Origin of the sequence: Curtobacterium oceanosedimentum, assembly GCF_020297365.1 — a bacterium.
GTDB lineage: Bacteria > Actinomycetota > Actinomycetes > Actinomycetales > Microbacteriaceae > Curtobacterium.
This window is the reverse complement of sequence record NZ_JAIXIG010000022.1, coordinates 1-57,671: the sequence shown is the minus strand read 5'-3', so window position 1 is coordinate 57,671 and position 57,671 is coordinate 1. Positions and strand designations below refer to the sequence as shown.

Below are 57,671 nucleotides of genomic sequence, written 5' to 3'. Positions count from 1 at the left end.
CGGCGGGGCTGCAGTTCAAGCGCTACCAGGCCACCCCGACCTCGTGGGCGTACCAGGCGGGCCGCACCAACGCGATCCTGCTCAACCCGAACGCCGCCTGCGGTCGGAAGAACGTCTACATCAAGAACCAGGCCACCGCCGGGCTGTACATCTACACCCCGTACACGCCGAACAGCGCCGCGATGTCGAACCTGTACGGCTCGGGTGACAGCTGCTCGGCCTACGGCAACCGCAACTTCTGGCGCATGTACACCGACTGGTTCGGCTCGGCGACCGGCAACGGCAGCCCGACCGGCGACGTCGACTCGGTCACCGCGACCGCGACCGCGACCCTCACCGTGAAGGGCTGGGCCGCCGACCCCGACACCACCGCGCCCCTGCGCGTCGCCTTCTACGTCGACGGCGCCGGCGAGAAGACGGTCACGGCGGACAAGACGCGCAGCGACCTGGCCGGCACCCTCGGCGCGAACAACACCAAGCACGGGTTCGAGGCCGAGCTGACCGGGCTGAGCCTCGGCAAGCACTCCGTCTGCACCTACGCCATCAACCAGGGGCGTGGCGCGAACACGCTGCTCGGCTGCTACACCCGCACCGTCACGAGCGCGCCGCCGAAGGGCGTCCTCGACTCGGTGACCGGCGGTGCCGGCACCATCTCGGCGAGCGGCTGGGTCCTCGACCCCGACTCGTCCAAGCCCGGCGCGTGGAAGATCCTGGTCGACGGCGTGAGCAAGGCCACCGGCACGGCGGACCGCACCCGCACCGACGTCGCGAAGGTCTACCCGGGCGTCGGCACCACGCTCGGCTTCGCGAAGACGATGGGCGGCATCACCGCCGGCAAGCGCGCCGTGACGCTGTACGTGCAGGACAAGCCGGGCACGAAGTACGTCAAGGTCGCGTCGAAGTCCGTCACGGTCACGCCGCCGACCACCGGGAAGACGGGCAAGACCGGCTCGGTGCGCGGCTCGTACGACTCCGTCACCGGCGGCGTCGGCACGGCCACGGTGCGCGGCTGGGCGATCGACCCGGACGTCTGGGACCCCGTCAAGTACAAGATCCACGTCGACGGCGTCAGCACGGACAGCGGTGTCGCGGACGCCACCCGCACCGACGTGCAGGCGAACCACCCGAACTGGGGTTCCGACGTCGGACTCACGCTCCGGCTCACCGGCCTGAGCGCCGGCAAGCACACCGTCCGCGTCTACTTCCAGGACCTGCCGAGCGGCAAGTACGTCAGCTTCGGCACGAAGACCGTGACGGTGGCGAGCGCGACGACCGCCCCGCCGACGTCGGGGGACACCGGCAAGACCGGCAAGACCGGCTCGGTGACGGGCGCCTACGAGTCGGTGACCGGCGGCGTGCACAGCGCCACGGTGCGCGGCTGGGCGATCGACCCCGACGTCTGGGACCCGGTGGCGTACAAGATCCACGTCGACGGCGTCGCGATCGCCCCGGGCGTCGCGAAGGCCAAGCGGACCGACGTCGAGGCCGCGCACCCCGCGTGGGGCTCGGACGTGGGTCTGTCCCTGACCATCCCGGACCTCACGGCCGGGACCCACACCGTCCGGGTGTACTTCCAGGACCTGCCGAGCGGCACGTACAAGAGCTTCGGCACGAAGAGCGTCACGGTCACCGACCCGCCGACCACCGGCAAGACGGGGAAGACCGGCTCCGTCACGGGCAAGTACGAGACGGCCACCGGTGGCAAGGGGACCATCTCGGTCGCCGGCTGGGCGATCGACCCGGACGTCTGGGACCCGGTCAAGTACAAGATCCACCTGGACGGCAAGGCGGTCTCGCCCGGCACCGCGAACGCGATCCGCACCGACGTGCAGGCCGCGCACCCGGACTGGGGCTCGGACGTCGGCCTGGCGCGGACGTTCACCGGCCTGTCGAAGGGCACGCACACCGTGCGCGTGTACTTCCAGGACCTGCCGAGCGGCACCTACAAGAGCTTCGGCACCAAGACCGTCACCGTGCAGTAGACGGTCACCACACGACGGACGGGAGGCCCGGTACCAGCTGGTACCGTCCCTCCAGTCTCGGCCGTCACCCCGCTGGCGCGGTGCGCCGGTACCGGCTGGCGGGGCCCACCTCCCGTCCGTCCTGGGCTGCGTGACCGGCAAGCGGATCGTGAGCAGGAACGGTCGGGTCCAGCGGGCGGACTCGACCGTTCCTGCTCACGAAGCGAGCCGCGACGACCGCCGTCAGCGGCGCGCGCGCCGCGCCATCAGGCCCACGCCGTGCAGCAGCCGGTACTCGGGCGACCGGGTCAGGCCGTGGAAGCGGGCCGCGATCTGGTCGCGCTCCGCCTCGGCCGCGCGTCGCGCGGTGTCGTAGGCACCGACCTGCTGCTCGGACGCGACCAGGCGCGCGTTGATGTCGTGCACGCCGGCCAGGTGGACGTCACGGTCGTGCTCGGCCTGCCGGAGCGTCTCGCGCTGCGCGGTCGCCCAGCGCAGGAACGCCCCGCGCTCGCCGGTCCGGCCGGAGGCCGCGGTGACGGCGGCGTCGAGCGAAGGCCCCACCTGCTCGGCGCGAGCGGTGAAGGAGTGCCGCTCGACCACCACGGCGCGCAGGCGGTCGACCAGGGCGGTGCGCTCCTCGCGCGGCATCGCGAGCGCCCGCTCGAGCGAGGCCGCGTCGTCGAAGACGGGCACCTCGGACAGGCCGAGCTCGTCGAGTCCGAGCGCGCAGTCGGTGACGGGCAGCGCCCCCGCGGCGAGCGACTCGTACAGGCGGGAGTTCAGGGTGCCGTACTCGGCGGCCGGCGCGATGACGTCGTCGACGACGAACCCGGCGGCGCGGTAGACCTCGGGCAGGGCGAAGTACGACACGGCGGGGCGGAGCTCGACGCCGGCGGAGGCCTCGACGTGGTCGACGTTCGCGGCGAACCACACGATCGGCTCGGCGGGGGCGACCTCGGCCAGGACGTCCTGCACGCGTCGGCGGACGCCCCAGAAGTTGACGGTCGTGACGGCGCGGTCGGTGCGCTCGCGCGGAGCCGGAGCGTCGGTGGTGAAGAGCTCGGTGTCGACGCCGATCGGCACGACCTCGACGGGGCCGGAGTAGGTCGCGGCGACCGCGTCACGGGCGATCCCGGACGAGGTCCACACGGCGTCGAACTCGTCCAGGTACGGCAGGGCCGCCCACTTCGCGGTCCAGTTCCGCACCCACGCCACCAGGGCCGTCGCCGCGGGCACGTACCCGGGCACGAACGACTCGATCATGCTGACCACGACGGCGGTGTCCGCCGGGACCTCCTCGCCCCAGCGCTCGAGCGGCCACATCGCGACGCCCCAGCCCTCGGCGCGGAGCGCGCGGGCCAGGCCGAGCGCGACGAACAGGTCGCCCTTGCCCTCGTCCGGGTCGGCGGTCGACACCGCGAAGCGGATCGTGCCGCGGGGCCCCTCCGCGTGCTCGCCGGCCGCGATGGCCGCGTACTCCTCGCGGAGGGGGGAGGACATGGGGGTGCTCGGGATCACGGCGGTCACGCACGCCATTCTGCACGAATCGTCGCCCGCCACAGGGGAGTGGCGGGGCGCGCCTTGTAGGGTGTCATCGGTCCGCGGCACCCCGCGGCCGAGCCATCGACCCGCGCTCCGCGCGGCAGCTGCTGGAGGAACCCGCGTGACAGAGCGCAAGCCGGGAGTCGTGTCCGTCATCCTCGTGAACTACAAGGGCACGGACGACACCCTGACGAGCATCGCGGAACTCCGCAAGCAGGACTGGCCGCAGGACAAGCTCGAGGTCATCGTCGTCGAGAACGGGTCCGGCCCGGAGCACCTCGGCCGACTGCAGGCCTCCGAGCTCGACTTCACCCTCATCGACGCCGGCGCGAACCTCGGGTTCACCGGCGGCTGCAACCTCGGCGTCGCGAAGTCCTCCGGCGAGGTCGTCGCGTTCCTCAACAACGACGCCCGTCCGGACACCGGCTGGGTGCGCGAGGCGATGGCGACGTTCGCGTCCGGTGCCGACATCGGCGCCGTCGCGTCGAAGGTGCTCGACTGGGAGGGCGTCAACGTCGACTTCACCGAGGCGGCGATGACCTGGTACGGCATGGGCTACAAGCCCTTCGCCGGGTCCCCGGACACCGGCCGCTGGGAGAGCGAGACCGACGTGCTGTTCGGCACCGGTGCGGCGATGTTCATCCGCGCCGAGCTCTTCGAGCAGCTCGACGGCTTCGACGACCGCTACTTCATGTTCTACGAGGACGTCGACCTGGGCTGGCGCCTCAACCTGCTCGGCTGGCGCTTCCGGTACCAGCCGAAGTCGGTCGCGTTCCACAAGCACCACGCGTCGATGAACAAGTTCGGCGACTTCCGCGAGACCTACCTGCTCGAGCGGAACGCGCTGTTCACGCTCTACAAGAACCTCGGCGACGAGCAGCTCGCAGCCGCCCTGCCCGGGTCGCTGGCCCTCGCCGTCCGCCGTGCCGTGGGCCGCGGGGAGCTCGACTCCACCGAGCTCGACCTGCGCAACCCGGGTGACGACAGCGTGCCCACCATCCCGGTGCCGAAGACGAGCATGGCCGGCATCTACGGCGTCGACCAGTTCGTCGAGCAGCTGCCGTCGATGACCGAGTCGCGACGCGCGATCCAGGCCACCCGTGTGCGCTCGGACCGCGAGCTCCTGCGCCTGTTCGGCAACCGCGACGAGCCCGCCTACCCGATCGAGAACTACCTGGCCGGCTACGACAAGATCGTGCACTCCCTGGGCGTGCTCGAGGTCGGCACCCGCCGCCGCGTGCTCATCATCACGGGGGACTCGATCGGCGCGAAGATGGCCGGCCCGGCGATCCGCGCGACCCAGATGGCGAAGCAGCTCGCGTCCGAGCACGACGTCCGCGTCGTCAGCCTGACCCGCTCGTCGCAGATCGACCCGTCCTACGAGGTCGTCACGGTCCCGCACCGCCACCCGCGCCAGATGGTCGAGCACGAGGGCTGGGCCGACGTCATCATCGTGCAGGGCCACGCGCTCCGACTGTTCCCGGTGCTCGAGTCGACGAGCAAGATCCTGGTCGTCGACGTGTACGACCCGCTGCACCTCGAGCAGCTCGAGCAGGGCCGCAGCGACGACGTCGACAAGTGGAACCGCCAGATCCTCGACGCATCGGACACGCTGAACCACCAGCTCGAGCTCGGCGACTACTTCATCTGCGCGTCGGAGCGGCAGCGGATGTTCTGGCTCGGCCAGCTCGCCGGCTCCGGCCGCGTGAACGCCCGGACGTACTCGCGCGACGCCGACCTGCGCTCGCTCATCGGCGTCGTGCCGTTCGGCCTGTCCTCGACCCCGCCGGTGCACGACCAGCAGCGGGTCAAGGGCGTCGTGCCCGGCATCGGCAAGAACGACAAGCTCGTCGTCTGGGGCGGTGGCATCTACGACTGGTTCGACCCGATCACCCTCGTCCGGTCGATCGCGCAGCTCGCCGAGCGCCGTCCGTCGGTCAAGCTCTTCTTCATGGGCGTGCAGCACCCCAACCCCGACGTGCCCGAGATGGACATCGTCGCGAAGGTCCGCGCCGAGGCCGACGCCCTGGGTCTCACCGGCAAGCACGTCTTCTTCAACGACCAGTGGATCCCGTACGAGGAGCGCGGCGCCTACCTGCTCGAAGCCGACGCCGGCGTCTCGACGCACTACGAGCACCTCGAGACGACGTTCTCGTTCCGCACCCGCATCCTCGACTACCTGTGGGCGCGCCTGCCGATCGTCACGACGGCGGGCGACTCCTTCGGCGACCTGGTCGCCGAGGAGAAGCTCGGCATCGCGGTGCACGAGCAGGACGTCGACGGCCTCGCCGCGGCGCTCGAGACGGCGCTGTTCGACAAGAAGGCCCGCACGCAGTTCATCGCGAACGTCGACCGCGTGCGCGAGCAGTTCACGTGGGAGAACGTCCTCGCCCCGCTCGTCGAGTTCTGCCGCAACCCGATCCGCGCGGCGGACAAGTCGGTGCGCGACACCACGACGACGCTCGCGCCGCACACGATGCGCGTGCGGGTCCCGGAGCGCAAGAAGCTCTCCGGCGTCCGGTACGACCTCGGCCGCGCCGTGCACTACCTGCGCACCGAGGGCCCGCGCAGCGTCGTCGGCAAGGTCAAGCGGCGTCTCAACCGGTGACCCCGGGCGAGACCACGGCCCTCGTCATCGTCCCGACGTACGACGAGGCCGAGAACATCCGGACCATCGCGTCCGCCGTCCTGACGGCGTCTCCCGGCGTCCACCTGCTCGTGGTGGACGACGGGAGCCCCGACGGGACGGGCGACATCGTGCGTGCGATGGCCGTCGAGGACGACCGGGTGCACCTGCTGCAGCGCGCCGGCAAGCTCGGCCTCGGCACGGCCTACGTGGCCGGGTTCCGCTGGGGTCTGGAGCGCGGGTACCCGCTGCTCGTCGAGATGGACGCCGACGGCTCGCACCCGGCCGACCGGCTGCCGGCCCTCATCGACGCCGTGGCGTCCTCCGACGACGTCCAGCTCGCCATCGGCTCCCGCTGGGTGCCGGGGGGATCGGTCGTCGACTGGCCGCTGCGTCGCCAGGCGCTCAGCCGCGGTGCGAACACCTACGCGCGGTGGGTGCTCGGCCTCGACGTGCGGGACATCACCGCCGGCTACCGCGTCTACCGTTCCACCGCGATCGCGCGCATGGACCTCGGTTCGGTCGACTCGAAGGGCTACTGCTTCCAGGTCGACATGACCCTGCGGGTGGACGCCCTGGGCGGCCGCATCGTCGAGGTGCCGATCCGCTTCCGCGACCGCGTGCACGGGGTGTCGAAGATGAGCCGCTCGATCGTCGTCGAGGCGATGCTCCGCGTCACCCAGTGGGGGCTGCAGCGCCGTCTCGGGCGCCGCACCCGCTCGTAGCGCTCGCGCTCGCGGGCGCGGAACGTCCGGCGTGACGGCCTGGAGGCGCGGTGCGGGGCCGTGACGGGCCTCCCGGCCGTCGGTGGGTCGCGCGCAGCGCGCGCTACGAGCGCGGCAGGTGCCGCCGCCACGACCGGCGTCGAGCGGCCACCACGAGCACGGTCACGAAGAACATCAGGCCGGCCCCGTGCAGCAGGTAGCTCTCCGCCGTACTCGTCACGGCCAGCAGCACGAGCACCGCGGCCGGCCACACGTACGCCACCCCGGGGAACGTCGTCGCGGTCACCCAGGCCCGGGCGAACGCGAGCAGCGCCGTGACGCCCAGGATGATCGTGCCGGCGAACCCGATCTGCAGCCAGGCGTCGACGAACGCGTTGAGCCCCGAGGTGAAGCGTGCCCCGGCGGGGTCGATCAGGGTGACGTAGGGCACCACGGGCTCCGTGGGCCAGGTGCCCACCCAGCCCCAGCCCTGGATCGGGTAGCGCTCGACGAGCACCCGGATCTGTGACCACAGGTCGGTGCGGGTCGCCGTGCCGCCCGCGGCGCCGATCTCGGCGAGCAGCCGACCACGGGCGAGCACCGCGACGACCAGCGTCAGCAGCACCGCCGCGCCGAGCACGGCGTTGACCACCGGCCGTGTCGCCGGTCGCGCATGTCGGAGCGACCAGAGCGCCAGGGCGGTCACGGCGAGGGCGATCATCGCGAGCCCGGTGATGGGGGACTGCACGAGCATCAGGGCGATGACGGCCAGCGAGGTCGACGCCACGGCGCGCCACACCGTGACCGACCGCGTCAGGAACTCGACGACGAAGGTCACGAGCGCCATCGCCGCGATGAACCCCATGAAGTTGCGCGTGCCGCCGATGCCCTGGATCGGCCCGCCGTAGGCGATGTCGCCGCGGATGCCGAACGCCGGGAACGGCACGTCGAGGACCAGGCCGGACAGGACCTCGAGCCCGAGGGCCGTGACGAGCAGGATGCGGAACGCGTCGCCGGAGGCCCGGATCACCTGCACCAGGTCGCGGCCGAGCGCCAGGTACAACCCGAGCCCGATGAAGCAGATGGTCTGCACGAGGCCCCGGAGCGCGAACCAGGAGTACTCGCTCCACAGCACGCTCAGGGCGCAGTACCCCACGAACGCGAGCAGCGACAGGGGCAGGACCCCGTGCCACTCGATGCGGTAGCGCTGCCCCAGCAGGCTCAGCCCGGCCAGGACGAACAGCGTCAGGAGCACGGCCCACGTGCCGGCCCGCCCGACCAGGGCCTGCACGGTCGGCTGTCCGAACGCGAACAGCACGATGACCGTCGCGAGCGCCTGGCTGAACCGTCCACCGGCCGAGAAGCCGATCCAGGCGGACAGGTACCGGCGCCCGAGCACGTGTCTGCTCACCCGGCCGTCCGTCACCCGTCCATCTTGGCGCACGACCCCGGGACGAGCCGACCACATCGCGGAGTGGCTGTATCGACGATGCGCGATCTCAGAACTATCCTCACCGGATGGACCTCGTGCGCAGGGTCGCCGGCGTCCCCCTCGTCGCGCTCGTCCTCGGTCTGCTCGCGGCCGCCCTGGCCTGGTACCGACTCGGCCCCGTGCCCCGGAACACCGTCTGGGCCGAGGACGGCGGCGTCTTCCTGCGGGAGCGCATCGCGATGGGGCCGATCGACACCCTGCTGCACCCGTACGCCGGCTACGTGCACCTGGTGCCGCGGCTGGTCGTCGACCTCGGCTACGCGCTGCCGGCGGCCCGCTACGCCCAGGTCGTCGCACTGACGTCGTGCCTGCTGGTCGGCGGGGTCTGCGCGCTGGTGTTCGTGCTGTCCCGCGACACCGTCCGTCCCGCGTCGCTCCGGGTCGTGCTCGCCGCGGTGCCCGTCGTCCTGCCGCTCGCACCCCGCGAGATCAGCGGCAACGCCGCCAACCTGCACTGGTACCTGCTCGTCCTCGTGCCCTGGGTGTTCGCGTACCGGGCACGTTCGTGGTGGGGAGCCGCCGCGCTCGCCGTGGTCGCGGGGGCAGCCGTCCTCACCGAACCGTTGACCGTCCTGTTCCTGCCGCTGCTGCTCCTGGCCTGGGCGGGGCCGGACACCGACCAGACCGGCCGGCACCGCCGCCTGCTCGCCCTGCCCGTCACCGCGACGGCGATCGTGGGGCTCGCCGTGCAGGGGATCACGACCCGGACCAGCCCCCGTGCGCTCACCCCCGTGGTGCCCGCCCTGCGCGACGTGCTGGCGGGCTACCTGCTCCGACCCGTGTCCGGCGCGTGGGACCCGCACCTCGGCGCCGTCCTGAGCGCCGTCGTCGCACGCGGCTGGGCGGTGGTCCTCGTCCCCGCCGTCGTGCTCCTGGTCGTCCTGGTGGCAGCCGTCGTGGTCGCCCCGACACGCACCCGGTGGATGGTCGTCGCGCTCACCCTGGCGTCCGTCGCCGTCTGGGCCGCCGCCCTGGTCGCCAACGGCGGCTCCGGCACCCGCTGGTCCGCCCCGGTCGCCGCGATGGCCGGCCTGCCGCCGCAGCGCTACGCCGCGGCCGCCGGCCTGCTCCTGGTGAGTGCCGTGGTGGTCGCCGCCGCCGCGCTCGTCGACTCCGGACGCTGGTCGCGTGCGGCGCGACGGACGGGAGGTGCGGGTCGCCTGGTCGGGGCGCTCGCCGGCTGGTGCGTGGTCACCGCCGTCGTGGCCGCTGCCGTCCTGCACGTCGCCCCCGCGGACACACGGCGGAGCGACGGGCCGGTGTGGGCCGAGCAGCTGCCCGCGGCCGCGGAGGCCTGCCGAGCGGACCCGACCCTGCAGGTCGCGCGGGTGCGGTCGAACCCGTGGTCGTCGCCGGTGGCCTGCGCGTGGTTGATGCGCTGACCGGTTAGCCGTGGGTCGAGGGCGCGCTCAGCCCTCCGTGCCAGCAGCCCGGGTCGCCTTCCTCGCCCGGTGCGCCGCCGTGTTCGTGCGGTTGCTGCAGCGCACACTGCAGAACCGTCTCGATCCGTTCTTCGAGAGGTCGACGAGTCGCCCGTCACAGTCGGTGGCAGCGCACTCCCGGAGCCGTCCGGTCCGTCCGGAGCGGACGACGTCCACCAGGGCCATCGCCGCTTCCACCGCGATGCGGTCCGCCAGCGCCGCGTCCTCGGGCGTCGCGTGGAGGTGCCAGTCCGTTCCGTCGTGCCGCGTCAGCCGCGGCCGCGCATCCCGTGTCGCGAGGACGTCGTTGACGAACGCCACCATCTCGTCCGGGGGGAGGGTCCAGGCCGACCGCAGGAGCGTGCGCACCGATCGGACGGCATCGAGTTCGGCGGCGTCCCCGTCGACCCGTCCGGAGAACCGGAACCGGTCGACGAACCCGGCGAGCTGGCCCGGGTCGGCGATCTCGTCACGACCTGAGGGCGACGCACCGGCGACGGTGTTCATCAGCGCGACGTCGAACGTGAGCGCCTCGTCCGTGTCAGGGGCAAAGAACATTCTGACTCCTTACGAATGCCGAGCGTACCGTCAGGAGCAACAGCTCGATCAACCCTGACGTGAGGTGCTCATCGTGACACGGACACCGCGGTCGACGGGGCTGCTCAGCGCCGTGGCGGCCGCTGTCGCCTTCGGGTTGTCCGGCCCGTTCGTCGAACCGCTCCTCGACTCCGGGTGGACGCCGGGCGCAGCGGTCGCCGTCCGGGCGGCCATCGGTGGGATCGTGCTCCTCCCGTTCGCGGTGTCCACGCAGCGGGGCCGGTACCGGGCGCTCTGGGCAGCGCGGTGGCGGGTCCTGGCGATGGCCGCCCTCGGGGTCGTCGGCACGCAGCTGTGCTACTTCTCGGCGATCGAGCACATCCCGGTGAGCACCGCGATCCTGATCGAGTACACGGCCCCGGTCCTCCTCGTGCTCACCGGTTGGGTGCTCCGGCGTCGCCGCCCGGCGGCGGTCGTGCTGATCGGCGCCGGCACGTCGATCGCCGGGCTCCTGCTCGTGGTGTCACCGAGCGGGCAGGCGCTCGATCCCCTCGGCGTGCTCCTGGCTGCCGGGGCGACGGTCTGCCTCGCCGTCTACTTCGTCGTCTCGGCCGGCACGCCGGGCGACGTCTCGAGCGTGGCGTTCGCGGCCGCGAGCCTGCTCGTCGGCGCCGCACTCCTCGGCGTCCTCGGCGTGCTCGGGATCGTCGAGCTCTCCGCTGCCGTGACGCCGGTCGAGGTCCTCGGCCGGCAGGTGCCCTGGTGGCTGCCGACGCTCGTCATCGGACTCGTCGCGACCGCGTTCGCGTACGCCACGAGCATCGTCGCGTCCCGGCTCCTCGGGAGTCGTCTCGCCTCGTTCGCCGGTCTGCTCGAGGTCGTCGCAGCAGCGGTGTCGGCCTGGATCCTCCTCGGCCAGACGCTGGCGGCGCTGCAGCTGACCGGGGGACTGCTCGTCCTCGTCGGCATCGCCTTCGTCCGTGCCGAGCGGGTCAGCGGGAGCGGCGCCTCAGCGTGAGCCGGCCCAGCGGAACGCACGCGCCGCGGGCGGCGTCCGGGGGCCGTCACCGGCAGAGACGGGCTCCTCGCCGGTCAGCACGATGCGGGTCTTGATCGCGAACAGGGCGAACAGCACCCAGTTGCCCTGGTAGAGCAACCGCGACTCGGCCACGGACTGCACCAGCAGGGCGACGACGACGAGCAGCGGCAGGAGCGACACCGGGTCGAACGTGCGCGGGCGGAGCGCCGCGTCGTACCCGATGCGGGTGGCGCAGGCCCACGACCGCGAGAGCGTGGTGACGACGTAGACGGCGAAGAGCACCAGGCCGACGATGCCGGTCTGCATCCAGACGTCCAGGTAGGCGTCGTGCGCCTGCAGGTAGACGACGCCCTTGCGGTGGGCGAGGTCGGCGAGGGTCGGGATGCCGGGCCACCAGTAGCCGATCCAGCCCCACCCGACCACGGGGTGCTGGTCGATCAGTCCGAGCACCTTCGCCCAGATCTCGCCCCGACCGGTGGCGTCGGAGCCCTTGCCGAGCAGCTCGGACACCGGGCCGCGCAGCAGCACGCCGGCGACGGCCACCACGGCGGCACCGGCGGCGACCAGCAGGTAGCGCGGCGTGCGGCGCTCGGTGGGCACCCGGCGGATCGCGACGGCGGCCAGGGCGACGAGGACGACCACCAGAGCGGCGGCGAGGACCGTGGATGAACGGGTCAGGACGAGCCCGAGCCCGGCGACGACGAGCCAGCCGATCGCCTGGTTCCGACGCAACCGGCCCTCGGCGAACTGCACCGCCACGACGATCGCGACCAGCAGGGCCACCATCGCGAGCAGGTTCGCGTTGCCCGGCAGCCCCTGGATCCGGCCGCCGGTGAAGAGCTCGGCGCGTGAGAAGTAGAACGCGTCGGGGATGTCGGCATCGCCGTAGTCGGTCCAGATCGGCGCGATCGGGTGCCGCACGACCACCGCGACGACGGCCTCGAACAGGAGCGAGAGCAGCAGGACCCAGCGCAGCGCCAGGCTCAGTGCGTCCGCGATCCGGCGCCACGTCAGGGTCGAGGCGATGGCGAAGGCCACCGCGGCACAGACCACCTGCACGAACAGGCTCGGAAGCGTCGCGAACCGCCAGTGCGACCAGATCAGCGTGACGAGGCACCAGCCCAGGAACGCCCACAGCGCCCACGGGGTGCGCACGAGCGGCGGCTTCGCCCGGACCAGCACGGTGACGCCCCACACGGCGACCGCCGCCCACAGGACCCCGGCGCCGACCCAGGTCAGGGTGTTCGGCACGGCGTCGCCCGCGAACAGCACGAACAGGGTGGTCGCCCCGAAGGCGAACGCCTCGCGCTCCGGTACGGTCCCGCGTGCCAGCGGCCAGGTGTTCGTCACGACGCCAGGCTACCGGCCGGTCGCGGTCAGCAGGAGTCCCGTCGGCAGCGCCGGTAGGCTCTCGCCCATGTTCCTCGGCATCACGAACACCCCCCGCGACTACGCATGGGGCTCGGTCACGGCGATCCCGGAGCTCCTCGGTCGCACCGTCACCGGCGCCCCGCAGGCCGAGCTCTGGCTCGGCGCGCACGCCGGCAGCCCCAGCGTGGTCGTCAACCCGGCCATGGTCGGCGGCGCGGACACGCTGCGCGACTGGATCGCCGACGAGCCGGAGACCGCGCTCGGCGTCGACCGCACCGGGCTGCCCTTCCTGCTCAAGGTGCTCGCGGCGGCGGCCCCGCTCTCGCTGCAGGCGCACCCGACGCCGGAGCAGGCGGAGGAGGGGTACGAGCGCGAGGAGCGTGCTGGCGTCGCGATCGACGACCCCGCCCGGAACTACAAGGACCCGTTCCCCAAGCCAGAGCTCGTCGTCGCGCTGAGCGACCGGTTCGAGGCACTGAGCGGCTTCCGTCCGGTCGAGGAGACCCTGGCCGAGGTCCGTGCCCTCGACGCCGGCACCGGTCGGCTCGGGCCGCTCGAGGTGCACCTGCTGCACGGACTCGAGGACACCGTCCGGTGGCTCGAGACGGCCGACGAGTCGGCGCTCGCCGTGGTGCAGGCGGCCGGCGACCTCGCTGCCGCGACGGACGAGGACCACCTCACCCCGAACACCCGCACCGTGCGTGACCTGGCCGCCAGCTGGCCGGGGGACCCCGGGATCGTCGTCTCCCTGCTCATGCACCGCGTCACGCTGTCCGCCGGTCAGGCCATGTACCTGCCCGCCGGGAACATCCACGCCTACCTCGACGGCCTGGGCATCGAGCTGATGGCCCCGTCGGACAACGTGCTCCGCGGCGGGTTGACGCCGAAGCACGTCGACGTGCCGGAGCTGCTGCGGGTGCTCGACTTCACCGCGTACCCGGCGCCGGTGCTCGAGCCGGAGCACGTCGGCCCCGGCGTCGACCGGTTCGCGCCGCAGGGCGTCGGCTTCGCGCTGCTGCGGGTCAGCGGCGACGGTCGTCCGGCGGGGCTGAGCACGGGCGGGGTCGCTCCGCTGTCGGGGCCGTCCATCGCGATCTGCACCGAGGGCGTCGTCACGCTCGTCGGGGCGCGGTCGGCGACGCTGCTGCGCAGGGGTGAGTCCTGCTTCATCACCCCCGACGAGGGCGACGTCACCGTCGAGGCGGACTCGTCCGACGGCGTCACCTCCACCGTCTTCATCGCCACCGGGGCCTAGCCGACCCGGACCGGTCCGGGCCCCGCCACCGGGGCGTCGTCGTCGTCCGCTAGCGTGGCGACCATGAGTTGGCTGGTCACCGGCGGTGCCGGGTACATCGGGTCCCACGTCGTCCGCGCGCTGCGTGCGGCGGGCATCGACACGGTCGCGTTCGACGACCTCTCGAGCGGCTTCCGGGCCTTCGTGCCCGACGACGTGCCGTTCGTCGAGGGCACGATCCTCGACGGCGAGCTCCTCGCGCGCACCTTCAGCGAGCACGACGTCACGGGCGTGGTGCACGTGGCCGGGTACAAGTACGCCGGCGTCTCGGTGGACCGTCCGTTGCACACCTACGAGCAGAACGTCACCGGCACGGCGACCCTGCTCCGTGCGATGGCGGACGCCGGCGTGACGAAGGTCGTGTTCTCGTCCAGTGCCGCCGTGTACGGCACCCCGGACGTCGAGACGGTGGTCGAGTCGACGCCGAAGAACCCCGAGTCGCCCTACGGCGAGTCGAAGCTCATCGGCGAGTGGCTGCTGCGCGACATGGAGGTCGCTGCGGGCTTCACGACGACGTCGCTGCGGTACTTCAACGTCGTCGGCTCGGGGGAGCCGGACCTGTACGACGCCAGCCCGCACAACCTGTTCCCCCTGGTGTTCGACGCGTTGCTCGCCGGCCGCACCCCGCGGATCAACGGCGACGACTACGCGACCCCCGACGGCACCTGCGTGCGCGACTACGTGCACGTGGCCGACCTCGCCCACTCGCACGCCGTGGCGGCCCGCAAGCTCGAGGCGGGGGAGCCGCTCGACCGCGCCTACAACCTGGGCAGCGGCGACGGCGTGAGCGTCCGGCAGATCATGGACGCCATGGCGGCCGGCACCGGCATCGCCTTCGAGCCGGAGGTCGCACCCCGCCGACCCGGCGACCCGGCGCGCATCGTCGCCACCGGCGAGGCGGCCGGACGCGACCTCGAGTGGGCCATGCGGCACACCCTGGACGAGATGGTCTCGAGCGCCTGGGAGGCGCGGCGCCGCGCCTCCTGAGCCGGCAGGACGGGGCTTGCTGTCCCCCGGAAGGTCGACCGACGCAGTGCGACACGCCCAAACGGGGGACATGACACGCCGAAGCGGTCAGTGCCTTCTATGATCCGCGACTTGACTCCAGCGAATGACACCGCTGTAATTACAGGCAACGACGGCAATCCGTCGTGGTTCGTCATCGAGACGTCAGGGGTGATCAGGGTGAACGGTTCCGACTTCCGCGCCGGAGTTCCGGAGGACTGGCACGTCGACCCCGTGGCGCTCGGCGTCCCGGGTGTCCGGCGACCGGAGTCCGACGACGAGGAGAACCCGCTCGCGTGGCAGGTCGACTCGCTCTGCGCGCAGACCGACCCGGAGGCGTTCTTCCCCGAGAAGGGCGGCTCGACGCGCGAGGCGAAGAAGATCTGCACGTCCTGCGAGGTCCGTGCGCAGTGCCTCGAGTACGCGCTCGAGAACGACGAGCGCTTCGGCATCTGGGGCGGGCTGTCGGAGCGCGAGCGCCGGAAGCTGCGGAAGCGGGCGTAGCTGCGCCCACGGCGCGCCAGCGCCGTGCAGCTGCGCCCCTGAGGAGCCTGCGACGAAGGCGCCGGAACCCGGCCACCTCGTTCTGAGGAGCCTGCGACGAGGACGCCGGGGCCAGCCGTCCAGCGCTCTTCCTGCACCTCGCGGTGAGCGCACCCCGAGGTTCACGGCGCGCCGCCCTGCGCAGCCGACCCCGGGCCTCCAGACCGTAGAGTGACGCCCGTCATGCAGCCCAGCGTCTCCCAGCCCCGCGTCACCACGATCCTCGTCGCCGCGAACGGGGCCGACCACCTCGACCGGACCCTGGACGCGCTCGCCGCGCAGACGCGCCACCCCGAGAACCTCGTGGTCGTCGACGTCGGCTCGACCGACGGGTCGACCGCCGAGCTGTCGTTCGGCGGGTCCGCCCGGCTCGTCCGGCTGCCGGCCGGTGTCGCGTTCGGTGACGCCGTGCGCCAGGGGGAGCGCGCCGCCCCGCCGGCCGCCACCGACGAGCCCGTCGACGAGTGGCTCTGGGTGCTCGGACACGACAATGCGCCGGCACCGACCGCGCTCGCCGACCTGCTGTCCGCCGTCGAGATCGCACCGTCGGTCGTCGTCGCGGGGCCGAAGCTCGTCGCCGACGACGACCCCTCGCGCATCCGTGCCTTCGGTGAGAGCACGACCCGCTTCGGCCGGTCCGTCGTGCTCGTGCAGGACGAGCTCGACCAGGGACAGCACGACCGCAACACCGACGTGCTCGCCGTCAGCGCCGGCGGCATGCTCGTGCGCCGCTCGGTCTGGAACGAGCTCCGCGGGTTCGACCCGGCACTGCCGGACGTCGACGCCGCACTCGACTTCTGCACCCGGGTCCGGCTCGCCGGGCACCGGGTCGCCCTCGTGCCGGAGGCACGGGTCACCAGCGCCGGACCCATCGAGGAGTTCGGGCGCAAGCGCGTGTCCGAGGCCCGGCGCGTCCGCATCCACCGGCAGGCGCAGCTGCACCGGCGGATGGTCTACGCACCCGTCGGCCTGCTGTGGTTGCACTGGTTGACCCTCGTGCCGTTCGCGGTCGGTCGTGCCCTCGGGCACCTGGTCGCGAAGCACCCCGCTGCGGTCGTGCCCGAGCTGGCGGCCGCGTTCGCCGTCGCCTTCGGCGGGGGCACGGGCCGGGCGCGGAAGAACCTGGCGCGGACCCAGAAACTTGGGTGGGCGGCCATCGAACCCCTGCGGGTGAGCTGGCGACGCCTGCACGAGCACCGCACCACCACGCGCGACGCCGAACTCGCCCGGGTCGAGGACGCCCCGATCGCGCGGGCGTCGTTCCTGGGCGACGGCGGGATCTGGGTGGTCCTGGCCGCCGCGGTCCTGAGCGTCGTGACCCTCTACCCGCTGCTCGGCTCGCCGGCGTTGACGGGCGGCGGTCTCCTGCCGCTCAGCGCCACACCCGGCCAGCTCTGGCAGAACGTCGGCTACGGCTGGCACTCGCTCGGCACCGGCTTCACCGGTCCGTCCGACCCGTTCGCGGCCGTCCTCGCGGTGCTCGGCTCGATCGTCTTCTGGTCGCCGTCGACCGCGGTCGTGCTCGTGATGCTCGTGGCGTTCCCGCTGTCCGCCCTCGGTGCCTGGTTCGCGGTCCGCAAGGTCACGACGCGCACCTGGGTGCCGGTCATCGGTGCGGCGCTCTACGCCATCGCCCCCTCGCTCGTCGGGGCGGTCACGACGGGCCACCTCGGTGCCGTGATCGCGCACGTGGTCCTGCCGTGGCTGTTCCTCGCCGTCCTCGAGGCGCACCGCTCGTGGGCCTGGGCGTCCGGCGCCTCGTTGCTCTTCGCCGTCGTCGCGGCCTCGGCGCCGTCGCTGCTGCCGGTCCTGCTGGTCTGCTGGCTCGTGGCGCTGCTGGTCGGCTGGCGGCGCGCGCACCGTCGGGTCTTCATCCCGGTGCCCACCGTCGTGCTCTTCCTGCCGCTGGTGCTCGCGCAGGCGGCCAGGGGCAACCTGCTCGCCGTCTTCGCCGACCCCGGTGTGCCGTCGGCGACCCGTGCGCCGTCCGCGCTGCAGCTGGCGATCGGTCAGCCCCTGCCCGACTGGAGCGGTTGGCTGCCCGTCACCAGTGGCCTGGCGATCGCCGCGGTGGTGCTGCCGGTCGTCATGGCCGTGCTCGCGCTGCCGGTGGCGGCCGCCGCCATCGGCGCGATGCTCGGCCACCGCTGGGCCGTCGCGGGTGCCGCGCTCGTGGTGGCACTCCTCGGGTTCGCGACCGCGTTCGCGGCGACGCACGTGACGGTGACGGGCGTCGGCTCGACGACCACGATCGTGTGGCCGGGCAGCGGGCTCTCGGTGTACTGGCTCGCCCTGGTCGTGGCCGCCTGCATCGGGATCGACGTGCTGCCGAAGGCCGCGCCGGTGGCGGGTCTCGCCGCGACGGTGCTCACGGGGGTCGCCGTCGCGCCGGCCTTCGCCGCGTTCTACCTCGGCAACGCCACGATCGAGCCGACCACCGGCCGCGTGCTGAGCGCCTACGTGAACGCCGAGGCGCAGGCGAACCCCGACGTGGGCACGCTCGTCGTGGTGCCGCAGGACGACGGCTCGCTCGCGGTCACGCTCGAGCGCGGGCAGGGCTCGACGCTCGACGACCAGTCGACCCTCGACGCGACGGCTCTGCGTCTGAGCGAGTCCGGGGCGCGACTGACCACGCTTGCCGGCAACCTCGCGAGCCGCAGCGGGTACGACCCGCGTCCGGCGCTCGCGGAGCTCGGCGTGAGCTTCGTGCTCATCGACGACGCCGGCGACGACCCCGAGGCCCGCGCGGTGCACGACCGTGCCGCCGGGGCGATCGGGCAGGACGCGCGGTTCACGGCCATCGGCGAGACCGCGACCGGCCAGCTGTTCCACTACGACGGCGAGGTCGACCGCGTGCGCACCGGCTCGGCCGCCACCCAGGCCACGCACGTGCTGTACCTGGTCGTGCTCGGCGTGGTGTTCGGGGCCGCGGCCCTGCTCGCCGTGCCGACCGCGCCCCGCCGACGCCGCGCCACCTCGAACGTCATCGAGGCCGAGGAGCCCGCCACCACCTTCGACGAGGAGCGAGACGAATGAGCCCCACCCCCGCCTCCGTCCGTCGGTGGGTCGTCCGCGGGACCGCCACCGCGGTCGCCGTGGTCGTCGCCGCGGGCGCCGTCACCGCCGCACACGCCTTCGGCACGGAGTCCGACCCCGGCCGGCCGGCCGGACGCACCGTGACGCCGGTGCCCGCCGCCGCCGAGCGCGTCTGTGCCGGCAGCGCCCTGCGGCTGTCCGACGACGCCGGCAACGACGCCACGACCGCGAGCACGGTCGGTTCGGCCACGATCGCGACGGCGACGACGGGCTCGACGGTCGACCGCTCGGCGCTCGATCCGTCGACCACCGGCGGGAGCGACCCTCGTCTGCTCACGGCCCCGGCGGGCGAGACCACCCCGCAGGTCGCCGGCAGCAGCTACCAGAGCGTCTCCAGCGGCGACCTGGTCGGCGCCGGAGCAGCGTCGTGCGACGACCCGAGCCGGTCCACCTGGCTCGTCGGCGGCTCCACGGAGACCGGACGCACCAGCCTCGTGACGCTGTCGAACCCGACCGAGGTGAACGCCACCGTCGACCTGACGATCCACGACGGCAGCGGGACCGTCAGCGCACCGGGCACGACCGGCATCGTCGTCGCGCCGAACACGCAGAAGGTCGTGCCGCTGTCCGGCTTCGTCTCGGACGCTGCATCGACCGTCGTGCACGTGACGTCGTCCGGCGGGCAGATCGTCGCGCACATGCAGGAGACCGTCGTCCGCACGCTCACGCCGGGCGGGTACGACATCGTCTCCGGCGGTGCCGCGCCCTCGCGAGTGCAGGTGATCCCGGGGGTCGTGCTCGCCGACACCCAGGCGGCGCAGCGCGGCGACGACACCGCCGACGCCGCGCCCATCGTCCGGCTGTTCGTACCGGGCGACAAGTCGGCTCGGGTGACGCTCGGCATCAGCACGGCCGACGGCGGTGGCTCGACCGTCAACGCGACCGCGGAGCCCGGGGTCGTGACGGACGTCGCGCTCGACGACTTCCCGGACGGCCGGTACTCTTTCACCGTGACCTCGACCGAGCCCGTCGTCGCTGGCGCCCGCACCACGACGCCGACCGACGGCAACGGCGACGGCACCGACCTGGGCTGGTTCGCGTCCGCCGAGCCGCTCGGTGACCGCGCGATCACCGCGATCGCACCCGGCGACGGCGTCCGACTGAACTTCGTGAACCCCACGCGCGAGGACCGCTCGGTGACGGTGCGCTCCGGCGATGAGCGACGCACGCTCGCGATCGCGTCCGGCGCAACGGTCACGCTGCCGGTGCAGACGGCGAAGCAGCTGACGCTCACGGGGACCGACGGGATCGTCGCCGGTGTCACGTACCGCGGACCCGATGGCATCGCCGGCTTCCCGGTCCGCCCCGAGACCGATGTCTCCACCCCGGTCCGCATCTACCCCTGAGCGGCCTGGCCCCCGACCGCGGCGGTCTCGTGACGAGACCGGCCGCGCGTCACCAGTGGCGGTAGCGGTCCGGTGCGAGGTCCCACGGGTCCTTGCCGATCAGCTCGCCGACGGCGCGGAACACCGCGGTCTCGACGACGATCCGACGGTCCGTGTCGTCCTTCTCCGGGCTGCGGGTCACCCGTTCGACCGGGATGCGGAAGACGGTGACCCGGCGGGCGTCGCGGTCGATGCGCCAGCGCGGCAGTTCGTCCGGCAGGGTGGCGTCACTCGGCATGTCCGCCACCTGGAACACCACGCCGGCGAGTTCGTCCGGCCAGAGCCCGAGCAGGTAGTGGGCGCTGTCACCGACGAGCCGGTCGAAGGCCTCGGCGCGGGTGACGACCGGCGCGAGCTCCGGGCCGGTGACGCTCGAGCGTCCGCCGCGTCCGTGTCGCGAGCGCCCGCGTCCGCGGTCGACCGGGGTGACGAGGCGGGGCTTGCGACGCATCCCCACATCGTACGCGCGGACGGGCGTCGGTCGGACGCTCCGCTAGGCTCCCTGTCGACATGGACGTGCGGATCTGCAGCAAGGTGGCGTGTGCCAACAGCGCTTCGTCGACCCTGACGTACGACTACGCCGACTCCATGGTCGTGGTCGGGCCGCTGTCCACCCGCGTCGAGCCGCACGGGTACGACCTGTGCGCCCGGCACGCGGCGGCCCTGCGCGTGCCGCGCGGTTGGCAGGTGGTGCGGCGCGAGCCGCTGCCGCGCGACGTCGACTGACGCCTCGCCTCCGCGACGTGGTCGCGGTGGTCGGACGGGAGGCCCGGGGAGCGTCACCGACGTCGGCTGGTGACCCGCGCCTCCCGGCATGGAACACTGGTGCGCATGTCGACCGAAGCCCAGACCGCCGCCCCGTACCGCGTCGCCGACCTCACCCTGGCCGAGGCGGGCCGCCACCAGATCCGTCTCGCCGAGAACGAGATGCCGGGCCTGATGGCCCTGCGCGACGAGTTCGCCGCGGCGCAGCCGTTGGCGGGCGCGCGCATCGCCGGCTCCCTGCACATGACGGTGCAGACCGCGGTGCTCATCGAGACGCTCGTCGCGCTCGGTGCGCAGGTGCGCTGGGCGAGCTGCAACATCTTCTCGACGCAGGACGAGGCCGCCGCCGCCGTCGCGGTCGGCCCGACCGGCAACCCGGACGCCCCCGCCGGTGTCCCGGTGTTCGCGTGGAAGGGTGAGACGCTCGAGGAGTACTGGTGGTGCACCAACCGGATCTTCGACTGGAGCGACGAGGCCGCCGCGGCCGGTGCCGACTGGACCGGACCGAACCTGATCCTCGACGACGGCGGGGACGCCACGATGCTCGTGCACACCGGTGCCGACGCCGAGGCCGCCGGGGCAGCGCCCGTCGCCGCAGCCGACGCCAGCGCCGAGTGGCGGATCGTGCTCGACACCGTCGCGCGGTCGCTCGAGACCTCGTCGGACCGCTGGACCCGCATCGCGGCCGACATCCAAGGTGTCACCGAGGAGACCACCACGGGCGTGCACCGCCTGTACGAGCTGTTCCGGAACGGCGAGCTGAAGTTCCCGGCGATCAACGTCAACGACTCGGTGACGAAGTCGAAGTTCGACAACAAGTACGGCATCCGGCACTCGCTGCCCGACGGCCTGAACCGTGCCACCGACGTGCTCATCGGCGGCAAGGTCGCGTTCGTCGTGGGCTACGGCGACGTCGGCAAGGGGGCGGCCGAGGCGCTCCGCGGGCAGGGCGCCCGCGTGATCGTCAGCGAGGTCGACCCGATCTGCGCGCTGCAGGCCGCGATGGACGGCTACCAGGTCGCACGCCTGGCCGACGTCGTCGGCGAGGTCGACATGGTCATCACCTGCACGGGCAACCTCGGCGTCGTCGGCGTCGACGAGATGCTCGGCCTGAAGCACCTGGCGATCGTCGCGAACGTCGGCCACTTCGACAACGAGATCGACATGGCCGGACTCGAGGCGCTGCCCGGTGTCGAGAAGGTCGAGATCAAGCCGCAGGTGCACGAGTGGCGCCTGCCGACCGGGCGCTCGATAATGGTGCTGTCCGAGGGTCGGCTCATGAACCTCGGCAACGCGACCGGGCACCCGTCGTTCGTGATGAGCAACTCGTTCACGAACCAGGTGCTCGCGCAGATCGAGCTGCACACCCGGCGCGACGAGTACCCGACCGGGGTCTACGTGCTGCCGAAGCACCTGGACGAGAAGGTCGCACGGCTGCACCTCGACGCGCTCGGCGTGCAGTTGACGGCGCTGCGCCCGGAGCAGGCGGCGTACATCGGCGTGCCGGTCGAGGGCCCCTTCAAGCCGGACCACTACCGGTACTGAGCGGGCGGGGCGGCGGCGGGCGGCGGCGTTGTCGTTCGCACAACCGAAGTGACCCGGAACCGCGCGATCGCGTGGCACCGGGTCACTTCGGTTGTGCGGACCCTTTCCGAACCGGCCCGCCGCCGGCAGGCGGCTGGCGGACGCCTGCGGCTGGCCGGCGCGTGAGCCGCGCCCCGGTGCGGTCATCGCGCCCCGGAGAGTCGGGGCGCGACGACCGTCAGGGGGCGCGAACCGCGCACGCCCGCGCCGCTCTCCGCGCGCGCCGCCGCGCGCCGCGCCGCGCTCGCGCCGTGCGCCACGCGCGCCCGCTCAGCGCGGGAAGCCCGGCGGCCGTGCCCCGGCCGTCGCCCCGGCCCGGGACAGCAGCGCCGCCCGGGCTCCCAGCGCCCGCTCGTCCCGTCGGCGCCGCAGCACGACGACCCCGGCCAGGAACACCTCCGGCGGCACGGGCGGCACCGGGTGGGCGAACGCCGACACCTCGGCCGCCAGCGACTGCGCCGCAGCCTCGCGCAGTTCGGGCCGCATCAGCGCGGCCCCGCGGAAGAACGCACCGAGCCGGTTCTCCAGTCGCTGCGGCAGCGACGAGACGTCCGCGACGCCCGCCCACGCCTCCAGCTCCGGCGGCAGCCGTACCTCGGGGTCGCGCTGCTTCGGCAGGCGCTCGTGCTGCACGACGGTGCCCGCGAGCAGGTCGCCGAGACGCCGCGGTCGGCTGCCGAACAGCGCGACGAGCAGGGCGACCGAGCCGAAGGTCATCCAGAGCTCGAACAGCCCCACGAGCGCCCGGGTGAACGCGTGCCGGAACCCGATCGCGCCGCCGTCGAGCCGGACGACCCGGGTGCCGGTGGCGAAGCGTCCGACGCTCCGCCCCCTGGTCACCGTCTCGACCGCCGCGGGGACCAGCACGAGCGAGACGACGAGCAGGACGATGTTCAGCGCCGCTCCCCAGGCCGGCTCGATGCCCTCGGGCCAGAGGCGCGAGACACCGAAGAACGCCAGGACGAACAGGACGAGGACGCAGAGCCCGTCCAGGAGGGCCGCGGCGAGCCGCAGCACGAGCCCGGCGGGCTGGACGTCGAGCGCCACGCCCTCGCCCACGACCAGCTCGTCGGCGGTCTCCTCCAGGTCACGTGAGAACCGGGCGTCGGCGAGGTCACGCGGCGTGCGGGGCTTCGGCATGGGATCATTCTGTCGGACATCGCGCGACCTGAGGGGGAACACGTGGACCTGGATGCCTACGCCGAGGTGCACGGCGACCGGTGGCGGGAGCTCGACCGCCTGGCACGTGCCCGTCACGCGTCCGGTGCCGACGTCGACCGGCTCGTCGCCGGCTACCAGGAGGCCGCGACGGACCTCGCGCGCATCCGGGGCGCCGCACCGCGCACCGCGACCGGGGACCGGCTCTCGCTCACGCTCTTCCGGGCCCGCCTGCGCTTCACCGGCACCCCCGTCGACCCGCTGACCGCGGTCGCCCTGTTCTTCACCCGACAGCTGCCCGCGGCGCTCTACCGGATCCGGTGGGTGACCATCTGGGTCGCCCTCGCCACGGTGGCGATCGGCGCGATCGTCGCCGTGTGGATCACGACGACCCCCGGCGCGACGGCGACGTTCGGGACGCAGGAGGCCCTGCGGCAGTACGCCACGCAGGACTTCGTCGACTACTACTCGGACCGCGGTCTCGGGGCGTTCACGGCGCAGGTCTGGACGAACAACGCCTACATCGCCGCGACGATGGTCGCCTTCGGCATCACCGGTGTCTTCGTGCCGTTCTCGATCATGCAGAACGCCGTCAGCCTCGGGGTGTCCGCCGCGATCATGCACTCGCAGGGGCGCCTGGCCGACTTCTTCCTCTACATCTCGCCGCACGGGCAGCTCGAGCTGTACTCGGTGTTCCTCGCCGGTGGCGCAGGCCTCATGATCTTCTGGTCGTGGGTGGCACCCGGCCCCGGCCGCACCCGTGCGCAGGCCCTCGCCGAGGACGGTCGCGCCCTCATCAGCATCGCGATCGGGCTCACCCTGACGCTGCTGCTGTCCGGCATCGTCGAGGGCGTCGTGACCCGCCAGGACTGGCCGTGGCCGATCAAGATCGGCATCGGCACGGTCGCCCTGGTCGCGGTGCTCGCCTACCAGTGGGTGCTCGGCGGTCGTGCCTACCGGGCGGGGGAGCGCGGCGACCTCGAGGAGTTCGAACGCGGCTCCACCGCCCTGGTCGCCGGCTAGCGACCGGTCGGCGTCAGAGTCGGCCGCTGGCCTTCGCCCGGATGTAGGCGTCGGCGACGAGCGGGGGGACGTCGGCAGGGGTCCCGCGGACGACCTCGGCGCCGGAGCGCCGTGCGACGTCGGCCGCGCCGTCCGCGTCGAGCAGCGTGCGTTCGGCGGCCGCCCGCCGGTACACGTCACGCTCTGCGCCGGTGGGGAGGCCCGGCACCCGTCCGCCCCGCGACGTGCGGATCGCCGTGGTCGCGTCCACCCCGCCGCGCGCCATCCGCTGCACGGCCGGGTCCTCGACGCTCGTCACGACGACGGCGTGCCGCCGCGCCAGCCGGGGGAGCACGGCGAGCAGGTCGCCCGACGCACCGACCGAGTCGAGGCTCGACGCGAGCACGACCAGGGCGCGCGACGTCGTGATCGAATCGACGAGCGCCGGGACCGTCGCCCAGTCGGTCGCCGCGAGCCCCGGTTCGGCCATCGCCAGCGCCTCGCCGAAGCGCTGCACGACGTCGGCGCGGGTGGCTCCGTGCACGCGGTCGTGCGCGGTGTCGTCGAGAACCACCAGGTCGACCCGGTCGCCCGCGGCCGCCGCGAGGGCGCCGAGGAGCAGCGCCGACTCGATGAACGTGTCCAGGCGCGGCTCGTCACCGACCCGGCCCGCACCGGCGCGCCCGGCGTCCACCACGACGACGACCCGTCGGTCGCGTTCCGGTCGCCACGTGCGGACGACCAGGTCCTGTCGCCGGGCTGTCGCCCGCCAGTCGATCGAGCGCACGTCGTCGCCGCGCACGTAGTCACGCAGCGAGTCGAACTCCGTGCCGTGGCCGCGCAGCTGCAGGGTCGTCTCGCCGTCGAGTTCGCGCAGCCGTGCGAGCCGTGAGGGCAGGTGCCGACGGGAGCGGAACGGCGGCGTCACGACGAGTTCGCCGGGTGCCGCGACCACGCGCTGGCGTGCGGCGAGGCCGAGGGGACCGAACGACCGGACGGCGACCCCGGTGGTGCGGCGGCGACCGCGGCGGAACGGGGTGAAGCGCATCCGGGCCGTGCGGCGCTCACCTCCGGGGACCTGCATGCGGAGGCGACGGGGGCGGTGGCCCGCCGAGGGCTCCCACATGTCGCGCACCACACCGCGCACCGTGCGGGACCCGTCGTTCGCGAGCACGAGGGTGCCGTCCGCGGTGCTGTCGCGTCGTGCGAGCCGCGGCATCCGACGCTCCACCCGGACCTGTCGCAGGTCGGCGGCGAGCAGGACGTCGAGCGTCGCCGCGAGCAGCACCACGCCGACCCACGCGAGCCCGGCCCACGCGCTGGCGAGCAGCACGGTGGGCACGATCGCGACGGCGAGGAGCGCGACGAACCGGCCGGAGACCGCCACTAGATCGGCACCCGCACCTGCTCGAGCACCTGCTGGAGCAGGCCGTCGGCACCGACGCCCTCGAGCTCGGCGTCCGCGGCGACCCGCAGACGGTGCCGCCAGACCGGCAGCGCCATCGCCTGCACGTGGTCCGGGGTGATCGCGTCGTAGCCGGTGAGCCAGGCCCAGGCCTTGGCCGCCGCGAGCAGGGCCGTCGCGCCACGGGGACTGACCCCGACGCGCACGGACGGCGCTTCGCGGGTGGCACGGGCCAGGTCGACGATGTAGGCGAGCACGTCGTCGCGCGCCCCGACGGCACGGACGGCCCGCTGCGCGCGGACGACCTCGTCGACGCCGACCACCGGCGTGATGCCGGCCGATCGCACGTCACGCGGCACGAACCCGTCGGCGTGACGTCGGAGCACCTGCCACTCGACGTCGCGCGGCGGGACGTCGAGCGTCAGCTTCATGAGGAACCGGTCGAGCTGCGCCTCGGGCAGCGTGTACGTGCCCTCGAACTCGATCGGGTTCATGGTCGCGGCGACGAAGAAGGGGTCGGGCAGCGGACGGGCGTCACCGTCGACGCTGACCTGCCGTTCCTCCATAGCCTCGAGGAGCGCCGACTGGGTCTTCGGGGGCGTGCGGTTCACCTCGTCGGCCAGCAGCACGTTCGTGAAGACGGGGCCCTCGCGGAACGGGAACGTGCCGGTGGACGCGTCGTAGACGAGCGAGCCGGTCACGTCGCCGGGCATCAGGTCGGGGGTGAACTGGATGCGCTTCGTGTCGAGCGACATCGACGCCGCGAGGCTTCGGACGAGCAGGGTCTTCGCGACGCCGGGCACCCCCTCGAGCAGCACGTGGCCCTGCGCGAGGAGCCCGACGATCATGCCGGAGACCGCGCCCTCCTGGCCGACGACGGCCTTGGCGACCTCGGAGCGGACCCGGCCGAACGCGTCGCGCAGGTCGCTGCGGTCGGGGCCCGCGGGGTCGTGCTCCGTCGCGGCGTGCTCGGGGGAGGCAGGGGGCATGTCGGTCACGGTCGTGCTCCTGGTCGGTCGGTGTACGGGGTGGTCCGGTGGCCGGAGGTGGCGCGCCGGACAGCGCGTTCGAGGTCGTCGAGTGCTGCGGCGCCGTCGACGAGCGCGCGGTCGTCGTCGGTGGTCCCGCCGACGAGCACGGCGCCGACGCGGGTGTGCGGGATGCCGGTGGCCTGCGCAGCCGACCGCACGACCTCGTCGACGTGTGCCGATCGTGGCAGGCCGAGCAGCCGGCCGATGCGCCGGACGGCGGCGACGCGCAACGTGTCCAGCGCGTGGGTGCGGTCGCGGGTGCGGGCGTACATCCGGGCGCGACCCTCGGTGGTCTCGGCGGCGCGGACGACGACGGGCAACTGTTCGACGACGAGCGGGCCGAGGCGCCGGCCCCGCCACACGCCGGCCGCCACGGCGACGAGCGCGAGCAGGGCGAGCGCACCCGGGACCCAGGGCGGCGCGAGCTCGCCGAGGGTCGGGGCGGCATCGGGGGTGCCGACGGCGGGGGTGTACCAGGTCAGTCGGTCGTCGTCGCCGAGCAGGCCGAGGGCGAGTGCCGCGTTGCCCGCGGTCCGGATCGTGTCGTTGCGCAGTGCCGAGGTGGTGCCGAGCAGGGTGACGTCGCCGCCCGGGGTCGTGGTGCGCACGAGCCCCCACACCGTGGCCCCGCCGCTCCCGGTCGGCGCACACCGCTCGGCCTCGGGGTCCTGCACGGTGTAGCCCCACCCGCCGGTCGACACCCGCTCCGCGGAGGCCGCCGCCGGGATCCCGCACGAGGCGGTCGACACGGTGTCGTCGCCGTCGACGGGCACGGCCGGGTCGACGTCGAGTCCGAGCGCCTCGAGGCCGGCGCCGCCCGACGACACGACGACCACGTGCCGGGCCGTGCGGCCGATGCGTTCCGCGACGGTGGCGTCGAGCACGCCGTCGGAGTCGTCGACGAACACCGTGCCACCGTCGATCCCGTCGGCGGTGTCCGTCACGGAGACCGCGGTGCCGCGCTGCTCGAGCACCCGTACCAGGGCGGCCGAACCGCTCGCCGTCGTCGAGGTCGGGTCGAGCGGGCGCGGGGCCGCCGGGTCGGTGCCCTGGACGACCGCGGTCAGCGCGGCGAGGACGATGCCGACCAGCACGATGGCGACCCAGAACCCGACGCGCAGCCGGCGGCCCTCCCGAGCGGTGGACGCCGGGGCAGCGACCGCCCGGCTCGCGGTGTCGGCCGTCACGCCGGGACCGCCGGGCGGTCAGCACGGGCGGGGCGGGCCTGTCGGACGGCGCGCTCGGTGTCGAGCACGCGGCGGGCCGCGGCCTCGTCGGCGTCGGCACCGAGGTACCGCACGCCGTCGAAGGTCGTGGCGGCGTCGCCGAGGGCCTCCGCCGAAGCGGGGAACGGCACCGCGCCGCGGATCGCGATCGTGCGGGCGGTGGCACCGGGCACGTCGGGCACGAGGTCGCGTTCGCCGAGACCCCGGGCGACGGCACGGAAGCCGTCGAGCACCGCCGCCGACCAGTCGGCACGCCGGACCGCGGCCTGCGCGGACTCGAGCAGCTCACTGGCCGACCGCAGGTCGTCGGCGTCGAAGACCCCGCCGGTGTCGCCGTCCCCGGTCCGCGCCCGGCGGCGGGGGAGTCCGCGGGCGACGACGACGAGCACGACGACCGCGACGAGCACGACGATCGCGATCACCAGGGCCGTGCGGGCCGCAGCGGGGGAGTCGAGACCGTCGGCGCGGAGCGACCCGAGCCAGTCGAGGAAGCCCCGCGAGGCACGGTCCCACCACGTCGGCTCCGCACCGTCGTACGCGGAGCGGTCGAGCTCGCGTTCGAGCAGGCGGCGCGCCTCGTCCGGGTCGACCGCGGTCACGCGGTGCCGTCCGGCGGTGCCTGCCCGGAACCCTGCTGCCACGGCTGCTGCTGACCGGGCTGGCCGCTCTGGCCGTTCCAGGGCTGCTGCGGCTGGCCGGGTCGACCGTTCCACGGCTGCTGCTGGCCGGGCTGCCCGTACCACGGCTGCTGCTGCGGCTGGCCCGGCTGCCCGTTCCACGACTGCTGGCCGCCCTGACCGTTCCACTGCTGCTGCGGCCACTGCTGCTGCGCCTGCCACTGCTGCCCGCCCCACGGCTGCTGCGGCCACGGCGGGCGCGCGACCGGCTCGGACGGTGCGAACGGGTCGGTCGGCCGCCCCGAGTCCAGGTGCGACGCGATCCGCTGGTCGAGGGCCTCGGTCCGGATCCGCCGGTCGATCGTCAGGAACGTCACGACGGACGCGCTCAGGACGTCCGTGATGCACTGCACCGCGATCGCGAGCAGACTGCCGACCACGACCGCGACGACCGCTCCGGCCCCCGCTCCGGACGCGGAGTCCGTCTGCCCGAGCGGGTCGAACGTGCCGGCGACGAACACCGATCCGACGGTCAGCGGGATCGACGCGATGGACGCCGCGAACCCGAACATCACCTGCACGAGCAGCAGGATGCCGAAGGTCCGCCAGAAGGCCCCGCGGGTCAGGCGCCACGACTGGGCGGCAGCGGCGAAGACCGGTCGGCCCTCGAGCGCGATCGTCGGGACGGTGAACACGAAGCGCGTACTGAGCCACACGACCACGACGACCAGGCCGAGCACGAACAGCACGAGCGCCAGCACGAACCAGCCGGTCCCGGAGTCGGCCGCACCCATCGCGGCGAACACCCCGAAGAACACGAGTCCCGCGACGATGGCGATGACGACGCCGGCGCCGACCTGCACGAGCATCCACGCCACGACGGACCACCGGCGACCGGCGAGCAGCGCCCACAGCCCGCGGAACGTCGCCCGCCGGCCGAGCACCCGCTGCCCGGTGTCCGCGGCGACCGGCGCCACGAGGAACCCGCGACCGAGGTAGGCGAGGAACGGCAGTACGACCGAGATCAGCGCCGTGAGCGTCAGCGTGCCCGCGAGCACCGAGTCGGCACCGCTGCCGCCGTCGAGGGCGGAGAACATCCGCGACTGCAGCGCCCGCTGCCCGAACGTGCTGGCCAGCGTCGAGAGCAGGCCGAGCACGCCGCTGAGCAGCACGCTCCAGAGCAGCAGGACGCGGGCGTTGCGGCGGAAGACCGTGAACGCGCCGGCCAGCACGTCGCCGAGCCCGAGCGGGCGCAGGGGGATCACCGGACGCTGGCCGCGGGGCGGACGGCCCGGTCCCGACGGACCCGGCCCCGGGGCGGGCGGTGGCGGCACGGAGGAGCCGGACGGGCCTCCAGGCCGGGGTCCCGGTCCCTGCGTCGACCCGGAGCCGTACCCCGTGCGGGACCCGGACGCGGGTGGGGTCGACCCACCCTGCTGCCCGGCACCCGGTGTGTGCCAATCGGACATGACTCCAGCCCCCTCGTCGTGTCGGACCGTGCCAGCGGCGCGCGGTCCACCCCCATCCTGGCGGAAAACCTGGCCTGACGGTGCCTCGGCTATCGTGTGGGGACACGTGCCGCCCGGCACCCCGCACCGCCACCCGGAGTCCACACCACATGACACCGCGCATCCTCGTCGTCGACGACGACCAGGCCCTCGCCGAGATGATCGGCATCGTGCTCCGCTCCGAGGGGTACGAACCCGAGTTCAGCGCCGACGGCAACGACGCCGTCGACGCGTTCCACGCCACGAAGCCGGACCTCGTCCTGCTCGACGTCATGCTCCCGGGCATCGACGGCATCGAGGTGTGCAAGCGCATCCGCGCCGAGAGCGGCACGCCGATCATCATGCTCACCGCGAAGAGCGACACCGCCGACGTGGTGGCCGGGCTGGAGAACGGCGCCGACGACTACGTCGTGAAGCCGTTCAACCCGAAGGAGCTCGTCGCCCGCATCCGCACCCGGCTGCGTCCGAGCGCCACCGACTCCGGCGTGCTGCAGGTCGGCGACGTCACGGTCGACGTCGCCGGGCACGAGGTGCGGCGGGGCGACACCGTCATCGCGCTCACCCCGCTCGAGTTCGACCTGCTCCGCGCGCTCGCCGAGAAGCCGAACCAGGTGTTCACGCGCGAGATGCTGCTCGAACAGGTGTGGGGCTACCACTACAAGGCGGACACCCGTCTGGTGAACGTGCACGTGCAGCGGCTCCGCGCGAAGATCGAGCACGACCCCGACAACCCGAAGACCGTCACCACGGTCCGCGGCGTCGGGTACCGCGCCGGAGGAGCCTGAGCACCGTGCCGCCCTCGACGCGCCCGTCGCGTGCGGCCAGCACCGCCACCGTCTCGATCGGCGTCGTCGGTCGCGGCCGGCGGCGCATGCGTCGGTGGCTCCGGCGCGGCTGGCGACCGATCGCGTTCCTGTGGCGGCGGTCGCTCATGTTCCGCTCGGTCGCCATCACGGTGATGACGACGGGCCTCGCGGTGGCGATCATCGGCACCGCCGTCATGGTGAGCATCTCGACCAACGTCTACTCGCAGCGGCGCGACCAGATCGAGTCGGAGTCGGCGCGGGCGACCATCGTCGCGCAGGGCATCTTCGACGCCGCCACGGCGGCCGAGGACAACAACCAGTCCGAGCTCGAGACCCTGCAGAACGAGGCGCAGCAGGCGATCCTGTCGAACACCACCAGCCCCGGCGGCACGAGCATCGCGATCGAACGCAGCCCGGGCCAGTCGACCCCGCAGACGCTGCAGACCATCGCGAGCCAGGACTTCCCCGACGCCGTGATCACCGACGCGCTGCGCAAGGAGGTCGGAAAGAACACCGGCCGGCTGAGCCTGCAGCCCGTGGAGCTCGACGACGACGGGCGCCGTGTCCCGGGCCTGGCGGTCGGTTCGACGCTGCAGATCCCGAGCGCCGGGCAGTACGAGCTCTACCTGGTCTACGACCTGTCCGACGCCCAGCAGACCCTGGACTTCGTGTCGCAGACCCTGTCGATCGGCGGCGTCGCGCTCATGGTGCTCATCGCCCTGGTGACGTCGCTCGTGGTCCGGTTGGTGGTCGTCCCGATCCGCGGGGCGGCCGAGACGAGCCGGAAGATCGCCGCCGGACGACTGGACGAACGCATCCCGGTGCGCGGGCAGGACGACCTGGCGACGCTCGCCCGCAGCTTCAACGGGATGGCCGAGGCGGTCAGCCGGCAGATCACCCAGCTCGCCGAGCTGTCCCGCGTGCAGCAGCGCTTCGTGTCCGACGTCTCCCACGAGCTCCGCACCCCGCTCACGACCATCCGGCTCGCCGGCGACGTGCTCTACGACTCCCGTCACGCGTTCGAACCCGCGGTCGGCCGGTCCGCCGAACTGCTGCACGCCCAGGTGGAGCGCTTCGAGCTCCTGCTGGCCGACCTGCTCGAGATCTCCCGCTACGACGCCCAGGCCGTGCAGCTCGACACCGAACCCGTGGTGCCGGCGGCGCTCGCCGCGGACATCGTCGACGAGTTCCGGCCCCTCGCCGAGCGCGCCGGCGTCGAGCTCCAGCTCGTCACGCCCGGTGGCCACACCACGATGCGGCTCGACGCGAAGCGGGTGCGCCGCATCCTGCGGAACCTGGTCGGCAACGCCGTCGAGCACGGCGACGCCCGGCCCGTGCAGGTGGTGGTGGACAGCGACGCCAGGACCGTGGCCATCGCGGTGCGCGACCACGGCGTCGGCATGCCCCCGGAGGACGCCGCCCGGGTGTTCGACCGGTTCTGGCGTGCCGACCCGAGCCGCAAGCGCACGATCGGCGGCACCGGGCTCGGGCTCGCCATCAGCCTCGGCGACGCGAAGCTGCACGGCGGCCGCATCGACGTGTGGTCGCGGCCGGGCGAGGGGTCGACCTTCGTCCTCACCCTGCCCCGCAACGAACACGGCACCACCGCCACCTCGGCGATCCCGCTGCCCGAGCTCGACGAGTCGTACGACGGCCCGCGCGCCGTGCGAGAGGAGTCCTGATGCGAAGCCGTCCCCGGATCCGCCGCGTCCTCGCCACGGCCCTGGCCGCGCTCGGCGTGCTCGCCCTCACCGCCTGCGCCGCGATCCCGGTCGACGGCGGCGTGCGCACCGGTCAGACCATCAAGGACGAGTCGCTGTCCGGCGTCGACTTCCGGCCGGACAAGCCGATCACCGGTGCCGACCAGACCGCGATCCTGCGCGGGTTCATCGCGGCGGCCACCGGGGCCCAGGACAACTACGCCATCGCCCGGCAGTTCCTGGCGTCCGGCTTCGCCGAGCAGTGGAACCCGCGGCAGGGCGTCACGATCCGCGACGGCAGCGGCACGGTCGAGCGCGCCGACGACCGCGAGCTCACGTACACCCTCACCGCGAGCGCCACGGTCGACGCCGAGGGGGAGTACACCCAGGCGGTCCGGCCGACCTCGTCGACGCTGACGTTCCAGTTCGTCCGCGAGGACGGCGAGTGGCGCATCGCGTACGCCCCCGACGGGATCATCCTGTCGCCGGTGAGCTTCGCGTCGGTCTTCCAGCCGCACGCGCTCTACTTCTACGACCCCACCTACCGGTTCCTCGTGCCGGACCAGCGCTGGTTCCTCGCGCGGTCCTCGACGAGCACGCGCATCGCCAGCGCCCTGCTCGCGGGCCCCGCGGACTGGCTGAAGGGCGCCGTCGTCTCGTCGTTCCCGGAGGGCACGCAGCTCTCGCTCAACGCCGTGACCATCGACAGCGGCACCGCGCTCGTCGACCTGTCCAGCGACGCCCTGCGCGCGAGCACCGTCGACAAGGTGCGGATGCGGGAACAACTGAGCAAGTCGCTCGCCTCGGTCGCCACGATCTCGTCGGTGACGATGACGTTCGAGGGCACGACCGTGGCGCTGCCCGACACCGGCGGCGCGGACGCGCAGGTGAACCCCGACGTCGACCCGCGCCCCCTGGTCGAGGACGACGGCACGGTCGGCTACGCCGCGACGGGGACGGGTGACGTGGCCGAGCTCGGCAGCGGCGTCGGCGACGCGATCGCCCGGCTCGACCCGACCTCCATCGCCCTGTCGGCGTCCGGCACCACCGCCGCCGTCGGCAACCGGGACGGTGCCGTCGTGGTGCGCGGCGACGACCGCCTGCGCGTGGACGCCCGCGAGGACCTCGTCGCACCCACCCTGGACGACCTCGGCTTCGTCTGGGTGGGCCAGCGGTCCGACACGCGCCGGGTGACGGCGTACGGGCTGGGCGGCGACCCGCACCAGGTCGCGACCTCGCTGCCCCGCGGCGACCTCGTGTCGTTCCAGCTGTCGCGCGACTCCACCAGGGCACTGGCGCTCATCGAGACCGGCGACGGTCCGGGCTTGTACGTGATGGCCGTCATCCGCGGGTCCGACCGCGCCCCGACCGCGCTCGGCCCGGCGGTGCGCGTGCAGGCGGCGACCGGCAACGCGGTCGGAGCGACCTGGGTCGACGACACCGACGTGGCGTCGGTGGGGCAGACCGCCGCCGGTCCGAACGTGGTGCGCACGACGATCGGGGGCAAGTCGAGCACCCTGCCCCGACCGGACGGGCGCGCGACCGCGATCAGCGGCGGCGGGGGTGGCGCACTGCTCCTCCGCACGTCGGACGGGTCGGTGCTGCAGTCGACCGGCGGCGCGTGGGACACGACGCTCGTCACCGCCGACGTGCTCGGCGTCCAGCGCTGACGGCAGCCCTCCACAGCCGGGACGGCCGGGAGGCCCGTCCACCGTCCGACATGCTGGCCCACCGCCGCCGTCCGTGCGGTACCACGCTGGTGGCCGTGCCACCGGACCTGCCTGCGACCCCACCGCCCATCACCTCACCGCCCACGGACCCGTCGCCCGAGCCGCCGACGCCGTGGCGCGACGCCGCGCTCGCGGTGCTCGGGCTGTTCCTGCCGGTCGCGTGCCTGTGGTGCGGGCAGCCCGACCGGGCGCTCTGCCCGGGGTGCCGGCGTGCCCTCGCCGCCCGGCCCGGACGGGTGCGACTCGTCGCCGGGGTCCGGCTCGACGCGGCCTTCGCGTACGAGGGGCTCGTCCGCACGCTGCTGCTCGAGCTGAAGCTGCGCGGTCGGGTCGACGTCGCCCGGCCGCTCGGCACCCGGTTCGGTGCACTCGTCCGGGCAGCGCTCCAGGCCGCCCCTGACGACGCGGTCGTGCTCCGCGTGCCGCCGTCGCGGTTGGGGTCGCGGCGGCGGGGGTTCGACCCGGTGGTGCTCCTGCTCGCCAGGGGCGGTGTGCGCCGGACGCGGGCGCTCCATCGCGGGCGACACAGCGCGACCGACCCTGCGCCCGCGGCCGGGGCCGGGGCCGGGGGTGCCGGCCCCCGCCTGGGGCACGTGCTCCGGGCGGGCGCCGGGCAGAAGGAGCGCACGGCGGTGGAACGCGTCGCCGCCACGGTCGGGACGCTCCGGGCCGTGGGGGTGGCCGGCCGCGACGTCGTCCTGGTCGACGACGTCGTGACGACCGGCGTCACCATGGCCGAGGGCGTCCGTGCCGTGCGGGCCGCCGGGGGCCGGGTGGTCCGCTGCGTCGCCGTGGCGAGCGTCGACGACTGACCGCCTCGGTGAACGCCCGGTGTCCACTGTGCGTCCGGTGGGTGTCCGGCTGACTCGCCGTGGGGCCGTGACGCCGAGCAGTCGACGGGTCTAGCCTCGCGGCAAGGCGTTCGGGTCGCCGGACGGAGGCGACGCGCCGACACTGGATGGGAGCCGCCACATGGACGTGACGATCACGGGCCGGAACGTCGGGGTCACCGACCGTTTCCGCACCTACGTCGAACAGAAGTCCGAGAAGATCGACGTGCTCGCCGACCGCGCCCTCGCCTTCGAGGTGCGCATCAGCCGCCACAACGAGAAGTCGGGCGGCAGCCAGGGCGAGGACCGCGTGGAGCTCACGCTGATCGGTCCGGGGCCGCTGGTCCGGGCGGAGTCCGCGGCGTCGGACAAGTACGCCGCGTTCGACCTCGCCTTCGCGCGGATCACGGAGCGCCTGCGTCGCGCACGCGACCGCCGCAAGGTGCACCACGGCCGACACCGCCCCACCTCCGTCGCCGAGGCCGCCGGCAACGCCTTCGACGGCATGGGCGTCGTGCCCGCCGACGGCAAGCTCATCGAGGACGTCGCGACCGGCGCCGTGCCGGTGGTCGACGACCAGCGCGAGGACGACGAGAGCGAGGTCTACAGCCCCGTCGTCATCCGGCAGAAGGTGTTCGAGGCCGCCCCGATGACCGTCGACGACGCGCTGTACCACATGGAGCTCGTCGGGCACGACTTCTACCTGTTCCTCGACGCCGAGACCCGTCGTCCGAGCGTCGTGTACCGCCGCAAGGGCTGGGACTACGGCGTGATCGGCCTCGACGAGGTGTCCGCCGACCGGGCCCCCGCGGACGAGGCACCCGTCAGCGCGATCGCCTGACCCCTCGCCGCGGATCCGTTCCGCGACCGTGTGCGCGGCCCGTCCTCGGGCCGCGCACACCCGTTCCGCCCCCGATCGGGCAGTGGCGCTCCTCACAGCGCGGCGGTGGTCGCGGGTTGCTAGCATGACTGGTCGATCGGGCGCGCAGGTCGCGCGCGACGACCTCGTAAGGAGCTCACGTGGCAAACGTGCTGGAGAAGGTCCTCCGCATCGGCGAAGGACGAACCCTCCGTCGGCTGAAGGCGTACGCCTCGGCGATCAACGACCTCGAGGACGACTTCTCGAGCCTCACCGACGAGGAACTCCACGACGAGACCAAGGAGCTCCGCGAGCGGTACGCCAACGGCGAGACCCTCGACGACCTCCTGCCCGAGGCGTTCGCGGCCGTGCGCGAGGCGGCGAAGCGCACGCTCGGCATGCGGCACTTCGACGTGCAGCTCATGGGCGGCGCGGCGCTGCACCTCGGCAACATCGCCGAGATGAAGACCGGTGAGGGCAAGACCCTCGTCGCGACGACCGCCGCCTACCTCAACGCGATCCCGTCGCGCGGCGTGCACGTCATCACGGTGAACGACTACCTGGCGTCGTACCAGTCCGAGATCATGGGCCGCGTCTTCCGCGCCCTCGGCATGACGACCGGCTGCATCATCGCGAACCAGACCCCGGCCGAGCGCCGCGAGCAGTACGCCGCCGACATCACGTACGGCACGAACAACGAGTTCGGGTTCGACTACCTGCGCGACAACATGGCGTGGCAGGCGTCGGACATGGTGCAGCGTGGCCACTTCTTCGCCGTCGTGGACGAGGTCGACTCGATCCTCATCGACGAGGCCCGCACGCCGCTCATCATCTCCGGCCCGTCCTCGGGCGAGGCCAACCGCTGGTTCACCGAGTTCGCCTCGATCGCCAAGCGCCTCACCCCCGGCGAGGACTACGAGGTGGACGAGAAGAAGCGCACCGTCGGCGTGCTCGAGCCCGGCATCGAGAAGGTCGAGGACTACCTCGGCATCGACAACCTGTACGAGTCGGCGAACACCCCGCTCATCTCGTTCCTGAACAACTCGATCAAGGCCGTCGCCCTGTTCAAGCGCGACAAGGACTACGTCGTGATGAACGGCGAGGTGCTCATCGTCGACGAGCACACCGGCCGCATCCTGATGGGACGCCGCTACAACGAGGGCATCCACCAGGCCATCGAGGCCAAGGAGGGCGTCGAGGTCAAGGCCGAGAACCAGACCCTGGCGACCGTCACGCTGCAGAACTACTTCCGCCTGTACCAGAAGCTCTCCGGCATGACCGGTACCGCCGAGACCGAGGCGGCCGAGTTCATGTCGACGTACAAGCTCGGCGTGGTCCCGATCCCGACGAACAAGCCGATGCAGCGCATCGACCAGACCGACCTCGTCTACAAGAACGAGAAGGCGAAGTTCGAGCAGGTCGCCGAGGACATCGCGGAGCGCCACGAGAAGGGCCAGCCCGTCCTGGTCGGCACCACGAGCGTCGAGAAGTCCGAGTACCTGTCGAAGCTCCTCGCCAAGAAGGGCGTCAAGCACGAGGTCCTCAACGCGAAGAACCACGCGCGTGAGGCCGCGATCGTCGCGCAGGCCGGTCGCCTCGGCGCCGTGACCGTCGCGACGAACATGGCCGGCCGCGGCACCGACATCATGCTCGGCGGCAACTCGGAGTTCCTCGCCGTGCAGGAGATGCACGCCAAGGGCCTTTCCCCGACGGAGACGCCGGACGAGTACGAGGCCGCCTGGGACGACGTCTTCGCCGAGGTCAAGAAGACCGTCGAGGAAGAGGGCGACAAGGTCCGCGAGGCCGGCGGCCTCTACGTCCTCGGCACCGAGCGCCACGAGTCCCGCCGCATCGACAACCAGCTGCGTGGACGGTCCGGCCGTCAGGGCGACCCGGGCGAGAGCCGGTTCTACCTGTCGCTGACCGACGACCTCATGCGCCTGTTCAACTCCGGTGCCGCCGAGAGCCTGATGGGCCGCTCGAACGTGCCGGACGACCTGGCGATCGAGAACAAGCTCGTCGGCCGCGCGATCCGGTCCGCCCAGGCGCAGGTCGAGGGCCGCAACGCCGAGATCCGCAAGAACGTCCTGAAGTACGACGACGTCCTGAACCGGCAGCGCGAGGCGATCTACAGCGACCGACGCCACATCCTCGAGGGCGACGACCTGCACGACCGCGCGCAGTCGTTCCTCAAGGCCGTCATCGACGACGTCATCGACTCCCACACCGGCGAGGGCTCGCCCGACGACTGGGACCTCGACGCCATGTGGACCGAGCTCGGCACGCTCTACCCGATCTCGATCTCGATCGACGAGGTCATCACCGAAGCCGGCTCGAAGGGCAAGGCGTCGCGCGACTTCCTCGCCCGCGAGATCCTCTCCGACGCCAAGCTGGCGTACCAGCAGCGCGAGGAGCTCCTCGGTGACGAGGCGATGCGCGAGCTCGAGCGTCGTGTCGTGCTCTCGGTGATCGACCGCCGCTGGCGCGACCACCTGTACGAGATGGACTACCTCAAGGACGGCATCGGCCTCCGGGCGATGGCGCAGCGCGACCCGCTGGTCGAGTACCAGCGCGAGGGCTACGCCCTGTTCCAGACGATGATGGGGCAGATCCGCGAGGAGTCCGTGGGCTACCTGTTCAACCTCGAGGTGCAGGTACAGTCCGACGGCGAGAACGCGGTCATCGAGGCCAAGGGCCTCGGCGAGGACGAGGTCTCCGGCCTCGAGTACTCGGCGCCGTCGATCGACGGCGAGGTCGAGGTCCGCGACGAGCGCGGCCGCCTCGAGCAGGCAGCAACGGCCCGCGCGCAGCGCGCCCAGGCCGAGGCCGAGGCCGCAGCGGCGCCCGAGCAGGGCTCCGCCTTCGGCAACGCCGCCACCGCGTCCGGTCAGGCCGCCGCGGCGGGCAACCGGGCCGAGCGTCGGCAGGCCGCCAAGAAGAACTAGCGTCGGCACCGCCGGACGGGAGGCACGGGACCAGCTGGTCCCGTGCCTCCCCTCCTCCGTCCGGGGTCGCCGCTAGAGCACGCCGACGGCGGTGGCCCGCCACCTGCCGTGCCGTTCCTCGAGCCGGATGGCGACCGCGCGGGCGTGGCTGCGGGTGTGCACGACGACCGTCGCCTCGGCCACGCCCCGGGCGGGTCGGCAGACGACCACGCTGCCGACGCGGAGCACGGGTCGGCCGCGGGACCGACGGGCCGTGCTGCGGGCCCGGGCCGCGAGCGCCGCACGCTGCTGCAGGTGTCGGTGCACGTCGTCGGTGATCCAGCGGGCGATGCTGTCGACCTCGCGGGCGCCGGTGAGCACCTCGGCGATGCAGAGGCCGAGCGCGCGGGCCGTGGCCGCGGGGTCGCCCGGGTCGGCGGAGGCCGGGGGAGGCGACGGGTCCGTGACGGCTCCGACGGCTGCGATCGACCCGTCGCGTCGGTCCGGTCCGTCCGACTCGTGCTCGTGCGGTCGTTCCGGGTCGACCGCGACGAGCCGCGGTGGACGTGTCGTCGCCGTGTCCTCGATCCGGCGTGCCTGCTCTGCCACCCCTGCCCCTTCCGTCGGTGGACTGAGCGTATGATGTGTACGACATGCAGAATACGGACGGGTGTCAGCCTGTGGAGAGGGCGGCATTGTCCACAAGGCGCCGGACCTAGACTGGCGTGGTGTCGACCCTCAGTGACCTCGTCCTCGCGCAAGGCCGTTCCTCCGAAGCAGACGTCGAGTGGCTCCACCTGCTCGTGGGGGACTGGCAGCTCCTCGCCGACCTGTCCTTCGCCGACATGGTGCTCTGGGTCCCGACCGCCGAGGACGGCTCGTTCGTCGCGGTCGCCCACGCCCGACCGAGCTCCGCGGCGACGCTCTTCTACCGCGACATCGTCGGGCAGGAGCTCCGCGAGGAGTGGCGCGGCCAGGTCACCGAGAGCTTCGCGGGAGCGCGCGTCGTCGACTCCGCCGAGCCGGACTGGTACGAGGACACTCCGACCCGCGTCCGGGCGATCCCGGTGCTGCGCCGACTGAGCGCGAAGAGCACCGAGACGACCGAGCGGCCCATCGCGGTCGTCACGCGGCACTCCAACCAGGACGAGATGCGGACCCCGAGTCGCCAGGAGCTCAACTTCACGGCGAGTGCGAACGACCTGTTCGGCATGATCGCCACCGGTGACTTCCCCGACCTCGGCGCCCCGGCCGGCCCGCGGCGTGGGGCCCCGCGCGCCAGCGACGGCCTGCTGCGGCTCGACACCGCCGGCACCGTGACGTTCGCGAGCCCCAACGGCCTGAGCGCCTTCAACCGGATGGGCTTCGAGGGCGAGCTCGAGCGCAAGTCCCTCGCCGAGGTCACGACCGAGCTCATCGGCGCGCAGCTCGACGTCGACGAGTCCCTGCCCCTCGTGGTCACCGGGCGGGCACCGTGGCGCGCCGACGTCGAGGCGAAGGGCGTCACGGTGTCCCTGCGCTCGATCCCGCTGCGTGACCACGGGGAGCGCATCGGCGCGATCGTGCTCTGCCGCGACGTCACCGAGCTGCGGCACCAGGAGCGCGAGCTCATCACCAAGGACGCCACCATCCGCGAGATCCACCACCGGGTGAAGAACAACCTGCAGACGGTGGCGTCACTGTTGCGCATCCAGGCCCGCCGCACGCACTCCGACGAAGCCCGGACGGCGCTGCAGAACGCGATGCGCCGGGTCGCCGCGATCGCCGTGGTGCACGACACCCTGTCCAGCGGACTCAGCCAGACGGTCGACTTCGACGAGGTCTTCGACTCGGTGCTCAAGCTCGTCACCGAGGTCGCCGCGTCGCACAACACCACGGTGCAGCCGAAGAAGACCGGCGAGTTCGGGGTCCTGCCCTCCGAGGCCGCGACGCCGCTCGCCCTCGGTCTGACCGAGCTCGTGACGAACGCGGTCGAGCACGGGCTGGACGGCCGCGACGGTGAGGTCGAGATCGTCGCCCGCCGCTTCGACGACCACCTGGAGATCGAGGTCCGTGACAACGGCGTCGGGCTGCCCGAGGGCAAGGTCGGGTCAGGCCTCGGCACGCAGATCGTCCGCACCCTGATCCAGGGCGAACTCGGCGGCACGATCGACTGGCACACCCTGACGGGCAGCGGCACCGAGGTCACGATCTCGATCCCGTTCCGCTGGCTCACCGCCGCGGCGTAGCCGCGAACGACGACGCCCGCCGTCCCCGGAGGGACGGCGGGCGTCGTGGTGTCGGACGACCTCGGTCAGGAGGCGCGGCGGGCGCGGGCGGCGCGACGCTTCAGCGCACGACGCTCGTCCTCGCTGAGGCCACCCCAGACACCGGAGTCCTGGTTGTTCTCGAGGGCGTACTGCAGGCACATCTCGGTGACGGTGCAGCGCGCACACACCGACTTGGCCTTCTCGATCTGGTCGACGGCGGGCCCGGTGTTCCCGACGGGGAAGAAGAGCTCGGGGTCCGCGGTGAGGCAGGCTGCCTGGTCACGCCAGTCCATGTGTGGTGCTCCTTGATGTCGATGCTCGAACGGCAGGCCGGGGCCGTGGTTCGGGGGATCGGAACGCTGACATGCATGCGGCATGACGGGGACAACTGTGGGGAGGAGTCCGCAGGAAGCGAGTCTGACGCCCGCGCGACGCTCGGGGGAGGAGCGATGAACCACGGGAGACGCACACCACATCGTGCCGTCCAAACGACCTCCAATATCGTTCCATACTGGTAGGGCCAAATCAAGGGTTGCAATCCTGGAGGATCACTGTGCACGACGACACCCCGAACGACACGGACGCCTCCGCTCCCGCCGCACGCCGTACGCCGGCGATGCTGGGACTGCTCGTCGTGGTGGGGCTCGAGTTCCTCGCCCTCGTGGTGGTGACCGTCGTCCTGGTCGTCGAGCTCGTCGTCGCGCCGGCCACGAGCATCGCCTCGGCCATCGCGCTGACCGTCCTCGCGGCGATCGCGGCCCTGTGGCTCGGTGCGCTGCTGAACGGCCTGTGGAAGGGCCGGTCGTGGGTGCGCTCCGGGATCATCGTCTGGCAGGTCCTGCAGGGCGCCGTCGCGATCGGCGCGTTCCAGGGCGTCTTCCGGGTGGCCGCGGTCGGCTGGGTGCTGCTCATCCCGGCGCTGCTCGGGATCACCCTCGTGCTGTCGCGCTCGGTGACGGCCGCGCTCGCGCGCCCGGTGGAGTGATCGGTCCGGTCCGGACCCACTGGAGGCCCGGCGCCGGTTCTCGGAACCGGCGCCGGGCCTCCAGTGCGTGGCCGGTCCTCAGACCAGGCCGAGCTTCTTCCGCAGGCTCGCGACGTGGCCGGTGGCCTTGACGTTGTAGAGCGGCAGCTGCACCGTGCCGTCCTCGTCGACCACGATCGTCGAGCGGATGGTGCCGGTGACGATCTTCCCGTAGTTGTTCTTCTCGCCCCACGCCGCGTAGGCCTGGTGCACCGTCAGGTCGGGGTCGCTCAGCAGCGGGAAGGTCAGCGCCTGCTCGTGCTGGAACGTCTTGAGCTTCGCGGGCTCGTCCTTCGAGATGCCGAGCACCTCGTAGCCGGCCGCCTGCAGGGACGACATGTTGTCGCGGAAGTCGCACGCCTCGGTGGTGCACCCGGGGGTGGACGCCGCCGGGTAGAAGTACACGATCACCTTCCGGCCGCGCAGGTCGGCGAGGGCGTGCTCGACACCGTCCTGGTCGGGCAGCGTGAAGTCGGGGGCGGTGTCGCCGGCGGCGAGACGGTCGGTCATGGTGCTCCTGTTCGCGTCGTGTGCCGACGAGTGGTCGTGGGCACGCGAAACCCATGCTATTGTTGATTCCCGTTGCGGCACGGAAGCCGGAACATGCACCTCTAGCTCAATTGGCAGAGCAACTGACTCTTAATCAGTGGGTTCTCGGTTCAAGTCCGAGGGGGTGCACCGCAGGACGAACGCCCCGGCTCATCGAGTCGGGGCGTTCGTGCGTTCCGGGACCGTACACGCGCCGACAGCGGGACACGCCCGAGGTGCACAGCAGCCGAGAAGTCAGTCCGCGTGCACGTCGACGATCCGTTCCTCGCCGACGACGGGGTCGACGGCCCCGGCCGACGCCGCAGCCAGGTCGGCCCGCAGCACGTCGAGGGCGTCGGCGGGGACCCAGACCTCGAAGGTCGCCGCACGCCCGTACGTCGTCGGGCCGAGGGTCGCGTGGTGGTGCCGGACCCACTCCCGCAGGACGTTGTCGAGCCGTCCGGCGTCGGCGTGGTCGACGTCGAAGCGCACCCGCGTGAGCGCCTCACGACGGACGAGCGCGGCCGCGTCGAGTGCCTCGGCGACCGAGGTCGAGTAGGCGCGCACCAGTCCGCCGGCCCCGAGCTTGACCCCGCCGAAGTACCGTGTGACCACCGCGACGACGTCGGTCAGCTCGCGGCGTCGCAGGACCTCGAGCATCGGGACGCCCGCGGTCCCGGAGGGCTCGCCGTCGTCGGAGGAGCGTGCCTGGTCGCCGAGCACGCCCGTGACCATCGCGGTGCAGTTGTGCCGGGCGTCCCAGCGGCGGCGTCGGACCTCGGCGATCACGCGGTCGGCGTCCTCCACGCCGTCGACGGGTGCGAGCGTCGTGATGAAGCGCGACTTCGTGATGACGATTTCGTGCTCGACCGCTGCCGCGATGGTGGCGGGGAAGCGTCGGGGCACGTCCCGAGGGTACCGGCGCGGCGGTGGGCGCCCGCGCTACCATGGCGTCCACGCGCCGGGCCGACGGGTCGCGCGGACACGGCTGGGGAGGAGCCCGCGATGGACACCGACGACCCGAAGGGCGGCGCCCTCGACGCAGCCGAACTCGCGCGCCGGCTCAACCTGCTGCTCGACTTCGAGGAGTCCCAGCGCGGGACACCGGTGCCGTTCGCCTCGATCGAGGAGTACGTCGCCGCCGGGGGCGGGTCGCTCTCGCGGGCGAAGTGGACCTACATGCTGTCGGGCGACGGTCGCCGCAACCGGGACTCCGACCTGCTGCGTCTGCTGGCCGGGTTCTTCGAGGTCGACGAGCGCTTCCTGCTCGAGGACAGCGCCGTGCCGGAGCGGATCGGCGCCCAGCTCGCCCTCGTCCGGTCCCTGCGCTCCGCGCGGGTGAGCGGCTTCGCGGCGCGCACGTTCCCCGGCGAGCTCTCGCCCGAGGCACTGCGGCGCATCGCCGAGGTGCTCGAGGAGGAGTCGCAGCGGGGGACCGTCGCATGAGCACGGACGCCCTGCTCGACGCGTTCTGGGAGCGCGGTGCCGACGAGGGCTGGTCGGACGTCGACCAGGCCGTCGCCGCCGCCGCCCAGGTCGTCGGCAAGCCGATCGTCGTGCGTGAGGAGCAGTTCCTCGCCGCGGAACCGGTGTGCGGCTTCGTCGCCACGCTCGAGCGGGCGCACCTCGTGATGATCTCGCCGACCGCGTCGCCGACCTTCCGGTCGTTCGTCATCGGCCACGAGCTCGGGCACGTCCTGCACCGCCACCACGAGCACGCGCCGCAGTCGGCCTACATCCGCGACGTGATCCCCGACCTGCCGGAGTACAAGGTCGAACGGGCGCTGGCCCGCGGGATCTTCTCGAACGCGTACGAGCACGAGGCCGAGGTGTTCGCCGACCGCCTCGCCACCCTGATCCGTCAGCATCGCGGCCGCCCGAGCGCCTTCCGCGGGGTCTTCGGGTGATCGTCGCCGTCGTCATGGCGGTGCTGCTCATCGTCGGGACGATCGCGCTCTTCGTCCTGCAGCGCGGGCAGGACCGCACGCTGGCGTTCACGTTCCTGCTCTTCGCCGCGACCATCGTGACGAACGTCGATCCGCTGTACCGGTGGCTCGACCCGCTGCTCGGTGGCCGCAACGTGGTGACGGTCGTCAGCGACTGCCTGATGGTCGCCGGCACAGGCACGCTGCTGTGGGGCGTCGCGAAGGCCGTGGGCGCCGCACGGCCGTGGCTCCGGAACGCGATCGCCGTGTCGTTCGTCGCGGTCCTCGTCGTGGTCGTGACCGCCTTCGTGGTGCTCGACCCGCCGGCCACCACGACCACGTTCATGCTCGACGCCGGGTCGCACCCGGCGGCGACCGTCTACGCCGCGGCACAGACCGTGTACCTGGGGCTGGCGCTCGGCGCGACGGGCATCATCTGCGTGCTGCGGTTGCGCGAGGCGCGGACGACCACCGACCTGGTCGGTCTCTGGGCGCTCGTGCTCGGCGGGGTGTTCGGGGTCGTGCGCATGGTGGTGGTCGTCGTGATGGACGTGGCCCACGTCGTCGGCGACCTCGAGCTGACGCACGCGCTCGGCCTGCCGTACGACGTCACCACGCCCGGAGCGGTGCTGTGCGCGGCGTCCGGGATGCTCCTGCTCGTCATCGGTCACCGGATCTCCCGTCGACGCCGGGACCGACGCGTCGAGCAGGCGCTGCGGCGCCTCGGCCCCCTGCACGAGCGCTTCGGGGTCGACAACGCGTACCCCGCGAGCGACGACCCCGCGACACGTCTCAGCCGACGGATCGTCGAGATCACGGACGGCGTGCGCTCCGCCCGGGTTTCGTTGCGCGAGGACGAGCGGGCGGTCCTGGCCGAGGCGGAAGCGGCGCTCGAGACCGCCTGACGGCCCGGCACCGGCCGCGTCAGGGCGGAACCGGGGTGCTCGACGCCGCACGACGGGCCGTGTAGGGTCTGTAGCAGGTGCTACAGGAGCTGTGGCCAGCCGGGTCGGGACTCGGCCGCGTTGGGGGCGGCCGAGCACCACCGGCCCGGTGCGTAGGATCGGACCGTGTTCGTCTTCGCCGCAGTCGTCCTGTTCCTCGGTGCCGTCTTCAACGTCGTGACCTGGCCGCGCTTCTTCCAGCGGGTCGCCTCGGACCCCCGCGCCCGTGACGCGGCCGGCAAGCCGACGACGTTCTACACGGTCCACCTCGTGCTCCTGCTCATCGCGCTGGCCATCGCCGTCGCGTCGGTGATCGGCGGGATCCTGCTGCTGGTCTGACCCGACCGGCCGCGGTCGCGGCTGGCGCCGTGTCGGTACGGCCCTGCTTCAGCGCTGCTTCAGCGGCGCACGGCAGGATCGTCGCCATGCGTGTGCTCGTGGTCGACGACGAGGTCCGGCTCGCCGACGGCGTGCGCCGCGGGCTCGAGGCCGAGGGCTGGGCGGTGGACGTCGCGCACGACGGCGTGGACGGCCTCTGGCACGCACGCGAGTTCCGCTACGACGCGATCGTGCTCGACCTGATGATGCCGGGCCTGAGCGGTTGGGCCGTGTGTGCTCGGCTCCGCGCCGACGGCGACTGGACCCCGGTGCTCATGCTGACCGCCAAGGACGGCGAGTGGGACCAGGTCGAGGCGCTCGACGCCGGCGCCGACGACTACGTCACGAAGCCGTTCTCGCACCCGGTCCTGGTCGCGCGGCTCCGTGCCCTCGTCCGCCGCGGCGCGCGGGAACGTCCGACCGTGCTGACGCTCGGCGACCTGGTCGTCGACCCCGCCGCGCGCACTGTGCGCCGCGGCGACGTCGCCGTCGAGCTCACCAGCCGCGAGTTCGCGGTGCTCGAGTACCTCGCCCGGCACCCGGGACAGGTCCGCTCCAAGCGCGACGTCATCGAGAACGTCTGGGACGTCGACTTCGAGGGCGACCCGAACATCGTCGAGGTGTACGTCGGGCACCTGCGCCGCAAGCTCGACCGACCGTTCGGACGCGCCGCGATCGAGACGGTCCGTGGTGCCGGGTACCGCTTGGCGGCCGACGGTGGGTGACACCGGGCAGGCCACGACCCGGCGGCGGTTCCGCTCGGTCCGCGCCCGGACGACCCTCGGCGCCGGCGCCGTCGTGCTGGCTGCCCTGGTGGTCGGCGCCGTCGCGTTCGTCCTCGTGCTCCGGTCCGTGCTCCTCGACGGGGTGCGGGCCACGGCGGAGGCCGGTCTCGAACAGGTGTCGTCGCAGGTCGAGGCGGACGGCGTCGGCGTGGTCGCCGGGTACGAGGACGTCCTGGTGCAGGTCGTCGGCGCCGGCGGGACCGTCCTGGCGCACGGCGAGGACACCGACGGGGTCGTGCTCCCGACGGACGACGAGTCCCGGTGGTCGCACGACGGCGAACGGTGGCTCCTGGTGGCCGACGGGGTCGACCTGCCGAGCGGCGACGAGGGCACCCTCGTGTACGGCGCATCGCTGGAGCAGGCCGACACGGCGGTCCGCACCGCGGTCGTCCTGCTCGCCGTCGGGGTCCCGGTCCTCGTGCTCGTGCTGGTCGGCGTGACGTGGGTCGTGACGGGCCGCTCGCTGCGCCCGGTGGAGCGGATGCGCACCGAGGTCGAGACGATCCGTGCGGCGCGACCGGACGCCCGCGTCGACGTGCCGGACACCGGGGACGAGGTCGCCCGGCTCGCGACGACGATGAACGGCATGCTCGACCGGCTCGACCGCGCGGCGGCGAGCCAGCGGCGGTTCGTGTCCGACGCGTCGCACGAACTCCGGTCGCCGATCGCGTCGATCCGCCAGCACGCCGAGGTGGCCCGAGCGCACCCGGACCGCTCCGACGTCGGGGCGCTGGCGGCGGTCGTCCGCTCCGAGGCGGTGCGCCTGCAGGAGCTCGTGACCGGCCTGCTCGAACTCTCGCGCCTCGACGAGGGCGGACTCGCGACGCGGCGGGCGGTCGACCTCGACGACCTCGCACTCGACGCCGTCGCCCGCGCCCGATCGGCTTCGCAGGACGACGACGGCGAGCGGTCCGGCGTCCGGGTCGACGGTTCGGGGATCGGGGCGGCGCGGGTGCTCGGCGACGAGCGCGTGCTCGCCGGGGTGGTCCGCAACCTCGTCGACAACGCGGTGCGGCACGCCCGGTCCCGGGTCGCCGTCGCGCTCGTGGCGCAGGACGGGGCGGCCGTCCTGACGGTGGACGACGACGGCGCCGGGGTACCGGAGGACGCGCGGGAGCGGGTCTTCGAACGCTTCGTCCGACTCGACGAGGCCCGCAGCCGCGACGCCGGTGGTGCCGGACTCGGACTCGCGATCGTGCGGGACGCCGTGCGGGCACATGGCGGACACGTCTCGGTGACCGTGTCGCCGCTCGGGGGAGCCCGCTTCGTGGTGCGCATGGCGCTCGGCGACTGATCAGCCGGCTTCAGGCCTGCTTCAGCGCCTCGACGCGATGCTCGTCCCCATGAACCTCCGCACCCAGCACCAGAAGTCCTCCGCCCGCCGCGTCGCCGCGTTCGCCGCCCTGCCGATCGTGGCGGCACTCGCACTCACCGGCTGCGCCGGCGATGACGCCGACGACGACACCCGTTCGGTCGGCTCCGGCTCGGCCGGCTCGTCGGCCACCGAGGCGTCCGGCAGCGGCTCGTCCTCCTCCTCCGGTGCCGGTGCCGGTGCCGGCGCCGGCACCGGCGCGACGTCGGCGGCCTCGAACGAGGCGCTGCTCGCCGCCGTCGCGACCGCGCGCGGCGAGGTCGGCTCGGGCACCGTCATGTCCGCCGAGCACGAGCAGGGCGCGTCGGCCTACGAGGTCCTCGTCGTCACGAAGGACGGCACCGAGCACGAGGTGCACACGAACGCCGACGGCACCGCGGTCGCCGGGACGCCGCAGACCGAGGCCGCCGACGCGGACGACACGGCGGAGCACGAGCGTCTCGTCGCCGGCGCCGACCTGAGCGTGAAGCAGGCCGTCGACGCCCTCCGTGACCTGCACACCGGCACCGTCACCGAGATCGGGCTCGACGACCACGCCGGCGCGGTCGTCTGGGAGGGCGACGTGCTCGAGTCGTCCGGCACGAAGCACAGCGTGCGGATCGATGCCGGGAGCGGTGACGTCGTCACCGACCGTGTCGACACCGACCGCGCCGACTCCGACGACTGACTCCGCTCAGCCCTCCTGCTGCGGCGGTCCGAGCACCTTCCGGACCGCCAGCTCGGCGACGCATTCGTCGGGCGTGTCGAGCAGGACCCGGTAGGTCTCCTGCGGGGTGACGAACTCGACGCACACCGCGTCCTCGTCGCACGGCCCCAGCCGCCAGGCCTGCACCTCGTCCATCGGCACCGCGGTGCGCGCCGGACGCTGGTAGTCGGTCTCCGCCTCGAGGCGACCGGGGAACGCCCGGAGACGACCGTAGGCGCCTCGCCAGCTGAGCTGCAGGTCGAGCGTGGGGGAGACAGAGGAGTCCGGCACCCGCCGATCGTAGCGACGGGTGCCGGACTCCTGACATCGCGCGGCCGCAGGGCTCGCGTTCCGGGGACAATCCTCGGGTCAGACCCCGTCGTCGCCGTCGCGGCGGACCGGGGCGGCCGGGTTGCGGACGCCGATCGGGAACGGCCCGGTGACGCCCTCGCGCAGTGCGGCGATGCGCAGGATCCGGTCGCGCTGCAGGAACCAGCCGACCACGAGCAGCGGGATCACGATCACGAGCGACGCGATCGTGTACGTCCCGATGGGGTAGTCGATCGCCATCAGGACGATGACCGACGCCAGGAACGCCAGGGTGAGCCACGAGGTCACCGGGGCACCGGGCAGCTTGAACGAGGGCTCCTTGGCGAGTCCCTGCTTGGCCCACTGCCGCAGGCGCATCTGGCAGAGGATGATCGTGCCCCACGCGGTGATGATGCCGAGGCTCGCGATGTTCAGCGCGATCTCGAACGCCTGCTTCGGGACGAAGTAGTTCAGCACGACGCCGGCGACGGTGAACGCCGCGGTGAGCAGGATGCCGGCGTACGGCACACCGCCCTTCGACATCTTCGTGGTCCACTTCGGTGCCGACCCGTTCATGCCCATCGAGTGGAGCGCCCGACCGGTCGAGTAGAGGCCGGCGTTCAGCGAGGACAGCGCGGCGGTGAGGACGACGAAGTTCATGATCCCGCCGACGATCGACCCGACCTGCGGGTTGCCGAGCGACGAGAAGAACGTCACGAAGGGGCTCTCGCCCTCCTTGTAGGCCGTGTACGGCAGCAGCAGGGAGAGCAGGACGATCGAACCGACGTAGAAGACCGCGATGCGGAAGACGACGGAGTTGATCGCGCGGGGGATGACCTTCTCGGCGTTCTGCGTCTCGCCCGACGCGGTGCCGACGAGCTCGATGGCCGCGTAGGCGAAGACGACGCCCTGGATCACGATGACCGCCGGCAGCAGCCCGTTCGGGAACAGTCCGCCGTTGTCACCCCAGATCATGAAGCCCGTGCGGACCGCTTCGCCGCCGGCCTCGACCGGGAACGCGAAGACCAGCCAGACGATCGCGACGACCAGGAACGCCACGAGCGCGGCGACCTTGATGAGCGCGAACCAGAACTCGAGCTCGCCGAACACCTTGACCGCCACCATGTTCGCGGCGAGGACGACCAGCAGCGCCACCAGGGCCAGCAACCACTGCGGCGCAGCCGTGAAGGCCGACCAGTACTGCAGGTAGATGGCGACGGCGGTGGTGTCCACGATCGACGTCATCGCCCAGTTCAGGAAGTACATCCACCCGGCGGCGTAGGCGAACTTCTCGCCGTAGAACTCGCGGGCGTACGAGATGAACGAGCCCGAGGACGGGCGGTGCAACACCAGCTCGCCCAGGGCCCGCAGGATGAAGAAGGCGAAGATCCCGGCGACCAGGTAGGTCAGCGCGAGCGCCGGACCCGCGGTGTGCAGGCGTCCGCCCGCGCCGAGGAAGAGTCCGGTGCCGATGGCCCCACCGATCGCGATCATCTGCAGTTGCCGGGGCTTCAGGCCGTGCTGGTAGCCCTCTTGCTCGTGCGAGAAGTCGTTGGCCGGTGCGCGGCTCGCGCCCGTGTCGTTCTGCGCTGTCATGCGCGACAACCTACATGCGCACGGGGCCCGGCTCGTACACCGGCCCCGGTCCGGTCGGCTCCGGACGCCTGAGCGACCCGACAGGGACGGCGCTCGGGCAGGTTCCTGGACGGCGGCCGACGTCCGTTGCTTGCATGGAGGGATGGACATCCTCCTCCGACTCCTCGTCGCGATCGGGTTCGCCCTGCTCGTCACCGCCCTCGCCGCCCTCGTCCTGCACCTGGTGCTGCGGACCATCGCCCGCCGGGAACGGTGGGCCGGTGTGCTCTCGCGCCGGACGAAGCACCCCTTCCGCACCACGCTCCTGGTGGTGCTGCTGTGGATCGCGTTCACCTCGAGCATCCCGCGCGACCCGGACGCGTACCCCTGGCGGGACGAGGTCGTGCACGGCTTCCTCATCGTGACGATCGCCGTCGGCTGCTGGCTCGCCTGCCAGGTGGCGATCTTCCTGGAGGACCTCGGGCTGCACCGCTTCCGCATCGACGTCCCGGACAACCGGCAGGCACGGCGGATCCGCACCCAGGTGCTCATCATCCGGCGGCTCACGATCGCCGTGCTCGTCATCATCGCCGTCGGTGCGATCCTGCTGACCTTCGACGGCGTCGAGGCGGCTGGTGCGAGCGTCCTGGCGAGCGCCGGGCTCATCTCGGTGGTCGCGGGTCTCGCCGCGCAGTCGACGCTCGGCAACGTGTTCGCCGGCATGCAGCTCGCGTTCTCGGGCTCGATCCGGGTGGACGACGTGGTCGTCGTGGAGCAGCAGTGGGGCCGGATCGAGGAGATCACCCTGACCTACGTCGTCGTGCACCTGTGGGACGACCGCCGCTTCGTGCTCCCGTCCACCTACTTCACGTCGACGCCGTTCGAGAACTGGACGCGCACCGGCAGCGAACTGCTCGGCGCCGTCGAGTTCGACCTGGACTGGCGGGTGAGCCCGGCCGACATGCGTGCCGAGCTGGACCGGATCCTCGCGACCTCGACGATCTGGGACGGCCGGGTCAAGGTCCTGCAGGTCACCGACGCGGTCGGCGGGACGGTACGGGTGCGCATCCTGGTGACGGCCCCGGACGCCGGTGGCCTGTTCGACCTGCGCTGCTACGTGCGCGAGGAGATGGTCGAGTGGATCCAGCGGACCCACCCCGACGCCCTGCCGGTGCAGCGCGTGCAGCTCACCGAGCCCGGCGCGCCCGCGCTGCGCCGCCGCGGCCGTGCGGCGGAGGGGGACTCGCAGCTCTTCGGCGACGCCGACGAGCGCGGCGCGCTCTTCACGGGCCCGATCCAGACGTCCGGCATCCCCGAGTCGGAGCGCTGACCGCCCTGGACCGCACGTGCGACGGACGGGAGGCCCGGTGCCAGCTGGCACCGGGCCTCCCGTCCGTCAGGGGGTCGCGACTGCGGCCCCTGCCGCGCTCCGGCCTACTGGCGCGCCTTGACGGCGCGGTCGTCCTCGACGACCGTGCCGATCGCGACGATCGTCGTGGCGAGCCACGCGATCCACGTCAGTGCGAGCCGCCAGTCACGCGGGCCCTGCCGCGTGGTCTGCAGCACGCTGTAGCCGCTGATGAGCGAACTCCACACGGCACCGTTGAACATGAACTTGCGCACAGAGGCCTCCTGTCGTCGTGCCGACCACGCTACCGGCCAATACATTGGAGCGCCGCCGGTCACCCTGGGCCGGCGACCGGAGGAGGAGGACGCGTGCGTCAGGCGGTCATCGGAGCAGCCCTGCTCGTCGTGGGCGCGGTGTGCGTCGTGTTCGGACTCCTGCCCCTCGACGACCTCGGCGCTCTGGCGGGGCGGGTGCTGCCCGTCCTCGGCTTCGTGCTCGGGCTGACCGTCGTCGCCGAACTGGCGGCGGACGCCGGCGTGTTCGACCGTCTGGCCGACGTCGCCGCGCGGGTCGGCGGGGGTCGCACGATCGGGCTCTGGGGCGCGGTCGTCGTGCTCGCGGTCCTCTGCACCGTCTTCCTGTCGATCGACACCACCGCCGTGCTCCTCACCCCCATCGTCATCTCGCTCGCGCGCCGGGTGGGTCTGCCGCCGATGCCGTTCGCGCTCACCACCGTCTGGCTCGCGAACACGGCATCGCTGCTGCTGCCGGTCTCGAACCTCACCAACCTGCTCGCCGTCGACCGGATGGGACTGGGCGGACCGCTGCCGTTCGCCGGGCTGATGGCCTGGCCCGCCGTCGCCGGGGTGGTCGTGCCGTGTGCCGTCCTGCTCGTCCTCTTCCGTCGGCAGCTGTTCGGCCGGTACACGCCCGTGTCGGTGCGGCGCCCGGCCGACCCGGTGTCGTTCTGGGCGGCGTCGGCCGTGCTCGTGGCGCTCGTCGTGGCGCTCACCGCCGGCGTGACCGTGTGGATCGCGGCGGTCGCGGCGGCCCTCGTGCTCGTCGTGGTCGCGGCGGTGCGGTCCCCGTCCGAGTTCCGTCCGTCGCGGGTGCCGTGGTCGACGCTGCTGTTCGCCGCCGGTCTCTTCGTCGTGGTCGAGACGCTGCACAGCACCGGGCTGACCGACCCGGTCGTGCAGGCGCTCGAGGGCGGCACGGGCACCGGTCCGCTCCTGCTGCTCGGCGGGGCCGGGGCCGTCGCCGCCAACGTGATCGACAACCTGCCCGCCTACCTGGTGCTCGAGCCGGCCGCCGGGCACGAGGCCGTGCGGTACGCGGCCCTGCTGATCGGGGTGAACGCCGGCTGCCTCATCACGCCGTGGGCGTCGCTCGCGACCCTGCTGTGGCACGCCCGGCTGTCAGCCGAGGGGGTGCACCTGTCGTGGGGGCGGTACATCGCGCTCGGGTGCGTCGTCGCACCGCTGACCGTGGTCGCCGGCGTGTTGGCCCTGCAGCTCTGACGCGGGCGAACTGCGCCGGCGTGCTCGTGGAGGCTGCGCCGGCGTGCTCGTGGAGGCTGCGCCTCAGAGCCAGTCGCGGGTCTTGAACACGCGGTAGAGCACGAGCGACGACGCGATGATGATGGCGAGCGAGGCACCGAGTCCGCTCCAGGCGCCCTCGCCCGGGAACTTCACGTTCTGCCCGAAGAAGCTCGTCACCCCGGTCGGGATGGCGATGATCGCCGCCCAGCTCGTCACCTTCTTCATCACGGTGTTCTGCCGGTTCGACGCCAGGTTCAGCGTGGTGTCGAGCACGCTGGACACGGCGTCGCGGAGCTGCTCGACCGAGTCGGCGATCGACACCAGGTGGTCCTCGACGTCGCGGAAGTACGGGCGGACCCCGTCGGCGATCGTCTCCGCGTCGCCGTGCAACAGCGACGCGACGCTGTCCCGTGTCGGGACGACCAGGCGCCGGAGCAGGCCCAGGCTCTTCCGCAGTCGGAACGAGCGCCGCTGGATCTGGTGCTCCCGGGGGTCGCCGGGTTCGAACAGGTCGTCCTCGAGCGCGTCGATCTGCCGCTCCAGGTCCTCGACGGTGTCGGTGGCGTGGTCGACCACGGCGTCGAGCAGCGCCCAGACCAACCAGGGCACGCCGTGCTCGGCGAGGTCGGCGTTCGCCGTCAGCCGGCGTTCCATCGCCGTCGTGTCGACGTCGGCGCCGTGGATGGTCACGAGCGCGTGCCGGGTGACGAACGCCTTCACCTCGTGTGTGACGAGGTCGCCGGAGTCGTCGGTCCCGCCGACGTCGTAGACCACCAGGAACAGACTGTCCCGGTACCGGTCGAGCTTCGGTCGCTGGCCGTGCTCCACGGCGTCCTCGACGGCGAGGGCGTGGATGCCGAGCTCCTCCTCGACCTGCTCGAGGTCGGCTGCTGTGGGGTCCGTGTAGTCGAGCCAGACGAAGGTGCCGTGCTGTCCGACGAGGTCGGAGACCCGGTCGACGGGGAAGTCCTGTTCGACCGCGTCCCCGTCGCACCACGCCCGTGTCCTGACCATGGCGTCAGCCTAGTGAGACGGCCGACCCGGGGATCCCGGATCGGCCGTCGTGCTGCGCGGACGCTCAGTAGCCGGGGACGAGCTTCCCGTCCTCGACCTTCAGGTACTCGTTCACCACGAACGTGTCCTCGCCGCGCTTCCTGTCGCCCGTGTACGAGGTGTAGTCGTACGCGACCGCGCCGTCACGGGTGCTCGTCACCAGGACGGTGCCGGAACCCGTGGCCTCGACCTCGAGCTCGGGCTTCGTCGTGACGTCGTACCGCACCGAGCCCTCGGCGTCGTACGGGCCGTACCAGGGGCAGTCGCTCAGCGCGCTGATGTCGGTCTGCGCCGCGCACTCCTCGAGCAGGTCGTCGACGTACTGCTCGGCGTCCTGCTGCAGCGCCTTCGTGGCCTTCGGCGAGAAGTCGACGTAGCCCGAGGTTGCCGCACCGACGGCGAGCTCCTGCGTGCCCCCGGTGAAGTACTCCGTCCCGCCGACCGTGATCTCGTACGTGCCCGGGTAGGCGAGCGAGGTGAACTTGCCGTCCGTGATCTCGCCGATCTCCTTGCCGCCGATGGTCACCGGCGCGCCCTCGAGCACGTCGGTGGCGGTCAGCGTCACGGTCTGCGCGAGCGGCTGCGTGACCCGCCACTCGTCCTTGACCAGGAACGCGGTACCGGTCCGGCGGAGTGTCACCTGACCGGAGCGGTTCTCGCCGTCCTGGGTGTAGCTCAGCGTGGCGATGGCGTTGTCACCGGACCGCTGGACGCGACCGACGCGGATGTCCGAAGGGCGGTCCTCCGCGCTCTCCAGCACGGTGGAGTCGAGCATCGCCGCGTCGGAGGGGACCTCGCTCAGGTCGGCGGCGGTGTCGGCGTCACCGCTGGCGATCGCCTGGACGTAGGACTTGACGGTCGGGGCCGGACCCCACACGTTCGCGCGGAGGACGCTCGTCGTGACGGCACCGGCGATGACGACGACGACCACGGCGCCACCGGCGATGAGCGACCGCACCAGGATCCGCTTCGCCTTCGGGGACATCGGTGCCGGGGCGGGAGCGCCGCCGCCGATGAAGGGCTGCGCCGGCTGTGCGAGGTACAGGGGCTGCGGGTACCCCGGCTGTGCGGCGCCGGACTGCGCGCCGTACCCGGGCTGCGTGCTGCCGGGTAGCCCGGTCCCCGGCTGCGCGCTCGGCTGCTGCGCGGCTGCGCCCGGCGTGCCCGTCCAGTGGCCGTCCGTCGGCGGGACCTGCGCGGTCGGCCCGGACGGGCCGGTCGGTGCGGCAGGGGCGGAGCCGGCCGGGAACGCCGGCGCCTGGCCCGCCGCCGCTGCAGCCGGGGACGCCGTCGCCGGAGCGCCCGGGAACGTCCCGGGAGCGCCGGGGGACACCGTCGGTGCGACCGGGCGCGGGTCGGCACCCACCAGCCGCGACGTCCGCAGCACCACGGCGCCGCCGAGCCGGGGGAGCAGCACCGGGGCGAGGAAGCGTGCGACGACCTCGATCGCGCCGCCCCACACCGCGAACACCAGGGGCGTCCACGGCGCGACGCCGACCGACCCGGCGCCGGCCGTCGAGCTGACCCCGTCGACCCGGTAGGACACGATGCCCGTGCCGAGCACGAACAGCAGCAGTCCGAACGCGAACCACACCAGGGGCGTGACGACCCAGTCGAGCGTGGTCCGGACACGGTCGTTGCGGCGGACGGCGAGGGCGAGGCCGGCCGCGACCGAGGTCACGACGACGAGCAGCACGACCAGCCACGTCCAGCCGCCAGCACCGCCGAACACCGAGGCGGTGTCCGAGACCGAGCCGAGGCCGGACGTCCCGACACCGCCGAGGAAGCCGAGCGCGGTGAGGGCGACCGCGACGTTGCCGAGCAGGAGCGGCAGGGCCGCCCCGTACTCGGGCTGGGCGACCAGTGCGGCGACGACGACGACCAGCGCGACCGGGACGACCACGAGCGTGAGCTGCGACGCGGCGATCCGGAGCGTGCCGAGCAGCCGTGCGGCCAGCAGGTTGCCGCCGACGAGCGCCGACGGGCGGGCGAGCGCAGCGGCCAGGGCGCCGATGACGAACGCACCGAGCACGCTGCCGACACCGACCGCGTGCACCGGCTCGATCGCCGCACCGGCGACCGAGGGGAACCGGATGGCGAACAGGCCGGCCGCACCGTTCGTCAGGACGGTGGTGACGAGGCCGCTGACCACGGCGGTGAGGAGCACCTGCGGTCGGCCCAGGGCACGGGTGCGGATGCGTCGGGTGAGCACGACGGCGAGTACGACCTGCGCGGTCAGGACGAGCGCCGGGACGACCGCGAGCGCGCCGGACCCGGACCCGAGCAGGCCGATCGAGCCGGACAGGTGGAGTCGGCCGAGGTCGGCGAGGGCGACCAGCTGGGCCGGGGCGCCGAGCAGGACGCTCACGCCGGACAGCAGCGACTCGATGTCGGGCGTCGTGCCGCCCAGGTCCGGAGCGGAGCCGGGACCGGTGGACGGGGTGGAGGAACCGCTCCCGCCGGACGCCAGGAGCGCCACCGTGAGCAGGAGCGAGAGCCCCGCGACGACGTAGGCGGCGACCCAGCCGCCGACGGCGGCGAGCACCGCGGCGAGCCAGTCGCGACCGGTGACGGCCTGCAGGGCGCGACCGAACGCACCGGGCTGCTGCGGGGCGGGCGCGAACGGTCCGGACGGCTGCTGCGGGCCTCCCGGCTGCTGCCACCCCTGCTGCTGGCCCTGCGGGACGGGCTGACCCTGCTGCCACCCCTGGTGCTGCCAGGCCTGCTGTCCCTGCTGGAACGGCTGGTCCTGCGGGCCGGGCTGGCCCTGTGGGGCCGACTGTCCGGGCTG

The 57,671-nt window shown here is 72.8% G+C and carries 49 protein-coding genes, 1 tRNA gene and 1 pseudogene (1 of these 51 running past the window's edge); 31 read left to right on the top strand and 20 right to left on the bottom strand.

Annotated features, from left to right (window positions below; all coding sequences use genetic code 11):
- Positions 1-1,982, top strand: partial view of a hypothetical protein gene (locus LEL83_RS11200; protein ID WP_225558868.1) — the 3' portion only. Its footprint begins 508 nt before the window's first position; the window shows 1,982 of its 2,490 coding nt (coding positions 509-2,490); the start codon falls outside the window, past its left edge; the stop codon is at positions 1,980-1,982.
- A gap of 222 nt (positions 1,983-2,204) precedes the next feature.
- On the opposite strand, the gene LEL83_RS11195 is transcribed toward LEL83_RS11200, so the two are convergent.
- Positions 2,205-3,491 (bottom strand): glycosyltransferase family protein, encoded by a 1,287-nt coding sequence (locus LEL83_RS11195; protein ID WP_225558867.1) that lies wholly within the window; start codon positions 3,489-3,491, stop codon positions 2,205-2,207.
- Between the two features lie 136 nt (positions 3,492-3,627).
- On the opposite strand from LEL83_RS11195, the gene LEL83_RS11190 reads away from it, so the two are divergent.
- The gene (locus LEL83_RS11190) at positions 3,628-6,114 is read left to right on the top strand and encodes a glycosyltransferase (protein ID WP_225558866.1); all 2,487 of its coding nucleotides are present in this window, start codon (positions 3,628-3,630) and stop codon (positions 6,112-6,114) included.
- Positions 6,111-6,857 carry a polyprenol monophosphomannose synthase gene (locus tag LEL83_RS11185; RefSeq protein ID WP_225558865.1) on the top strand — a complete coding sequence of 249 codons (747 nt, stop codon included), beginning with the start codon at positions 6,111-6,113 and terminating at the stop codon, positions 6,855-6,857. Before LEL83_RS11190 ends, LEL83_RS11185 begins: the two co-directional genes overlap by 4 nt.
- Positions 6,858-6,960: 103 nt before the next feature.
- Here the strand turns inward: LEL83_RS11185 and LEL83_RS11180 are convergent, their stop codons facing one another.
- Positions 6,961-8,247 (bottom strand): O-antigen ligase family protein, encoded by a 1,287-nt coding sequence (locus LEL83_RS11180; RefSeq protein ID WP_225558864.1) that lies wholly within the window; start codon positions 8,245-8,247, stop codon positions 6,961-6,963.
- Between the two features lie 107 nt (positions 8,248-8,354).
- On the opposite strand from LEL83_RS11180, the gene LEL83_RS11175 reads away from it, so the two are divergent.
- Entirely contained in the window at positions 8,355-9,710 is a 1,356-nt protein-coding gene (locus tag LEL83_RS11175; protein ID WP_225558863.1) for a hypothetical protein, read from the top strand.
- A gap of 27 nt (positions 9,711-9,737) precedes the next feature.
- Here the strand turns inward: LEL83_RS11175 and LEL83_RS11170 are convergent, their stop codons facing one another.
- Positions 9,738-10,307, bottom strand: coding sequence for a CGNR zinc finger domain-containing protein (locus LEL83_RS11170; protein WP_225558862.1), 570 nt, complete (start codon positions 10,305-10,307; stop codon positions 9,738-9,740).
- A gap of 73 nt (positions 10,308-10,380) precedes the next feature.
- Here LEL83_RS11170 and LEL83_RS11165 point away from each other — a divergent pair, with 73 nt between their 5' ends.
- Positions 10,381-11,304, top strand: a complete 924-nt coding sequence (locus tag LEL83_RS11165) for an EamA family transporter (protein ID WP_225558861.1) — start codon at positions 10,381-10,383, stop codon at positions 11,302-11,304.
- Here LEL83_RS11165 and LEL83_RS16255 read toward each other — a convergent pair.
- Entirely contained in the window at positions 11,296-12,675 is a 1,380-nt protein-coding gene (locus LEL83_RS16255) for an O-antigen ligase family protein (RefSeq protein WP_225558860.1), read from the bottom strand. The genes LEL83_RS11165 and LEL83_RS16255 overlap by 9 nt on opposite strands.
- A 67-nt stretch (positions 12,676-12,742) precedes the next feature.
- Between LEL83_RS16255 and manA the strand changes: the two genes are divergently transcribed.
- The 5 genes from manA (at position 12,743) to LEL83_RS11135 (ending at position 19,980) form a co-directional block, all read left to right on the top strand.
- A complete protein-coding gene (manA, locus tag LEL83_RS11155; protein ID WP_225558859.1) occupies positions 12,743-13,951 on the top strand; it encodes a mannose-6-phosphate isomerase, class I in 1,209 nt (402 codons plus the stop codon).
- Between the two features lie 63 nt (positions 13,952-14,014).
- Positions 14,015-14,977: a UDP-glucose 4-epimerase GalE gene (gene galE / locus LEL83_RS11150; RefSeq protein WP_225558858.1), complete on the top strand. Its 963-nt coding sequence runs from the start codon at positions 14,015-14,017 to the stop codon at positions 14,975-14,977.
- Between the two features lie 189 nt (positions 14,978-15,166).
- Entirely contained in the window at positions 15,167-15,499 is a 333-nt protein-coding gene (locus LEL83_RS16250; RefSeq protein ID WP_372454454.1) for a WhiB family transcriptional regulator, read from the top strand.
- A 222-nt stretch (positions 15,500-15,721) separates the two neighbouring features.
- On the top strand, positions 15,722-18,574 hold the full coding sequence (locus tag LEL83_RS11140) for a glycosyltransferase family 2 protein (protein ID WP_225558857.1): 2,853 nt from the start codon (positions 15,722-15,724) through the stop codon (positions 18,572-18,574).
- On the top strand, positions 18,571-19,980 hold the full coding sequence (locus LEL83_RS11135; RefSeq protein WP_225558856.1) for a DUF5719 family protein: 1,410 nt from the start codon (positions 18,571-18,573) through the stop codon (positions 19,978-19,980). Before LEL83_RS11140 ends, LEL83_RS11135 begins: the two co-directional genes overlap by 4 nt.
- A 49-nt stretch (positions 19,981-20,029) precedes the next feature.
- Here the strand turns inward: LEL83_RS11135 and LEL83_RS11130 are convergent, their stop codons facing one another.
- Positions 20,030-20,470 (bottom strand): metallopeptidase family protein, encoded by a 441-nt coding sequence (locus tag LEL83_RS11130; RefSeq protein WP_198656233.1) that lies wholly within the window; start codon positions 20,468-20,470, stop codon positions 20,030-20,032.
- A gap of 59 nt (positions 20,471-20,529) precedes the next feature.
- Here LEL83_RS11130 and LEL83_RS11125 point away from each other — a divergent pair, with 59 nt between their 5' ends.
- Entirely contained in the window at positions 20,530-20,745 is a 216-nt protein-coding gene (locus tag LEL83_RS11125; protein WP_225558855.1) for a DUF3499 family protein, read from the top strand.
- Positions 20,746-20,850: 105 nt separating this feature from the next.
- Positions 20,851-22,329, top strand: coding sequence for an adenosylhomocysteinase (ahcY, locus tag LEL83_RS11120; protein ID WP_225558854.1), 1,479 nt, complete (start codon positions 20,851-20,853; stop codon positions 22,327-22,329).
- Positions 22,330-22,638: 309 nt separating this feature from the next.
- Here the strand turns inward: ahcY and LEL83_RS11115 are convergent, their stop codons facing one another.
- Positions 22,639-23,508, bottom strand: coding sequence for an RDD family protein (locus LEL83_RS11115; RefSeq protein WP_225558853.1), 870 nt, complete (start codon positions 23,506-23,508; stop codon positions 22,639-22,641).
- Positions 23,509-23,550: 42 nt separating this feature from the next.
- On the opposite strand from LEL83_RS11115, the gene LEL83_RS11110 reads away from it, so the two are divergent.
- Positions 23,551-24,549, top strand: a complete 999-nt coding sequence (locus LEL83_RS11110) for a stage II sporulation protein M (protein WP_225558852.1) — start codon at positions 23,551-23,553, stop codon at positions 24,547-24,549.
- A 13-nt stretch (positions 24,550-24,562) separates the two neighbouring features.
- Here LEL83_RS11110 and LEL83_RS11105 read toward each other — a convergent pair whose 3' ends face one another.
- From LEL83_RS11105 to LEL83_RS11085, 5 genes are read right to left on the bottom strand one after another with little or no spacing between them, the layout of a single operon-like run.
- Positions 24,563-25,915: a DUF58 domain-containing protein gene (locus tag LEL83_RS11105; protein WP_225558851.1), complete on the bottom strand. Its 1,353-nt coding sequence runs from the start codon at positions 25,913-25,915 to the stop codon at positions 24,563-24,565.
- Entirely contained in the window at positions 25,915-26,922 is a 1,008-nt protein-coding gene (locus LEL83_RS11100; RefSeq protein ID WP_225558874.1) for an AAA family ATPase, read from the bottom strand. Before LEL83_RS11100 ends, LEL83_RS11105 begins: the two co-directional genes overlap by 1 nt.
- Positions 26,923-26,927: 5 nt before the next feature.
- Positions 26,928-28,151 (bottom strand): DUF4350 domain-containing protein, encoded by a 1,224-nt coding sequence (locus LEL83_RS11095; RefSeq protein WP_225558850.1) that lies wholly within the window; start codon positions 28,149-28,151, stop codon positions 26,928-26,930.
- On the bottom strand, positions 28,148-28,789 hold the full coding sequence (locus tag LEL83_RS11090) for a DUF4129 domain-containing protein (RefSeq protein ID WP_225558849.1): 642 nt from the start codon (positions 28,787-28,789) through the stop codon (positions 28,148-28,150). The genes LEL83_RS11095 and LEL83_RS11090 overlap by 4 nt, the downstream gene beginning before the upstream one ends.
- Positions 28,786-30,072 (bottom strand): glycerophosphoryl diester phosphodiesterase membrane domain-containing protein, encoded by a 1,287-nt coding sequence (locus tag LEL83_RS11085; RefSeq protein WP_225558848.1) that lies wholly within the window; start codon positions 30,070-30,072, stop codon positions 28,786-28,788. Before LEL83_RS11085 ends, LEL83_RS11090 begins: the two co-directional genes overlap by 4 nt.
- 353 nt (positions 30,073-30,425) lie before the next feature.
- Between LEL83_RS11085 and mtrA the strand changes: the two genes are divergently transcribed.
- The 6 genes from mtrA (at position 30,426) to secA (ending at position 39,185) form a co-directional block, all read left to right on the top strand.
- Positions 30,426-31,100, top strand: a complete 675-nt coding sequence (mtrA, locus tag LEL83_RS11080) for an MtrAB system response regulator MtrA (protein WP_225558847.1) — start codon at positions 30,426-30,428, stop codon at positions 31,098-31,100.
- Between the two features lie 5 nt (positions 31,101-31,105).
- Positions 31,106-32,803, top strand: coding sequence for an MtrAB system histidine kinase MtrB (mtrB, locus tag LEL83_RS11075; protein WP_225558846.1), 1,698 nt, complete (start codon positions 31,106-31,108; stop codon positions 32,801-32,803).
- Entirely contained in the window at positions 32,803-34,491 is a 1,689-nt protein-coding gene (locus LEL83_RS11070) for an LpqB family beta-propeller domain-containing protein (protein WP_225558845.1), read from the top strand. The genes mtrB and LEL83_RS11070 overlap by 1 nt, the downstream gene beginning before the upstream one ends.
- 95 nt (positions 34,492-34,586) lie before the next feature.
- On the top strand, positions 34,587-35,363 hold the full coding sequence (locus tag LEL83_RS11065; protein WP_225558844.1) for a ComF family protein: 777 nt from the start codon (positions 34,587-34,589) through the stop codon (positions 35,361-35,363).
- Between the two features lie 160 nt (positions 35,364-35,523).
- Complete coding sequence (gene hpf / locus LEL83_RS11060; protein ID WP_198656220.1) at positions 35,524-36,222, top strand: ribosome hibernation-promoting factor, HPF/YfiA family; 699 nt, start codon at positions 35,524-35,526, stop codon at positions 36,220-36,222.
- A 179-nt stretch (positions 36,223-36,401) separates the two neighbouring features.
- Complete coding sequence (secA, locus tag LEL83_RS11055) at positions 36,402-39,185, top strand: preprotein translocase subunit SecA (protein WP_198656219.1); 2,784 nt, start codon at positions 36,402-36,404, stop codon at positions 39,183-39,185.
- Between the two features lie 72 nt (positions 39,186-39,257).
- Here secA and LEL83_RS11050 read toward each other — a convergent pair whose 3' ends face one another.
- Positions 39,258-39,773 carry an Rv3235 family protein gene (locus tag LEL83_RS11050; RefSeq protein WP_225558843.1) on the bottom strand — a complete coding sequence of 172 codons (516 nt, stop codon included), beginning with the start codon at positions 39,771-39,773 and terminating at the stop codon, positions 39,258-39,260.
- A 119-nt stretch (positions 39,774-39,892) separates the two neighbouring features.
- On the opposite strand from LEL83_RS11050, the gene LEL83_RS11045 reads away from it, so the two are divergent.
- Entirely contained in the window at positions 39,893-41,392 is a 1,500-nt protein-coding gene (locus LEL83_RS11045; protein WP_198656217.1) for a sensor histidine kinase, read from the top strand.
- 65 nt (positions 41,393-41,457) lie between these two features.
- Here LEL83_RS11045 and LEL83_RS11040 read toward each other — a convergent pair whose 3' ends face one another.
- Positions 41,458-41,706 (bottom strand): WhiB family transcriptional regulator, encoded by a 249-nt coding sequence (locus LEL83_RS11040; protein WP_022904217.1) that lies wholly within the window; start codon positions 41,704-41,706, stop codon positions 41,458-41,460.
- Positions 41,707-41,966: 260 nt separating this feature from the next.
- Here LEL83_RS11040 and LEL83_RS11035 point away from each other — a divergent pair, with 260 nt between their 5' ends.
- Positions 41,967-42,398, top strand: coding sequence for a hypothetical protein (locus LEL83_RS11035; protein WP_225558842.1), 432 nt, complete (start codon positions 41,967-41,969; stop codon positions 42,396-42,398).
- 78 nt (positions 42,399-42,476) lie between these two features.
- Here LEL83_RS11035 and bcp read toward each other — a convergent pair whose 3' ends face one another.
- Positions 42,477-42,947, bottom strand: a complete 471-nt coding sequence (gene bcp / locus LEL83_RS11030) for a thioredoxin-dependent thiol peroxidase (protein ID WP_198656215.1) — start codon at positions 42,945-42,947, stop codon at positions 42,477-42,479.
- A 95-nt stretch (positions 42,948-43,042) separates the two neighbouring features.
- On the opposite strand from bcp, the gene LEL83_RS11025 reads away from it, so the two are divergent.
- Positions 43,043-43,115, top strand: a tRNA-Lys gene (locus LEL83_RS11025).
- A gap of 105 nt (positions 43,116-43,220) precedes the next feature.
- Here LEL83_RS11025 and LEL83_RS11020 read toward each other — a convergent pair.
- Complete coding sequence (locus tag LEL83_RS11020) at positions 43,221-43,871, bottom strand: YigZ family protein (RefSeq protein WP_225558841.1); 651 nt, start codon at positions 43,869-43,871, stop codon at positions 43,221-43,223.
- A 99-nt stretch (positions 43,872-43,970) separates the two neighbouring features.
- On the opposite strand from LEL83_RS11020, the gene LEL83_RS11015 reads away from it, so the two are divergent.
- The 7 genes from LEL83_RS11015 to LEL83_RS10985 all read left to right on the top strand — a co-directional run bounded on the left by LEL83_RS11015 (position 43,971) and on the right by LEL83_RS10985 (position 49,036).
- A complete protein-coding gene (locus LEL83_RS11015) occupies positions 43,971-44,411 on the top strand; it encodes a hypothetical protein (RefSeq protein ID WP_198656213.1) in 441 nt (146 codons plus the stop codon).
- Positions 44,408-44,872 carry an ImmA/IrrE family metallo-endopeptidase gene (locus LEL83_RS11010; RefSeq protein WP_225558840.1) on the top strand — a complete coding sequence of 155 codons (465 nt, stop codon included), beginning with the start codon at positions 44,408-44,410 and terminating at the stop codon, positions 44,870-44,872. Before LEL83_RS11015 ends, LEL83_RS11010 begins: the two co-directional genes overlap by 4 nt.
- On the top strand, positions 44,869-45,795 hold the full coding sequence (locus LEL83_RS11005) for a hypothetical protein (protein ID WP_225558839.1): 927 nt from the start codon (positions 44,869-44,871) through the stop codon (positions 45,793-45,795). The genes LEL83_RS11010 and LEL83_RS11005 overlap by 4 nt, the downstream gene beginning before the upstream one ends.
- A gap of 165 nt (positions 45,796-45,960) precedes the next feature.
- Complete coding sequence (locus tag LEL83_RS11000; protein WP_198656210.1) at positions 45,961-46,173, top strand: SCO4848 family membrane protein; 213 nt, start codon at positions 45,961-45,963, stop codon at positions 46,171-46,173.
- Positions 46,174-46,259: 86 nt separating this feature from the next.
- Positions 46,260-46,937, top strand: a complete 678-nt coding sequence (locus tag LEL83_RS10995) for a response regulator transcription factor (RefSeq protein WP_198656209.1) — start codon at positions 46,260-46,262, stop codon at positions 46,935-46,937.
- On the top strand, positions 46,930-48,291 hold the full coding sequence (locus tag LEL83_RS10990; RefSeq protein WP_225558838.1) for a sensor histidine kinase: 1,362 nt from the start codon (positions 46,930-46,932) through the stop codon (positions 48,289-48,291). Before LEL83_RS10995 ends, LEL83_RS10990 begins: the two co-directional genes overlap by 8 nt.
- 49 nt (positions 48,292-48,340) lie before the next feature.
- Positions 48,341-49,036: a PepSY domain-containing protein gene (locus LEL83_RS10985; protein ID WP_225558837.1), complete on the top strand. Its 696-nt coding sequence runs from the start codon at positions 48,341-48,343 to the stop codon at positions 49,034-49,036.
- Between the two features lie 6 nt (positions 49,037-49,042).
- Here LEL83_RS10985 and LEL83_RS10980 read toward each other — a convergent pair whose 3' ends face one another.
- Together LEL83_RS10980 and LEL83_RS10975 are read right to left on the bottom strand one after the other, a co-directional pair.
- Positions 49,043-49,345, bottom strand: a complete 303-nt coding sequence (locus tag LEL83_RS10980; protein WP_225558836.1) for a hypothetical protein — start codon at positions 49,343-49,345, stop codon at positions 49,043-49,045.
- A gap of 78 nt (positions 49,346-49,423) precedes the next feature.
- The gene (locus LEL83_RS10975; RefSeq protein ID WP_225558835.1) at positions 49,424-50,959 is read right to left on the bottom strand and encodes an amino acid permease; all 1,536 of its coding nucleotides are present in this window, start codon (positions 50,957-50,959) and stop codon (positions 49,424-49,426) included.
- Between the two features lie 142 nt (positions 50,960-51,101).
- Between LEL83_RS10975 and LEL83_RS10970 the strand changes: the two genes are divergently transcribed.
- Positions 51,102-52,268, top strand: coding sequence for a mechanosensitive ion channel family protein (locus LEL83_RS10970; RefSeq protein WP_198656204.1), 1,167 nt, complete (start codon positions 51,102-51,104; stop codon positions 52,266-52,268).
- Positions 52,269-52,372: 104 nt separating this feature from the next.
- Here LEL83_RS10970 and LEL83_RS10965 read toward each other — a convergent pair whose 3' ends face one another.
- Positions 52,373-52,561: a hypothetical protein gene (locus LEL83_RS10965; protein WP_198656203.1), complete on the bottom strand. Its 189-nt coding sequence runs from the start codon at positions 52,559-52,561 to the stop codon at positions 52,373-52,375.
- 93 nt (positions 52,562-52,654) lie between these two features.
- Between LEL83_RS10965 and LEL83_RS10960 the strand changes: the two genes are divergently transcribed.
- The gene (locus LEL83_RS10960) at positions 52,655-53,806 is read left to right on the top strand and encodes an SLC13 family permease (RefSeq protein ID WP_225558834.1); all 1,152 of its coding nucleotides are present in this window, start codon (positions 52,655-52,657) and stop codon (positions 53,804-53,806) included.
- 63 nt (positions 53,807-53,869) lie between these two features.
- On the opposite strand, the gene LEL83_RS10955 is transcribed toward LEL83_RS10960, so the two are convergent.
- Together LEL83_RS10955 and LEL83_RS10950 are read right to left on the bottom strand one after the other, a co-directional pair.
- Positions 53,870-54,841 (bottom strand): magnesium transporter CorA family protein, encoded by a 972-nt coding sequence (locus LEL83_RS10955; protein ID WP_198656201.1) that lies wholly within the window; start codon positions 54,839-54,841, stop codon positions 53,870-53,872.
- A 64-nt stretch (positions 54,842-54,905) separates the two neighbouring features.
- A pseudogene (locus tag LEL83_RS10950) lies at positions 54,906-57,671 on the bottom strand (hypothetical protein); the annotation flags it as partial.

Bases quoted from the DNA above. Each gene is read 5' to 3' on its own strand.
- LEL83_RS11115 (WP_225558853.1), bottom strand. From the start codon at position 23,508: ATGCCGAAGCCCCGCACGCCGCGTGACCTCGCCGACGCCCGGTTCTCA.
- LEL83_RS11010 (WP_225558840.1), top strand. From the start codon at position 44,408: ATGAGCACGGACGCCCTGCTCGACGCGTTCTGGGAGCGCGGTGCCGAC.
- mtrA (WP_225558847.1), top strand. From the start codon at position 30,426: ATGACACCGCGCATCCTCGTCGTCGACGACGACCAGGCCCTCGCCGAG.
- LEL83_RS11070 (WP_225558845.1), top strand. From the start codon at position 32,803: ATGCGAAGCCGTCCCCGGATCCGCCGCGTCCTCGCCACGGCCCTGGCC.
- LEL83_RS11125 (WP_225558855.1), top strand. From the start codon at position 20,530: ATGGACGTGCGGATCTGCAGCAAGGTGGCGTGTGCCAACAGCGCTTCG.
- LEL83_RS10995 (WP_198656209.1), top strand. From the start codon at position 46,260: ATGCGTGTGCTCGTGGTCGACGACGAGGTCCGGCTCGCCGACGGCGTG.
- LEL83_RS11140 (WP_225558857.1), top strand. From the start codon at position 15,722: ATGCAGCCCAGCGTCTCCCAGCCCCGCGTCACCACGATCCTCGTCGCC.
- LEL83_RS10975 (WP_225558835.1), bottom strand. From the start codon at position 50,959: ATGACAGCGCAGAACGACACGGGCGCGAGCCGCGCACCGGCCAACGAC.
- LEL83_RS11135 (WP_225558856.1), top strand. From the start codon at position 18,571: ATGAGCCCCACCCCCGCCTCCGTCCGTCGGTGGGTCGTCCGCGGGACC.
- manA (WP_225558859.1), top strand. From the start codon at position 12,743: ATGTTCCTCGGCATCACGAACACCCCCCGCGACTACGCATGGGGCTCG.
- LEL83_RS10970 (WP_198656204.1), top strand. From the start codon at position 51,102: ATGGACATCCTCCTCCGACTCCTCGTCGCGATCGGGTTCGCCCTGCTC.
- LEL83_RS10955 (WP_198656201.1), bottom strand. From the start codon at position 54,841: ATGGTCAGGACACGGGCGTGGTGCGACGGGGACGCGGTCGAACAGGAC.
- ahcY (WP_225558854.1), top strand. From the start codon at position 20,851: ATGTCGACCGAAGCCCAGACCGCCGCCCCGTACCGCGTCGCCGACCTC.
- LEL83_RS11040 (WP_022904217.1), bottom strand. From the start codon at position 41,706: ATGGACTGGCGTGACCAGGCAGCCTGCCTCACCGCGGACCCCGAGCTC.
- LEL83_RS11170 (WP_225558862.1), bottom strand. From the start codon at position 10,307: ATGTTCTTTGCCCCTGACACGGACGAGGCGCTCACGTTCGACGTCGCG.
- LEL83_RS11015 (WP_198656213.1), top strand. From the start codon at position 43,971: ATGGACACCGACGACCCGAAGGGCGGCGCCCTCGACGCAGCCGAACTC.
- galE (WP_225558858.1), top strand. From the start codon at position 14,015: ATGAGTTGGCTGGTCACCGGCGGTGCCGGGTACATCGGGTCCCACGTC.
- hpf (WP_198656220.1), top strand. From the start codon at position 35,524: ATGGACGTGACGATCACGGGCCGGAACGTCGGGGTCACCGACCGTTTC.
- LEL83_RS11175 (WP_225558863.1), top strand. From the start codon at position 8,355: ATGGACCTCGTGCGCAGGGTCGCCGGCGTCCCCCTCGTCGCGCTCGTC.
- LEL83_RS11100 (WP_225558874.1), bottom strand. From the start codon at position 26,922: ATGCCCCCTGCCTCCCCCGAGCACGCCGCGACGGAGCACGACCCCGCG.
- LEL83_RS11130 (WP_198656233.1), bottom strand. From the start codon at position 20,470: ATGCGTCGCAAGCCCCGCCTCGTCACCCCGGTCGACCGCGGACGCGGG.
- LEL83_RS10985 (WP_225558837.1), top strand. From the start codon at position 48,341: ATGAACCTCCGCACCCAGCACCAGAAGTCCTCCGCCCGCCGCGTCGCC.
- bcp (WP_198656215.1), bottom strand. From the start codon at position 42,947: ATGACCGACCGTCTCGCCGCCGGCGACACCGCCCCCGACTTCACGCTG.